Annotated in this window: 54 protein-coding genes and 1 pseudogene (2 of these 55 only partly in view); 37 read left to right on the top strand and 18 right to left on the bottom strand. The window is 71.3% G+C overall.

Features of this window, described 5'->3' with window-relative positions; genetic code table 11:
• A protein-coding gene (gene ftsY / locus AC07C1_RS29975) for a signal recognition particle-docking protein FtsY (protein WP_478944008.1) crosses the window boundary here: on the top strand, positions 1-37 show its 3' portion. 1,175 nt of this gene lie to the left of the window's left edge; only the last 37 of its 1,212 coding nucleotides appear in the window; the start codon falls outside the window, past its left edge; the stop codon is at positions 35-37.
• A 250-nt stretch (positions 38-287) separates the two neighbouring features.
• Here the strand turns inward: ftsY and AC07C1_RS29980 are convergent, their stop codons facing one another.
• Positions 288-944 carry a bifunctional DNA primase/polymerase gene (locus tag AC07C1_RS29980; protein WP_478944010.1) on the bottom strand — a complete coding sequence of 219 codons (657 nt, stop codon included), beginning with the start codon at positions 942-944 and terminating at the stop codon, positions 288-290.
• Positions 945-1,402: 458 nt separating this feature from the next.
• Here AC07C1_RS29980 and nsdA point away from each other — a divergent pair, with 458 nt between their 5' ends.
• The 6 genes from nsdA (at position 1,403) to ftsH (ending at position 11,203) form a co-directional block, all read left to right on the top strand.
• The gene (gene nsdA / locus AC07C1_RS29985) at positions 1,403-2,881 is read left to right on the top strand and encodes a transcriptional repressor NsdA (protein ID WP_478944012.1); all 1,479 of its coding nucleotides are present in this window, start codon (positions 1,403-1,405) and stop codon (positions 2,879-2,881) included.
• Positions 2,882-3,241: 360 nt separating this feature from the next.
• Positions 3,242-4,585: an ammonium transporter gene (locus tag AC07C1_RS29990; protein WP_478944014.1), complete on the top strand. Its 1,344-nt coding sequence runs from the start codon at positions 3,242-3,244 to the stop codon at positions 4,583-4,585.
• A complete protein-coding gene (locus tag AC07C1_RS29995; protein ID WP_121786690.1) occupies positions 4,582-4,920 on the top strand; it encodes a P-II family nitrogen regulator in 339 nt (112 codons plus the stop codon). The genes AC07C1_RS29990 and AC07C1_RS29995 overlap by 4 nt, the downstream gene beginning before the upstream one ends.
• Before the next feature lie 26 nt (positions 4,921-4,946).
• On the top strand, positions 4,947-7,397 hold the full coding sequence (locus AC07C1_RS30000) for a [protein-PII] uridylyltransferase (protein WP_478944016.1): 2,451 nt from the start codon (positions 4,947-4,949) through the stop codon (positions 7,395-7,397).
• A 216-nt stretch (positions 7,398-7,613) separates the two neighbouring features.
• Complete coding sequence (gene ffh, locus AC07C1_RS30005) at positions 7,614-9,164, top strand: signal recognition particle protein (protein ID WP_478944018.1); 1,551 nt, start codon at positions 7,614-7,616, stop codon at positions 9,162-9,164.
• Between the two features lie 101 nt (positions 9,165-9,265).
• On the top strand, positions 9,266-11,203 hold the full coding sequence (ftsH, locus tag AC07C1_RS30010; protein ID WP_478944020.1) for an ATP-dependent zinc metalloprotease FtsH: 1,938 nt from the start codon (positions 9,266-9,268) through the stop codon (positions 11,201-11,203).
• Positions 11,204-11,557: 354 nt separating this feature from the next.
• Here ftsH and AC07C1_RS30015 read toward each other — a convergent pair whose 3' ends face one another.
• Positions 11,558-12,433 carry an SAM-dependent methyltransferase gene (locus AC07C1_RS30015; RefSeq protein ID WP_478944022.1) on the bottom strand — a complete coding sequence of 292 codons (876 nt, stop codon included), beginning with the start codon at positions 12,431-12,433 and terminating at the stop codon, positions 11,558-11,560.
• A gap of 525 nt (positions 12,434-12,958) precedes the next feature.
• On the opposite strand from AC07C1_RS30015, the gene AC07C1_RS30020 reads away from it, so the two are divergent.
• The 17 genes from AC07C1_RS30020 (at position 12,959) to AC07C1_RS30100 (ending at position 26,522) form a co-directional block, all read left to right on the top strand.
• Positions 12,959-13,555, top strand: a complete 597-nt coding sequence (locus AC07C1_RS30020) for a hypothetical protein (RefSeq protein WP_478944024.1) — start codon at positions 12,959-12,961, stop codon at positions 13,553-13,555.
• 394 nt (positions 13,556-13,949) lie between these two features.
• Complete coding sequence (gene rpsP, locus AC07C1_RS30025) at positions 13,950-14,378, top strand: 30S ribosomal protein S16 (protein WP_478944026.1); 429 nt, start codon at positions 13,950-13,952, stop codon at positions 14,376-14,378.
• A 5-nt stretch (positions 14,379-14,383) separates the two neighbouring features.
• Entirely contained in the window at positions 14,384-14,623 is a 240-nt protein-coding gene (locus tag AC07C1_RS30030; RefSeq protein ID WP_005479813.1) for an RNA-binding protein, read from the top strand.
• Between the two features lie 82 nt (positions 14,624-14,705).
• Positions 14,706-15,266 (top strand): ribosome maturation factor RimM, encoded by a 561-nt coding sequence (rimM, locus tag AC07C1_RS30035; protein WP_478944028.1) that lies wholly within the window; start codon positions 14,706-14,708, stop codon positions 15,264-15,266.
• Complete coding sequence (gene trmD / locus AC07C1_RS30040; protein ID WP_478944030.1) at positions 15,266-16,099, top strand: tRNA (guanosine(37)-N1)-methyltransferase TrmD; 834 nt, start codon at positions 15,266-15,268, stop codon at positions 16,097-16,099. The genes rimM and trmD overlap by 1 nt, the downstream gene beginning before the upstream one ends.
• A 134-nt stretch (positions 16,100-16,233) precedes the next feature.
• A complete protein-coding gene (gene rplS, locus AC07C1_RS30045; protein WP_478944032.1) occupies positions 16,234-16,584 on the top strand; it encodes a 50S ribosomal protein L19 in 351 nt (116 codons plus the stop codon).
• A 45-nt stretch (positions 16,585-16,629) separates the two neighbouring features.
• Complete coding sequence (gene lepB / locus AC07C1_RS30050) at positions 16,630-17,400, top strand: signal peptidase I (protein WP_478944034.1); 771 nt, start codon at positions 16,630-16,632, stop codon at positions 17,398-17,400.
• Positions 17,393-18,484 (top strand): signal peptidase I, encoded by a 1,092-nt coding sequence (lepB, locus tag AC07C1_RS30055; RefSeq protein WP_478944036.1) that lies wholly within the window; start codon positions 17,393-17,395, stop codon positions 18,482-18,484. The genes lepB (AC07C1_RS30050) and lepB (AC07C1_RS30055) overlap by 8 nt, the downstream gene beginning before the upstream one ends.
• Positions 18,372-19,385 carry a signal peptidase I gene (lepB, locus tag AC07C1_RS30060; protein ID WP_478944038.1) on the top strand — a complete coding sequence of 338 codons (1,014 nt, stop codon included), beginning with the start codon at positions 18,372-18,374 and terminating at the stop codon, positions 19,383-19,385. Before lepB (AC07C1_RS30055) ends, lepB (AC07C1_RS30060) begins: the two co-directional genes overlap by 113 nt.
• 448 nt (positions 19,386-19,833) lie before the next feature.
• Positions 19,834-20,619, top strand: coding sequence for a signal peptidase I (gene lepB, locus AC07C1_RS30065; protein ID WP_478944040.1), 786 nt, complete (start codon positions 19,834-19,836; stop codon positions 20,617-20,619).
• Complete coding sequence (locus AC07C1_RS30070) at positions 20,609-21,133, top strand: NUDIX hydrolase (protein ID WP_478944042.1); 525 nt, start codon at positions 20,609-20,611, stop codon at positions 21,131-21,133. The genes lepB (AC07C1_RS30065) and AC07C1_RS30070 overlap by 11 nt, the downstream gene beginning before the upstream one ends.
• 56 nt (positions 21,134-21,189) lie before the next feature.
• The gene (locus AC07C1_RS30075; protein WP_003965949.1) at positions 21,190-21,498 is read left to right on the top strand and encodes a DUF2469 domain-containing protein; all 309 of its coding nucleotides are present in this window, start codon (positions 21,190-21,192) and stop codon (positions 21,496-21,498) included.
• An 88-nt stretch (positions 21,499-21,586) separates the two neighbouring features.
• Positions 21,587-21,952, top strand: coding sequence for a YraN family protein (locus AC07C1_RS30080; RefSeq protein ID WP_478944044.1), 366 nt, complete (start codon positions 21,587-21,589; stop codon positions 21,950-21,952).
• Entirely contained in the window at positions 21,953-23,578 is a 1,626-nt protein-coding gene (locus AC07C1_RS30085; protein ID WP_478944046.1) for a YifB family Mg chelatase-like AAA ATPase, read from the top strand. It abuts the gene before it with no gap.
• On the top strand, positions 23,575-24,735 hold the full coding sequence (dprA, locus tag AC07C1_RS30090) for a DNA-processing protein DprA (protein WP_478944048.1): 1,161 nt from the start codon (positions 23,575-23,577) through the stop codon (positions 24,733-24,735). The genes AC07C1_RS30085 and dprA overlap by 4 nt, the downstream gene beginning before the upstream one ends.
• Before the next feature lie 322 nt (positions 24,736-25,057).
• Complete coding sequence (gene whiG, locus AC07C1_RS30095; RefSeq protein WP_478944050.1) at positions 25,058-25,900, top strand: RNA polymerase sigma factor WhiG; 843 nt, start codon at positions 25,058-25,060, stop codon at positions 25,898-25,900.
• A gap of 64 nt (positions 25,901-25,964) precedes the next feature.
• Positions 25,965-26,522, top strand: a complete 558-nt coding sequence (locus tag AC07C1_RS30100; protein ID WP_478944143.1) for a TetR/AcrR family transcriptional regulator — start codon at positions 25,965-25,967, stop codon at positions 26,520-26,522.
• Positions 26,523-26,665: 143 nt separating this feature from the next.
• Here the strand turns inward: AC07C1_RS30100 and AC07C1_RS30105 are convergent, their stop codons facing one another.
• A complete protein-coding gene (locus tag AC07C1_RS30105; RefSeq protein ID WP_478944052.1) occupies positions 26,666-27,250 on the bottom strand; it encodes a peptidoglycan DD-metalloendopeptidase family protein in 585 nt (194 codons plus the stop codon).
• 274 nt (positions 27,251-27,524) lie between these two features.
• Here AC07C1_RS30105 and rpsB point away from each other — a divergent pair, with 274 nt between their 5' ends.
• The 11 genes from rpsB to AC07C1_RS30160 all read left to right on the top strand — a co-directional run bounded on the left by rpsB (position 27,525) and on the right by AC07C1_RS30160 (position 39,846).
• Complete coding sequence (gene rpsB / locus AC07C1_RS30110; RefSeq protein WP_478944054.1) at positions 27,525-28,463, top strand: 30S ribosomal protein S2; 939 nt, start codon at positions 27,525-27,527, stop codon at positions 28,461-28,463.
• Between the two features lie 174 nt (positions 28,464-28,637).
• Positions 28,638-29,474 (top strand): translation elongation factor Ts, encoded by an 837-nt coding sequence (tsf, locus tag AC07C1_RS30115; RefSeq protein WP_478944055.1) that lies wholly within the window; start codon positions 28,638-28,640, stop codon positions 29,472-29,474.
• Positions 29,475-29,678: 204 nt separating this feature from the next.
• Entirely contained in the window at positions 29,679-30,437 is a 759-nt protein-coding gene (gene pyrH, locus AC07C1_RS30120; protein WP_478944056.1) for a UMP kinase, read from the top strand.
• 184 nt (positions 30,438-30,621) lie between these two features.
• Entirely contained in the window at positions 30,622-31,179 is a 558-nt protein-coding gene (gene frr / locus AC07C1_RS30125; RefSeq protein WP_478944058.1) for a ribosome recycling factor, read from the top strand.
• Positions 31,179-32,321, top strand: coding sequence for a phosphatidate cytidylyltransferase (locus AC07C1_RS30130; protein WP_478944059.1), 1,143 nt, complete (start codon positions 31,179-31,181; stop codon positions 32,319-32,321). The genes frr and AC07C1_RS30130 overlap by 1 nt, the downstream gene beginning before the upstream one ends.
• Before the next feature lie 344 nt (positions 32,322-32,665).
• Entirely contained in the window at positions 32,666-33,892 is a 1,227-nt protein-coding gene (locus AC07C1_RS30135) for a cytochrome P450 (protein WP_478944061.1), read from the top strand.
• 72 nt (positions 33,893-33,964) lie between these two features.
• A complete protein-coding gene (gene rlmN / locus AC07C1_RS30140; RefSeq protein ID WP_478944062.1) occupies positions 33,965-35,071 on the top strand; it encodes a dual-specificity RNA methyltransferase RlmN in 1,107 nt (368 codons plus the stop codon).
• 212 nt (positions 35,072-35,283) lie between these two features.
• On the top strand, positions 35,284-36,366 hold the full coding sequence (locus AC07C1_RS30145; RefSeq protein WP_478944064.1) for a thiamine ABC transporter substrate-binding protein: 1,083 nt from the start codon (positions 35,284-35,286) through the stop codon (positions 36,364-36,366).
• A gap of 38 nt (positions 36,367-36,404) precedes the next feature.
• Complete coding sequence (locus AC07C1_RS30150) at positions 36,405-38,006, top strand: ABC transporter permease (RefSeq protein ID WP_478944145.1); 1,602 nt, start codon at positions 36,405-36,407, stop codon at positions 38,004-38,006.
• Positions 38,006-39,025, top strand: a complete 1,020-nt coding sequence (locus AC07C1_RS30155; RefSeq protein WP_478944065.1) for an ABC transporter ATP-binding protein — start codon at positions 38,006-38,008, stop codon at positions 39,023-39,025. The genes AC07C1_RS30150 and AC07C1_RS30155 overlap by 1 nt, the downstream gene beginning before the upstream one ends.
• A 23-nt stretch (positions 39,026-39,048) precedes the next feature.
• Positions 39,049-39,846, top strand: coding sequence for a maleylpyruvate isomerase family mycothiol-dependent enzyme (locus AC07C1_RS30160; protein ID WP_478944067.1), 798 nt, complete (start codon positions 39,049-39,051; stop codon positions 39,844-39,846).
• 115 nt (positions 39,847-39,961) lie between these two features.
• On the opposite strand, the gene AC07C1_RS30165 is transcribed toward AC07C1_RS30160, so the two are convergent.
• The 7 genes from AC07C1_RS30165 to AC07C1_RS30195 form a co-directional block, all read right to left on the bottom strand.
• Positions 39,962-40,657, bottom strand: a complete 696-nt coding sequence (locus AC07C1_RS30165) for an LAETG motif-containing sortase-dependent surface protein (protein WP_478944068.1) — start codon at positions 40,655-40,657, stop codon at positions 39,962-39,964.
• Positions 40,658-40,815: 158 nt separating this feature from the next.
• Positions 40,816-41,979 (bottom strand): LOG family protein, encoded by a 1,164-nt coding sequence (locus tag AC07C1_RS30170; protein WP_478944070.1) that lies wholly within the window; start codon positions 41,977-41,979, stop codon positions 40,816-40,818.
• Positions 41,980-42,015: 36 nt separating this feature from the next.
• Positions 42,016-42,423 (bottom strand): VOC family protein, encoded by a 408-nt coding sequence (locus AC07C1_RS30175; protein ID WP_478944072.1) that lies wholly within the window; start codon positions 42,421-42,423, stop codon positions 42,016-42,018.
• Between the two features lie 111 nt (positions 42,424-42,534).
• Entirely contained in the window at positions 42,535-43,980 is a 1,446-nt protein-coding gene (locus AC07C1_RS30180; protein WP_478944073.1) for a hypothetical protein, read from the bottom strand.
• On the bottom strand, positions 43,962-44,702 hold the full coding sequence (locus tag AC07C1_RS30185) for an ABC transporter ATP-binding protein (RefSeq protein WP_478944075.1): 741 nt from the start codon (positions 44,700-44,702) through the stop codon (positions 43,962-43,964). Before AC07C1_RS30185 ends, AC07C1_RS30180 begins: the two co-directional genes overlap by 19 nt.
• Before the next feature lie 199 nt (positions 44,703-44,901).
• Positions 44,902-46,266: an aspartate aminotransferase family protein gene (locus tag AC07C1_RS30190; protein ID WP_478944077.1), complete on the bottom strand. Its 1,365-nt coding sequence runs from the start codon at positions 46,264-46,266 to the stop codon at positions 44,902-44,904.
• Positions 46,267-46,268: 2 nt separating this feature from the next.
• A complete protein-coding gene (locus AC07C1_RS30195; RefSeq protein WP_478944079.1) occupies positions 46,269-46,787 on the bottom strand; it encodes an Lrp/AsnC family transcriptional regulator in 519 nt (172 codons plus the stop codon).
• 204 nt (positions 46,788-46,991) lie between these two features.
• Between AC07C1_RS30195 and AC07C1_RS30200 the strand changes: the two genes are divergently transcribed.
• Together AC07C1_RS30200 and AC07C1_RS30205 are read left to right on the top strand one after the other, a co-directional pair.
• Complete coding sequence (locus AC07C1_RS30200; RefSeq protein WP_478944081.1) at positions 46,992-48,431, top strand: gamma-aminobutyraldehyde dehydrogenase; 1,440 nt, start codon at positions 46,992-46,994, stop codon at positions 48,429-48,431.
• Positions 48,432-48,612: 181 nt separating this feature from the next.
• Entirely contained in the window at positions 48,613-49,806 is a 1,194-nt protein-coding gene (locus AC07C1_RS30205) for an ABC transporter substrate-binding protein (protein WP_478944083.1), read from the top strand.
• Positions 49,807-49,867: 61 nt separating this feature from the next.
• On the opposite strand, the gene AC07C1_RS30210 is transcribed toward AC07C1_RS30205, so the two are convergent.
• From AC07C1_RS30210 to AC07C1_RS30245, 8 genes and pseudogenes are all read right to left on the bottom strand, one after another.
• A complete protein-coding gene (locus tag AC07C1_RS30210; protein WP_478944085.1) occupies positions 49,868-50,737 on the bottom strand; it encodes a carbohydrate ABC transporter permease in 870 nt (289 codons plus the stop codon).
• Positions 50,734-51,705, bottom strand: coding sequence for a carbohydrate ABC transporter permease (locus AC07C1_RS30215; protein WP_478944087.1), 972 nt, complete (start codon positions 51,703-51,705; stop codon positions 50,734-50,736). The genes AC07C1_RS30210 and AC07C1_RS30215 overlap by 4 nt, the downstream gene beginning before the upstream one ends.
• Entirely contained in the window at positions 51,699-53,039 is a 1,341-nt protein-coding gene (locus AC07C1_RS30220; protein ID WP_478944089.1) for an ABC transporter substrate-binding protein, read from the bottom strand. The genes AC07C1_RS30215 and AC07C1_RS30220 overlap by 7 nt, the downstream gene beginning before the upstream one ends.
• Entirely contained in the window at positions 53,036-54,016 is a 981-nt protein-coding gene (locus tag AC07C1_RS30225; protein ID WP_478944091.1) for a GNAT family N-acetyltransferase, read from the bottom strand. The genes AC07C1_RS30220 and AC07C1_RS30225 overlap by 4 nt, the downstream gene beginning before the upstream one ends.
• A gap of 393 nt (positions 54,017-54,409) precedes the next feature.
• Positions 54,410-55,606: an exo-beta-N-acetylmuramidase NamZ family protein gene (locus AC07C1_RS30230; protein WP_478944093.1), complete on the bottom strand. Its 1,197-nt coding sequence runs from the start codon at positions 55,604-55,606 to the stop codon at positions 54,410-54,412.
• 260 nt (positions 55,607-55,866) lie between these two features.
• Positions 55,867-55,965, bottom strand: a complete 99-nt coding sequence (locus tag AC07C1_RS30235; protein WP_478944095.1) for a hypothetical protein — start codon at positions 55,963-55,965, stop codon at positions 55,867-55,869.
• 5 nt (positions 55,966-55,970) lie between these two features.
• Positions 55,971-56,153 (bottom strand): annotated as a pseudogene (locus AC07C1_RS30240) (biotin transporter BioY); the annotation flags it as partial.
• 71 nt (positions 56,154-56,224) lie between these two features.
• Positions 56,225-57,012, bottom strand: partial view of a 3-hydroxybutyryl-CoA dehydrogenase gene (locus AC07C1_RS30245; RefSeq protein WP_478944097.1) — the 3' portion only. It continues 73 nt past the right edge of the window; the window shows 788 of its 861 coding nt (coding positions 74-861); the start codon falls outside the window, past its right edge — the gene reads right to left on this strand; its stop codon occupies positions 56,225-56,227.

A 57,012-nucleotide genomic window follows, 5' to 3' on the forward strand; every position in this document is an offset into this window, starting at 1 on the left:
GCCGGAGGCGTTCGTGGATGCCCTTGTCGGTGGCTGACCACCTCCGGATGTCCGGAGGTGCCCCGGCACCCGGGAACGTTCCCGGGTGCTCCCGAAGCGGCGCCCGTCCCCACGATGCGGTCGGGGGCGGGCGCCGGCTCTTTCGGCGGCGTTACGTGCGCGACCGATGGGCGACGTACGCCAGCGGTCGGGGGCGGGCGCCGGTTCCTTCGGGCGGTGTTACGTGCGCGACCGATGGGCGACGTACGCCAGCGGTCGGGGACGGGCGCCGGTTCCTTCGGGCGGTGTTACGTGCGCGACCGATGGGCGACGTACGCCAGCGTCCCGAGCAGCAGCCGCGCCGCCGGAGGCCTGGTCGCGCAGTCCAGCGCGGGCGGGCGCAGCCAGCGCACCGGGCCGAGGCCGCCCCGGTCGGAGGGCGGCGCGGTGATGTACGTACCCGGGCCGAGGCCGTGCAGGTCCAGTGCGCAAGGGTCGTCCCAGCCCGTGCGGTAGAGCAGCCGGGGGAGTTCGGCGGCGGCGCCGGGGCCGACGAAGAAGTGGGCGCGGCCGTCCGGGGTCGCGGTCACCGGGCCGAGGGGGAGGCCCATGCGCTCCAGGCGGACCAGGGCGTGGCGTCCGGCGGCCTCGGAGACCTCGATGACGTCGAACGCCCTGCCGACCGGGAGCATCGCCGCGGCGCCCGGGAACTCGGACCAGGCCTTGGTCACCTCGTCCAGCGTGGCCCCGGCCGGTACCCGGGGCGCGAAGTCCAGCGGATGGGCGCCCGGCGCCGGGCAGTCGGCGTGCCCGCACGAGCAGGCGCCCGCCGCGGCCCGGGCCCCCGGCACCACGTCCCAGCCCCACAGCCCGGTGAACTCGGCGACGGCGGTGCACTCCGACGAACGGCCGCGCCGACGTGTGCCGGAGCGGATCTCGCGCATGCCGCCGATCGTGAAGCCCATGCCCCCTCCAACGGGTCCGGCGCGCCGGTGGTTACGACGCGGAACGAGACGGTAGCGGAACGTAACGCTACGGCTCCGCCTGCCCGCGGCGCCGCGAGGCCAAGGCGGCGCATCGAAGCGCATCGGGTGGCGCACCGAGGGACACGCGCCCCAACGTGCATCACTCCGCCCACTCGCCAACCGTCCTGTGTCAAGTGAATCGCGCCGAGGTCACCGGGAGTTCATTCGAAGGGGTGGCGAATGGTGGCGATTCCGGGATCCCCGTGGCTGAGGCGGTGATCGTAGGATTACTGTGAGTGTGCGAGTCCTGGGGGCACATGCACCCATGGGTATGCCGCAGGCAAGTCGTCAGTTCGTTCGGAGAGTGAGAACCGGCGGACGGGAGGCCGTATTTACCGGCATTCTGATAGGGCTTGGCGCACTCGGCGACAAGTGGTCTCAGGGATGGGGGCGTTCCAGTGGGCGGCAATGGCGGTAGCGGGACGAACGCTGACAAGCGCCCCAACGAGCTGCTCGGCTCGTGGTTCGTGCGCAGCGGCTGGTCCAAGGGCGAGCTGGCCCGCCAAGTGAACCGCAGGGCCCGCCAGTTGGGCGCCAACCACATCTCCACCGACACCTCGCGCGTACGGCGCTGGCTGGACGGGGAGAACCCGCGCGAGCCGATCCCGCGCATCCTCTCGGAGCTGTTCTCCGAACGCTTCGGCTGTGTGGTCTCCGTCGAGGACCTCGGCCTGCGCGCCGCCCGCCAGTCGCCCTCCGCGTCCGGCGTCGACCTGCCCTGGACGGGCCCCCAGGCGGTCGCCCTGCTCAGCGAGTTCTCGCGCAGCGACCTGATGCTCGCCCGCCGCGGCTTCCTCGGCACCTCGCTCGCGCTGTCCGCGGGCCCCTCCCTCATCGAGCCCATGCAGCGCTGGCTCGTCCCCAGCCCCGCCTCCCCGGTCCCGCCCGACCCGGAGTCCCTCCTCGACTCCCGCAGGCCGGGCCGGCTGTCCAGGCCCGAGCTGGAGCTGCTGGAGTCCACCACGCGGATGTTCCGCCAGTGGGACGCCCAGTGCGGCGGCGGTCTGCGCCGCAAGGCGGTCGTCGGCCAGCTGCACGAGGTCACCGACCTCCTGCAGGAACCCCAGCCCGAGGCCACCGCCCGCAAACTCTTCAAGGTCGCCGCCGAACTCGCCGAACTGGCCGGCTGGATGTCGTACGACGTCGGCCTCCAGCCCACCGCGCAGAAGTACTTCGTGCTCGCCCTGCACGCGGCCAAGGAGGCCGGCGACAAGCCGCTCGGCTCCTACGTCCTGTCCAGCATGAGCCGCCAGATGATCCACCTCGGCCGGCCCGACGACGCCCTGGAGCTGATCCACCTCGCCCAGTACGGCAGCCGCGACTGCGCGAGCCCGCGCACCCAGTCCATGCTGTATGCGATGGAGGCCCGCGCCTACGCCAACATGGGCCAGCCCGGCAAGACCAAGCGCGCGGTCCGCATGGCCGAGGACACCTTCGCCGAGGCCGACGAGTGGGACGAGCCGGACCCCGACTGGATCCGCTTCTTCTCCGAGGCCGAGCTGTTCGCGGAGAACTCGCACTCCTACCGCGACCTCGCCTACGTCGCCGGCCGCAGCCCCACCTACGCCTCACTGGCCCAGCCGCTGATGGAGCGGGCCGTGGAGCTGTTCGCCAAGGACAGCGAGCACCAGCGGTCGTACGCGCTGAACCTGATCGGCATGGCCACCGTGCATCTGCTGCGGCGCGAGCCCGAGGAGAGCACGGCGTACGCCTCCAAGGCCATGGAGATCGCCAAGAAGGTGCGCTCCGAGCGGGTGAACACGCGTATCCGGAAGACGGTCGACACGGCCGTACGCGACTTCGGCGATCTCGCGGCCGTCGTCGGCCTCACCGATCAGCTCGCCGTGGACCTGCCCGAGACCGCCGAGGCGGTCTGACCGGCCCGGCCCACCCATGCCCCGGCCGCGGCCGGTCCTCCCGAACTGCCCGACTCGGCTCCCCCACGCCAGGTCATCGAGAGGCCCGCCGCGGCCGGTCCCTTTGTGCGCCTGGACCGGTGCCGCTCGCGCGGACCCGGTCACCGGTTGCGTCACGATAACGATCGGCGCGCCGGACATCAGGCGGTTCATGGACGCGTAACACACAAGGCGCCTTCGTCACCCGGGCGAAACAACGAGGGGCTTCCACCGAAACCGCGCTGCGCCAATCTCATGGCGCATAACCGGCCCACCCCTCAACCGACCGGACCGCTCAGGCACCGCCCGCACGGGGCCGTACCAATCGACGAGGAGACGCCGATGGCACCTGCCATCACGCTTGCCGCGGAGGCACCGAAACTGTCCTCCGCGAACACAGGCTTCATGCTCATCTGTTCCGCCCTGGTGCTGGTCATGACCCCGGGCCTGGCCTTCTTCTACGGAGGCATGGTCCGCGTCAAGAGCACCCTGAACATGCTGATGATGAGCTTCATCAGCATGGGCATCGTGACCATATTGTGGGTGCTCTACGGCTTCTCCCTCGCCTTCGGCACGAACAACAGCCTCATCGGCTGGAACCCCGACTGGTTCGGGCTCAGCAACGTCGGGCTGACGGAGCTGTGGGACGGCTACACCATCCCGATCTTCGTCTTCATGGTCTTCCAGCTGATGTTCGCCATCATCACGCCGGCCCTGATCAGCGGCGCCCTCGCGGACCGCGTCAAGTTCTCCGCGTGGTCGCTCTTCGTCGTCCTGTGGGCCACGATCGTCTACGTCCCGGTCGCACACTGGGTCTGGGGCGCCGACGGCTGGGCGTACAAGCTCGGCGTGATCGACTTCGCCGGCGGTACCGCGGTCCACATCAACGCCGGTGCGGCCGCCCTCGGTGTCATCCTCGTCATCGGCAAGCGGGTCGGCTTCAAGAAGGACCCGATGCGCCCGCACAGCCTCCCGCTGGTCATGCTCGGTGCCGGTCTGCTGTGGTTCGGCTGGTTCGGCTTCAACGCCGGCTCGTGGCTCGGCAACGACGACGGCGTCGGCGCGCTGATGTTCGTGAACACGCAGGTCGCGACGGCCGCTGCCATGCTGGCCTGGCTCGCCTACGAGAAGATCCGGCACGGCGCGTTCACCACGCTGGGCGCCGCCTCCGGCGCGGTCGCCGGTCTGGTCGCCATCACCCCGTCCGGTGGCGCGGTCTCCCCGCTCGGCGCGATCGCCGTCGGCGCCATCGCCGGTGTCGCCTGCGCCGCGGCCGTGGGCCTGAAGTTCAGGTTCGGCTACGACGACTCGCTCGACGTCGTCGGCGTCCACATGGTCGGCGGCATCATCGGCTCCCTGCTCATCGGCTTCTTCGCCACGGGCAAGGGCCAGTCCGCCGCCACGGGCGTCTTCTACGGCGACCACAGCTTCGACCAGCTGTGGAAGCAGTGCGCCGGTGTCTTCGCGGTCCTCGCCTACTCCCTGATCGTCTCCGCGGTCCTCGCGTTCCTGCTCGACAAGACCATCGGGATGCGCGTCACCGAGGATGAAGAGGTGTCGGGCATCGACCAGGCCGAGCACGCCGAGACCGCATACGACTTCAGCGGCGCCGGCGGCGGCGTCATCGGCTCCGCCGCGGCCGTCTCCTCCCTGGCCGCCACGCAGACCAAGAAGGTGGACGCATGAAGCTCATCACCGCCGTCGTCAAGCCCCACCGGCTGGACGAGATCAAGGAGGCCCTGCAGGCCTTCGGCGTCCACGGGCTGACGGTCACCGAGGCCAGCGGCTACGGTCGGCAGCGGGGCCACACCGAGGTCTACCGCGGCGCCGAGTACACCGTCGACCTGGTTCCCAAGATCCGCATCGAGGTGCTGGCCGAGGACGACGACGCCGAGGAGTTGATCGAGGTCGTCGTCAAGGCGGCCCGGACCGGCAAGATCGGTGACGGCAAGGTCTGGTCCCTGCCGGTCGAGACGGCCGTACGGGTCCGCACCGGCGAGCGCGGCCCGGACGCGCTCTGACACGGCAGAGAGACAGGAGTCGCTGGGTGACGGGTACGGATGTGCGGAAAGAAGCGGATGACTCGGGACCCAGCGGCTACGCGGCGGCCCGGCTGCGCCTCCTCTCGGAGGGGGCGCGGTCCGGGCCGCCGCGCCGTGCCGCCCTCGCCGAACTGACCGACGACTGGCTGACCGGACTCTTCACGGCGGCGGCCGGCGGTCTCAAGGGCGTCTCGCTGGTCGCCGTCGGCGGCTACGGCCGCGGCGAGCTGTCCCCGCGCAGCGACCTCGACCTCCTGCTGCTGCACGACGGCTCCGACCCCGGCGCGGTCGCCGCCCTCGCCGACCGCCTCTGGTACCCGGTCTGGGACCTCGGTATCGCCCTGGACCACTCCGTGCGCACCCCGGCAGAAGCCACGAAGACGGCCGGCGAGGATCTGAAGGTCCAGCTCGGCCTCCTGGATGCCCGCCACCTCACCGGCGACCTCGGCCTCACCGCGGGTCTGCGCACCGCCGTCCTCGCCGACTGGCGCAACCAGGCCCCCAAACGGCTCCCCGAACTCCAGGCGCTCTGTGCCGACCGCGCCGAACGGCAGGGCGAGCTGCAGTACCTGCTGGAGCCCGATCTCAAGGAGGCCCGCGGCGGCCTCCGCGACGCCACCGCCCTGCGCGCCGTCGCCGCCTCCTGGCTGGCCGACGCCCCGCGCGAGGGCCTCGCCGACGCCCGCCGGCGCCTGCTCGACGTCCGTGACGCGCTCCATCTGGCCACCGGCCGCGCGACCGACCGCCTGGCCCTGCAGGAACAGGACCAGGTCGCGGCCGAGCTGGGCCTGCTGGACGCCGACACCCTGCTGCGGCAGGTGTACGAGGCGGCGCGCTTGATCTCGTACGCCAGTGACGTCACCTGGCGGGAGGTGGGGCGCGTGCTGCGTTCGCGCGCCGTCCGCCCGCGCCTGCGCGCCATGCTGGGTGGCGGCAAGCCGGTCACCGAACGCTCCCCGCTCGCCGAGGGCGTGGTGGAGCAGGACGGGGAGGCGGTGCTCGCGCGCGCCGCGCGCCCCGAGCGTGACCCCGTGCTTCCGCTGCGCGCCGCCGCCGCCGCGGCGCAAGCCGGCCTTCCGCTCTCCCTGCACGCCGTACGGCGCATGGCCACCACCGCGCGCCCCCTGCCCACGCCCTGGCCCGCCGAGGCCCGCGAGCAGCTGGTGACCCTCCTCGGATCCGGCCGCCCGACCATCGACGTCTGGGAGGCCCTGGAGGCGGAGGGCCTGATCAGCCGCCTGCTGCCCGACTGGGAGCGGGTCCGTTGCCGCCCGCAGCGCAACGCCGTCCACGTCTGGACCGTGGACCGGCACCTGATCGAGACAGCCGCCCGCGCCTCCGAGCTGACCCGCCGGGTCAGCCGCCCCGACCTGCTCCTCGTCGCCGCCCTGCTGCACGACATCGGCAAGGGCTGGCCCGGCGACCACTCCGTGGCCGGCGAGATCATCGCCAAGGACGTGGCCACGCGGATCGGCTTCGACCGCGCCGACGTGGGCGTGCTCTCGACCCTCGTACGGCATCACCTGCTGCTGATCGAGACGGCCACCCGGCGCGACCTGGACGACCCGGCCACCGTCCGCTCGGTGGCCGAGGCGGTCGGCACCCAGAGCACCCTGGAGCTGCTGCACGCCCTGACGGAGGCCGACGCGCTCGCGACCGGCCCCGCCGCCTGGTCCTCCTGGCGCGGCTCGCTCGTCGCCGACCTGGTACGACGCGTCTGTGCCGTCCTCGCCGGCGACGCCCCCGACGAGCCCGAGCCCGCCGCGCCCACGGCCGAGCAGGAACGCCTCGCCATCGAGGCATTCCGCACCGGCGGCCCGGTCCTCTCCCTGCGCGCGCAGACCGAACCGGTCACCGGCGAGGAGCCCTCCGGCGAACCGGAACCCCTCGGCGTCGAACTGCTCATCGCCGTACCCGACCAGCCCGGCGTGCTGCCGGCGGTCGCCGGTGTCCTCGCCGTGCACCGCCTCACCGTCCGCACCGCGGAGCTGCGCGCCCTGCACCTGCCCGACGACGTCGACGACGGCTCGGTGCTGCTGCTGAACTGGCGGGTGGCCGCCGAGTACGGCTCCCTGCCCCAGGCGGCCCGCCTCCGGGCCGACCTCGTCCGCGCCCTGGACGGCTCCCTGGACATCGCGGGCCGCCTCGCCGAACGGGACGCGGCCTACCCCCGCCGTCGCGGCTGGGTCGCCCCGCCGGCCCGGGTGACGGTCGCCCCGGCGGCCTCCCACCACGCCACGGTGATCGAGGTCCGCGCCCAGGACGCCCCGGGCCTGCTGCACCGCATCGGGACGGCACTGGACAAGGCCGGGGTTCGGGTGCGCAGCATGCACGTCAGTACGCTCGGTTCGAACGCGGTCGACGCCTTCTACGTCACGACCGGCGCGGGCGCGCCCCTGCCGGGCGAGGACGCGGCCTCCATGGCCCGGGCGCTGGAAGAGACGTTGCGGGCGTGACCTCGGGGCGCTCGCGCCCGTTGGCCCGGCGTCGTACGCGCGCACGCGCGGATGATTGCGGGACGTCCCGCCCAGACCGGCACGGGCGCCGTGCGATCCCGTAGCGGCGGGGGTGGTCCCGCTCGCCGAATGCGGCGGGCGGGAACCGTTGCCTTGCCGGGCCAGATACCCTGGAAGACGCTCCGACTGCCCCCGACTCCGAGGACCGACGCCGCCGTGTTCGATACTCTCTCCGATCGCCTCTCAGCGACATTCAAGAATTTGCGCGGCAAGGGGCGCCTGAGCGAGGCGGACATCGACGCCACCGCACGCGAGATCCGTATCGCGCTCCTCGAAGCCGACGTGGCCCTGCCGGTCGTCCGCTCGTTCATCAAGAACCTCAAGGAGCGCTCGCTCGGCGCCGAGGTCTCCAAGGCCCTCAACCCGGCCCAGCAGGTCCTCAAGATCGTCAATGAGGAACTGGTCACCATCCTCGGCGGCGAGACCCGGCGGCTCCGCTTCGCCAAGCAGCCCCCCACCGTGATCATGCTCGCGGGTCTGCAGGGTGCCGGTAAGACCACCCTCGCCGGAAAGCTCGGCCGGTGGCTGAAGGAGCAGGGCCACTCGCCGCTCCTGGTCGCCGCCGACCTCCAGCGCCCCAACGCCGTCAACCAGCTCAGCGTCGTCGCCGAGCGCGCCGGTGTCGCCGTCTACGCCCCGGAGCCGGGCAACGGCGTCGGCGACCCGGTGAAGGTCGCCAAGGACTCCATCGACCACGCCAGGTCCAAGGTGCACGACATCGTGATCGTGGACACCGCCGGCCGCCTCGGCATCGACCAGGAGATGATGCAGCAGGCCGCGGACATCCGCGACGCCGTCTCCCCGGACGAGATCCTGTTCGTCGTCGACGCGATGATCGGTCAGGACGCGGTCAACACCGCCGAGGCCTTCCGCGACGGCGTCGGCTTCGACGGCGTGGTGCTCTCCAAGCTCGACGGTGACGCCCGCGGTGGTGCGGCCCTGTCCATCCGGCAGATCACCGGCAAGCCGATCATGTTCGCGTCGAACGGCGAGAAGCTGGACGACTTCGACGCGTTCCACCCGGACCGGATGGCTTCCCGCATCCTCGACATGGGTGACCTCCTCACCCTGATCGAGCAGGCGGAGAAGACCTTCAGCCAGGAAGAGGCCCAGAAAATGGCCTCGAAGCTGGCGTCCAAGAAGGGCCAGGACTTCACCCTGGACGACTTCCTGTCCCAGATGGAGCAGGTCCGCAAGATGGGCTCCATCTCCAAGCTGCTCGGCATGCTCCCGGGCATGGGGCAGATCAAGGACCAGATCAACAACCTGGACGAGCGGGACGTCGACCGCACCGCCGCGATCATCAAGTCGATGACCCCGGCCGAGCGCCAGGACCCGACGATCATCAACGGCTCCCGCCGCGCCCGTATCGCCAAGGGTTCCGGTGTCGAGGTCAGCGCGGTGAAGAACCTCGTGGAGCGGTTCTTCGACGCCCGCAAGATGATGTCCCGCATGGCGCAGGGCGGCGGAATGCCGGGCATGCCGGGGATCCCGGGCATGGGCGGCGGCCCCGGCCGGGCCAAGAAGCAGCCGAAGAAGGCCAAGGGCAAGCAGCGCTCCGGCAACCCGATGAAGCGCAAGCAGCAGGAGCTGGAGGACGCCCAGCGCCGCGAGGCCGCCGCCCAGGGCGGCGGCGCCTTCGGGCTGCCGCAGCAGGGCGGCCAGGACTTCGAGCTGCCGGACGAGTTCAAGAAGTTCATGGGCTGACGCGTACGGAAGCCGTACGTCACCCGAGGGGCGCCCCCTTCCCGGGAAGGGGGCGCCCCTCACCGTGTGCCGTGTGCCGTGATGTGCCGTAACGTCCATGTATGAGCAATGCGGCGCCCCCACGCAAGGCCCCTGACCAGCCGTGGCGCGCCGAGGGCACCCCTGACGAAGCGCCCCGGCGGACGGGTGGAAGGATCCGCGGCGGAAAGTGGTGGGGCCTGCTCGTCACCGCGGTGATCGTCTTCCTGCTGGCCTACATCGGACTGAACTATCTCGGCAGGGGCAACGAGCCGACGATCTCGTACACGGAGTTCAGCAGGCAGGTCGGTGGCGGCAACGTCGCCAAGATCTACTCCAAGGGTGACGCGATCCAGGGCCAGCTCAAGAGCCCGCGCGCCGATCCGGAGGGCGGCGGCGACTACACCAGGTTCAAGACGCAGCGCCCCGCCTTCGCGGACGACAGGCTGTGGCAGAACCTGAGCAGTCACGGGGTCACGGTGACCGCGCGGCCGGTCGTGCAGGAGCGGAGCCTCCTGTCCAATCTGCTGATCTCCCTGATCCCGATCGCGGTCCTGGTCGTGGTGTGGATCTTCTTCGCACGGCGGATCGGGTCGGCTCTGCCCGGCGCGGGAGGCCTGTTCGGCCGCAGGGCGCCGCCCAAGCCGGTCGGGCTGCGGCCGGGCACCGAGCGCACGACCTTCGCGGATGTGGCCGGCATCGACGAGGTCAAGGGCGAACTCGACGATGTCGTCGACTTTCTGGAGCACCCCGACGTCTACCGCAGGATGGGTGCGAAGCTGCCCCGCGGTGTGCTGCTCGCGGGGCCGCCCGGCACCGGCAAGACCCTGCTCGCACGGGCGGTCGCGGGCGAGGCCGGTGTGCCGTTCTTCTCGGCGTCGGCGTCCGAGTTCATCGAGATGATCGTCGGCGTCGGTGCGTCCCGCGTCCGCGAGCTGTTCGCCGAGGCCCGGAAGGTGGCACCGTCGATCGTCTTCATCGACGAGATCGACACCATCGGCCGGGCGCGCGGCGGCGGCGCCTCGATGAGCGGGCACGACGAGCGGGAACAGACGCTGAACCAGATCCTCACGGAGATGGACGGCTTCTCGGGCTCGGAGGGCGTGATCGTCATCGCGGCGACGAACCGCGCCGACATCCTGGATCCCGCCCTGACCCGCCCCGGCCGCTTCGACCGGGTGGTCAGTGTGGCCCCGCCGGACCGTGGCGGCCGCGAGTCGATCCTGCGGATCCACACCCGGGAGATACCGCTCGCCGCCGACGTGGACCTGGCCCAGCTGGCCGGCGTGACTCCCGGCATGACGGGCGCGGATCTGGCCAACCTCGCCAACGAGGCCGCCCTGCTCGCCGTCAAGCGCAAGCAGGACCAGGTGACCGTCGCGGACATGTCCGAGGCCCTGGAGAAGGTCCAGCTGGGAGCCGAACGCACGCTCGTGATGCCCGAGGAGGACCGCCGGCGCACCGCGTACCACGAGAGCGGCCACGCTCTCCTCGGCATGCTGCAGCCCGGCGCCGACCCCGTTCGCAAGATCACCATCGTGCCGCGCGGCCGGGCGCTCGGGGTGACGTTGTCCACGCCCGAGGTGGAGCGGTACGCGCACTCCGAGGCGTACCTGCGCGGTCGCATCATCGGCGCCCTGGGCGGCATGGCCGCGGAAGAGGTCGTCTACGGCGTCGTCACCACGGGCGCGGAGAACGACCTCGAACAGGTCACCAACATCGCGCGCGGGATGGTGGCCCGCTGGGGCATGAGCGAGCGCGTCGGCCGGCTGTCCGCCCTCCCGAGCGACGCCCAGCAGGCCTACGGGCTCTCCGCCGCCCCGCAGACCCTCGACGTGATCGACGCCGAGATGCGCCGGATCGTGGACGAGTGCTACGAGGAGGCGTGCCGCAAACTCCGGGACCACCGCGGCCGGCTGGACGCCCTCGCGCAGGCACTGCTGGAGAACGAGAAGCTGGAGGAGGCGGACGCGTACCGGATCGCCGGGATCACGCGTCTGGCCAAGGGCAGCGAGGCTTAGGGCACGCGGACGGTGAGGCTGACGTTCCGGGCACGCGGGTCAGGGCACGCGCGCGGTGGGGCCGCTGCCCGGGCACGCGCGCGTGAGGCTGCATTCAGGCCACGCGGACCGTGAGGCTGACGGTCCGGGCACGCGAGTGATGAGGCGGACGCTCAGGGCACGCGCGTGTGAGGCAGGCGCTCGGGCCACGCGGAGCGTGAGGCGGACGCTCGGGCCACGCGGACCGTGAGGCGGGCGCTCGGGCCACGCGGAGCGTGAGGCGGGCGCTCGGGCCACGCGGACCGTGAGGCGGGCGCTCGGGCCACGCGGACCGTGAGGCTGACGCCCCGGGCACGCGGGTGATGAGGCGGACGCTCAGGGCACGCGGGCGATGAGGTAGCGGAAGACGTTCGGCATCCACACGGTCCCGTCCTGGCGCCGGTGGGGGTGCAGGGCCTCGGTCAGCTCCTTGTCGACCTGCTTGGCGTCGGTCGCCGCGATCGCCGCGTCGAACAGGCCGGTCGAGAGCAGTCCGCGTACGGCGCTGTCGAGGTCGGCGTACCCGAACGGGCAGGCGACCCGACCCGAACCGTCCGGCTTCAGCCCGGCCCGCTCGGCGACCTCCTCCAGGTCGTCCCGCCGGGCCGGCCGCCAGCTGCGCGCGCTGCGTAAAGGATCGGCCAGTTTGGTGGCCACCCGCAGCACCGACGAGGTGGCGCAGCGCTCCGGCGGGCCCCAGCCGGCCAGCACCACGGCGGCCCCGCGCCCGGCCAGTGGCAGCGCGGCCGCCAGCTGCCCGCCGAGTCCCTCGGAGTCGCCCGCGAGGCAGCCGATCGGCTCGAAGACCGTCACCAGGGTGTACGCGGCCGTCTCCGCGTCGGCCGCGTCCCCCGGCGCGCCCTCGACGAGTTCCACGGCCGTACGCGCGCGCGTGCCCCGGCCGCCGTGTCTGCCGCGCGAGGCGTCCGGCAGCAGGCGCTCACGCGCGAGGGCGAGCCGTTCCGGTGAGGAGTCGACGCCGGTCACCGCGGCCCCTCGGGAGGCACCCATCAGCAGGGCGAGCCCGGAACCGCAGCGCAGGCCCAGCAGCCGGGTGGCAGTGCCCACGTCGAGCCGCTCGTAGACCGCGTCGTAGAGCGGGACCAGCATCCGCTCCTGGATCTCCGACCAGTCACGCGCGCGTGCGCACAGGTCCACGCGGGGTGCGGAATCCGCGTGCGACCGGTGCTGTCGCACGAGCGTAGGTGTCATAGGTAAGCGCCCCAATCCGCCGACAGTTCGCCGCCGTGCCCGGTTGCGTGGCCCCCGTGCCGTGCGCGCGCACTTCCCACGTATGCCAGGTAACTCCCGGCTCGCGGCTCCGTCCAGGGGTCGTGGGGCCCGGCTTGCGGTCCGGGCGCGAGTGTGGCGAGATTTCACATCCCGGCAATCCGGGTGGCCCTACGGTGTCCGCTCCGGGGCGAGGAGGGCCGGAACCGGGGGCCGCGGGCGCACACAGTAACGTCACGACCGTCACGGACGCTGACCAAGGTGGGGCTCCGCGCCGAAAGCGGCCGAAAGACCTCTTGCGCATGTGCCGGTCACCGTCGCACTCGCGTGCCACCCGTCCGTCGTACCGCGGACTACGCACCAGCTTGGTATGAGCTGTGCGGCTTCTCCGCAGATCAGCGCACCCGCCCTCGTCAGGACGCATCAGGGGCAACTGACGGGTACGTGCAAAATATTTGGGATGCCCCGGAATAGGAACACAGTGGCACCCCCGCTCGTTGTCATTACGTGAGCACGACACAGACACCACCTGTTCTCGCCGCAGAGCTGGCACAGGCGTGGGCCGACATTCAGCGGTACCACCCCGAGCTGCCGGACCTTGCCGCGCCAGAGTCCCTGATCGGAGAGTCGTCGTCCGCGTGCGGACACGAACTCTCCTTCGAGCGACTGCTCCATGAGGCAGTCCACGGCATCGCCGCCGCCCGCGGCATCCGCGACACCTCCCGGGCCGGCCGCTACCACAACCGTCGTTTCCTCGCCATCGCCGAGGAGCTGGGCCTCGACCACCCCGAGGAACCGCACCCGAGCAGCGGCTTCTCACTGGTGACGCTCAACCCCGAGGCCAAGCGGCGCTACCGCCCGACCATCGAGCGGCTGCAGCGCGCGCTGAAGGCCCACACGGTGGCGACCTCGTCCGACACCTCCCGCACCTTCCGCGGCCCGGCCGCCCGGCACGGCTCCTCCGGTGGCGGGGTCCGCGTCAAGGCGGTCTGCGACTGCGGCCGCAACGTGCGGGTGGTTCCGTCGGTCCTGGCCCAGGCCCCGATCGTCTGCGGAGGCTGCGGCAAGCCGTTCCGCATCCCGGAGATCGTCGGAGCGGCGTAGCCGCGGACCGCGGGAGTACCGGCATCTCGTGGGTGCCGCAGTGCGCTCGTGACCCGCGGCCAGTCGTGCCGCAGGGCGATCGTGTCCTCCCCGCCCGAGCGGAGCCGAATCGCTCGGTGGAGGGTGGACGCGGCCGGCGATCTCACAGCACCGGGCAGCGCACCCGACGTGACCTCACCTCCACGCCGGGTGCCTCCCCGTCATGCCCGAGCGCGGTTCACGCACCTCGGCCCAAAGCGACCCGCGGCGTATGGCAGAATGGCTAGCTGTACTCGACAGCCGCACAGGACCCCTCTCTCCTCCGGCTGACGCGTCCATCGGGCACTCGGGTACCGCAACCCCACGCGGCAGCTCGCCGTGCCCAACCACGTCAAGACCAGGAGACACCACTTCCGTGGCAGTCAAGATCAAGCTGAAGCGTCTGGGCAAGATCCGTTCGCCTCACTACCGCATCGTCGTCGCCGACTCCCGTACCCGCCGTGACGGCCGGGCCATCGAGGAGATCGGCAAGTACCACCCGACCTACAACCCGTCGGTCATCGAGGTGGACGCCGAGCGTGTGGCGTACTGGCTCGGTGTCGGCGCCCAGCCGACCGAGCCCGTGCTCGCCATCCTGAAGAAGACCGGCGACTGGCAGAAGTTCAAGGGCGAGCCGGCCCCCGCGCCGCTGCTCGTCGCCGAGCCGAAGGCCGCGCGTCCGTCGTTCGAGGCTCTCGGCGGTGACGACGAGGGCAAGGGTGAGGCGATCACCCAGAAGAAGAAGGCTGAGAAGAAGGACGAGGCCGCTGCTGAGTCCTCTACGTCTGAGTCGACCGAGGCCTGAGCAGCATGCTCGAAGAGGCGCTTGAGCACCTCGTGAAGGGCATCGTCGACAACCCCGACGATGTGCAGGTCGCCTCGCGCGACCTGCGCCGCGGGCGCGTGCTGGAGGTCCGGGTGCACCCCGACGACCTCGGCAAGGTGATCGGCCGCAACGGCCGTACCGCGCGCGCTCTGCGTACCGTCGTGGGCGCCATCGGCGGCCGCGGTGTCCGCGTCGACCTCGTCGACGTGGACCACGTTCGCTGACGCTTCATCGCAACCGGCTCGGGCCGGGGAGGGCCACTGGGCCGTCCCCGGCCCGCAGTCGTATGACAGGAGATTTGGACACGTGCAGCTGGTAGTCGCACGGATCGGCCGCGCCCACGGCATCAAGGGCGAGGTCACCGTCGAGGTACGAACCGACGAGCCCGAACTGCGGCTCGCCCCGGGCGCCGTCCTGGCCACCGACCCGGCCTCCGCCGGGCCCCTCACCATCGCCACCGGCCGCGTCCACAGCGGCCGCCTCCTCCTGCGCTTCGAGGGCGTCAGCGACCGCAACGCCGCCGAGGCCCTGCGCAACACCCTGCTGATCGCCGAGATCGACCCCGAGGAACTTCCCGAGGGCGAGGACGAGTACTACGACCACCAGCTCATCGACCTCGACGTGGTCACCGAGGACGGCACGGAGGTCGGCCGGATCACCGAGATCTCGCACCTGCCCTCCCAGGACTTGTTCATCGTCGAGCGCGCCGACGGCAGCGAGGTGCTGATCCCGTTCGTGGAGGAGATCGTCACCGAGATCGACCTGGCGGAACAGAGGGCCGTCATCGCGCCTCCACCGGGCCTGATCGACGACCGAGCGGAGATCGCCTCGTCCCGGGATGCGGAGGACTCGGGGGACGAGTCGTAATGCGCCTCGACGTCGTCACGATCTTCCCCGAGTACCTCGAACCGCTGAACGTCTCCCTCGTCGGCAAGGCACGCGCGCGTGGCCGGCTGAACGTGCACGTCCACGACCTGCGCACGTGGACGTACGACCGGCACAACACGGTCGACGACACGCCGTACGGCGGCGGCCCCGGCATGGTCATGAAGACCGAGCCCTGGGGCGACGCCCTGGACACGATCCTGGCCGACGGCTACGAGACCGGCGCCCAGGACCCCGCGCTGATCGTCCCCACCCCCAGCGGTCGCCCCTTCACCCAGGAACTGGCCGTCGAGCTGTCCGAGCGTCCCTGGCTGGTCTTCACCCCGGCCCGCTACGAGGGCATCGACCGGCGCGTCATGGACGAGTACGCGACCCGCATGCCCGTCTACGAGGTCTCCATCGGCGACTACGTCCTCGCCGGTGGCGAGGCGGCCGTACTCGTCATCACCGAGGCCGTCGCCCGGCTGCTGCCCGGCGTCCTCGGCAACGCCGAGTCCCACCGCGACGACTCCTTCGCGCCCGGCGCGATGGCCGGCCTCCTCGAGGGGCCCGTCTACACCAAGCCGCCCCTGTGGCGCGACCGGGACATCCCCGACGTACTGCTCAGCGGCCACCACGGAAAGATCGCCCGCTGGCGCCGTGACGAGGCGCTCAGGCGCACGACGGCCAACCGGCCCGACCTGATCGCGCGCTGCGAGCCCAGGGCCTTCGACAAGAAGGACCGCGAGATGCTCTCCATCCTCGGCTGGGAACCGGACCCCGAGGGTGAGCCGTACGGCCGATTTTGGCGCCGGGCCGCGGGCATGGAAGAATAGGCCGCTGCTGTGCGTCCGTCCGGCGCGCGCCCCTGCCACAGGGGGACACGACGCCCGCCCCGATCCGCACGGCAGACCTCATGTACACCTAGTTCCGTTGATGACCTGTGGCATCAGCGAAGAAAGCAGACGAAATGTCTCACCTGCTCGACACCGTCGACAGCGCGTCGCTGCGCACTGACGTCCCGGCCTTCCGCCCGGGTGACACCGTCAACGTCCACGTCCGCGTCATCGAGGGCAACCGCTCCCGTGTGCAGCAGTTCAAGGGCGTTGTGATCCGCCGCCAGGGCTCCGGTGTCCGCGAGACCTTCACGGTCCGCAAGGTCTCGTTCTCCGTCGGCGTCGAGCGCACCTTCCCGGTGCACACCCCGATCGTCGAGAAGATCGAGCTGGTCACCCGTGGTGACGTGCGCCGCGCCAAGCTGTACTACCTCCGTGACCTGCGCGGCAAGGCCGCGAAGATCAAGGAGAAGCGCGACAACTGAGCGCTTCCCCGGCGTCACAGCGGGGCCGGATAGCATCTGGCTCCGATGGACACCGAAGCACAGCCGACGGAACGCGACCGCTCCTCCCACCCGGAGTCCCCGGGGCCGGAGGGACGGTCGCGTTTCGCGTTGGTGGCACGGGTCGCCGAGTGGCTGCCGGGCGGCCGGATCACCCTCGGCCTCTTCGCCTGCCTGGCGTTCCTGCTGCTCCTCAACGCCTTTGTGATGCAACCGTTCCAGATCCCGAGCGGATCCATGGAGCAGGGGTTGAGGATCGGGGACCGCGTTCTCGTAAATAAGTTGGCGTACCGTTTCGGTGCCCAGCCGCGCCGCGGCGACGTGATTGTGTTCGACGGCACCGGGTATTTCGGGGACGCGGACTACATCAAGCGCGTTGTCGGGGTGGGTGGCGACCATGTTGTCTGCTGCGACAAGGAGGAGAGGATCGAGGTGAACGGCCGGCCGGTCGACGAGACGGCGTTCCTCCATCCGGGGGACAGCGCCTCCGGCGTGCCCTTCGACGTCGTCGTGCCCACGGGCCGCCTCTTCGTCCTCGGTGACCACCGCAGCGACTCCAGTGACTCCCGCGACCACCTCGGCTCGCCCGGCGGCGGCATGATCCCCGTCGGCGACGTCATCGGCCGGGCCGACTGGATCGTGTGGCCGTACGGACATTGGACACACCTGACGCGGCCGCCCGCCTACGCGCGCGTACCCGCCGCCTCGGATGGCGCGCCACGGTCCCGGCCCGCCGCTTCGGCGGATGGCGCGCCACGGTCCCGGCCCGCCGCTTCGGCGGAGGAAGCCCATGGGTAACCGCGGCAAACCGCGCGGGGTGCCCAGCACGCCCGCCGACAACCTGCTGCCCACCGGGTCCCGCCGCGCCTCCGTGCCCGGCAGCGGCCGCACGCGTGCGGAGCGCCGCCAACTCCAGCGCAAGGTCAAGCGCAAGCGCCGGCGTTCAACCGTCCGGGAGATCCCCCTCCTGATCGGTGTCGCCGTCCTCATAGCGCTGGTGCTGAAGACCTTCCTCGTCCAGGCGTTCGTGATCCCGTCCGGCTCCATGGAGCAGACGATCCGGATCGGCGACCGCGTACTGGTCGACAAGTTCACCCCGTGGTTCGGCTCCAGGCCGCAGCGCGGGGACGTCGTCGTCTTCCACGACCCGGGCGGCTGGCTGGCGGACGAGCAGACCGCCAAGAAGCACGACCCGGTCGTCGTCAAGCAGTTCAAGGAAGGCCTCACCTTCATCGGCCTGCTGCCCTCCGACAACGAGAAGGACCTCATCAAACGGGTCATCGGGGTCGGCGGCGACCACGTCAAGTGCTGTGACGCGCAGGGCCGCGTCACCGTCAACGGCGTACCGCTCACCGAGGGCGACTACCTCTATCCGGGGGACGTGCCCTCCTCCACCCCCTTCGACATCACCGTCCCCAAGGGGCGGCTGTGGGTGATGGGTGACCACCGCGGCAACTCCGCGGACTCCCGAGCCCACCAGAACACGCCCTACGGCGGCACGGTCTCCGAGGACTCGGTGGTGGGCCGGGCCATGGTCATCGGGTGGCCGATCGGCCACTGGACGCGTCTGGAGGAACCTAAAACCTTCGCAAGCGTCGCCGACTCGGCGTCGGGGTCGACCGCCGGTCCCCGCCAGTCGCATAGGGTTGCCTCCGAGGATCACAACGGAACGACCCGGCTCCCGACCCCTGCGGAACTCCCGCTCGTTATGGGAGTGGTGGGCCTGCGCCTTGTCCGGGGCAGGCGGCGGCACGGAGTAAGGAGTTGGCGTGGGGGATGTGGCGGTTGGCGCACGTTCGGGACACGACGGCGAGGAGCACCGCGGGCACCCCGTGGACGCGAACGTCCCCGTATCGGACGGCGCCATGACCTCCGGGAATGAGCCGGCGGCGGGCGACGACGGCACGCCGGAGGACCAGCGGCAGGCCCGCACCCGGGACGCGGGCGAGGGCGAGGCCGCACGCCCGCCGAGGAAGCAGCGCTCCTTCTGGAAGGAGCTGCCGATCCTGATCGTCATCGCGCTGGTCCTGGCGTTGCTGATCAAGACGTTCCTGGTGCAGGCGTTCTCGATCCCGTCCGACTCGATGCAGAACACCCTGCAGCAGGGTGACCGCGTCCTGGTCGACAAGCTCACCCCATGGTTCGGTTCCAAGCCCGAGCGTGGCGAGGTCGTCGTCTTCCACGACCCGGACAACTGGCTGGCCGGTGAGCCCGCGCCCAACCCGAACGCCGTGCAGAAGGTGCTCAGCTGGATCGGCCTGATGCCGTCCGCCGAGGAGAAGGACCTGATCAAGCGGGTCATCGGCGTCGGCGGGGACACGGTCCAGTGCAAGGGCACCGGCCCCCTGACGGTCAACGGCAAGGCGCTGAACGAGCCCTACGTCTACCCCGGCAACACGCCGTGCACCGACGACGAGCTGGGCGGCCGGTTCAAGGTGAAGGTCCCCAAGGGCTTCATCTGGGTGATGGGCGACCACCGCCAGAACTCCCGCGACTCCCGCTACAACCAGTCCGACAAGAACCACGGCATGGTCCCCGTCGACGAGGTCGTCGGCCGCGCCATCGTCAAGGCCTGGCCGATCACCCGCTGGGGCACCCTGCCGGTCCCGGACACCTTCGACCAGCCCGGCCTCGACCAGCAGTCCTCCGCGTCCGCGTCCCTGACGGTGGCCCCCGAGGGCGTGGCCGTCGCGGCGCTGCTGCCGGTGGCGGTGTGGCGGCGCCGGCGCACGGACCGGCTGGAGAACAAGGCCGAACGGAAGACGTCCGCCGGGCAGCGCTGACCTGCCGGCCGGGCGAACCGCCCGGCCGTCATGCATCCCGCCGTGTGCTCGCTGCCGTGAACTCCGCCGGGCGCCGGCCGGGACGGTCCGCCGCGCACCCGGTCGAGACCATCCTTGTGCGCGCGGCCGTGATGATGTCCGTGCGCCCGGCCGACCCGGCCGTGATGAACCCCGTGCGCCTGGCCGATCCGGTTGAGATGATCCCGCCGTGGCGCGAGAACTCCCCGACAGCTGGTCTGTCGAGCGCCTGCGCCGTCACCTCCGGCGATGCCGAGGCCGAGCCGCTCTCCCGACCGCCGCCTCTTGATCCGGACGGGGCGTGGGCTGTCGGGCTTCGTACGGACCCGACCTGGGCGAGGCCATCCGCGACCCGTGATCCGGCGGTGGTGACCCCGGTCGCGAATCAGGGGCTGCCCCCGTTCGGTACCGCCGGGTAGGGTGCGGGTCCATGGGTGGCGAGAGCACGACGCGTACGGCCCCGCACAGCGGTGGCACAGGCACGGCACAGGCCGGCGGCAGCCGGACCGGACAGCGGCTGTCCGGGCTTGCCGTGGCGCTGGGCCTGGTGCTGTTCCTCGGCGGATTCGCGTGGGCAGCGGTGATCTACCGGCCGTACACGGTGCCGACCAGCTCCATGACCCCGACCATCGACGCCGGCGACCGCGTGCTCGCCCAGCGCGTCGACGGCGACGAGGTGCGACGCGGTGACGTGGTCGTCTTCGAGGACAAGAACTGGGTCAGCAACGCCAAGGTGGTCAAGCGCGTCGTCGCGGTCGGCGGCGACACCGTCTCCTGCTGCACCGACGGCAAGCTGACCGTCAACGGCAAGCAGATCGACGAGCCGTACCTGCCCAAGGGCAGCCTCGCCGAGACGCAGAACTTCCCGACGGTGACCGTTCCGAAGGGCCGGCTGTTCCTCCTCGGTGACGAACGTCAGGGCTCCCTGGACTCCACCGCCCACCTCACGGACGCGGCCCGGGGCACGGTCTCCAGCGGTGCCGTGTCCGCCCGGGTGGACGCCGTCGTCTGGCCCTGGAAGGGCACGCTCAAGCGTCCCACCGGCTTCGAGTCGCTCGGTGCCCTCTCCCGGCCCGGCCCGCTGCGCACGATCGAGCTGCTGATCGCCGCCGGTGCCGTCCTGGTCCTCGGCGGCGGCGCGTACGGCCCGATCGCCAAGCGCGTGGGCCGTTCCCGCGCCCGCGCCGCGCGCCCGGAGGCGGCCGGTGTCCGCTGAGGTCACGCGGACGGGCGAGGAGGCGTACGAGGGCGGCCTGCGCAAGGTGGCCCGGGTGGTCCTCCTCGACCCCGAGGACCGCATTCTGCTCCTCCACGGGCACGAGCCTGACGACCCGGCCGACGACTGGTGGTTCACCCCCGGCGGTGGTCTGGAGGGTGCCGAGACGCGCGAGGAGGCCGCGCTGCGGGAACTCGCCGAGGAGACCGGCATCACCGATGTCGACCTCGGCCCCGTGCTGTGGCGGCGCAGGTGCTCCTTCCCGTTCGCGGGCCGCCGCTGGGACCAGGACGAGTGGTACTACCTGGCCCGTACGAGCCAGACGGCCACCGCGGCGACGGGGCTGACGGAGCTGGAGCGGCGCAGTGTCGCCGGAGCGCGCTGGTGGACGTGCCGGGAACTGACCCGGGCACATGAGACGGTGTATCCGACCAGACTCGCCGAGCTGCTGCAGCGGCTGCTCGACGAAGGTCCCCCGGCCAGCCCCGTGACCCTCGACACGGAAATCGTCTGAGGGATCCCGGGACTGGCGCACAATGGTGGGATCGCACGGCTGAAGGGGAACATGCCATGAGCGCCGAGGACCTCGAGAAGTACGAGACCGAGATGGAGCTGAAGCTCTACCGGGAGTACCGAGACGTCGTCGGTCTGTTCAAATACGTGATCGAGACCGAACGGCGCTTCTATCTCACCAACGACTACGAGATGCAGGTGCACTCGGTCCAGGGCGAGGTGTTCTTCGAGGTCTCCATGGCCGACGCCTGGGTCTGGGACATGTACCGGCCGGCTCGCTTCGTCAAGCAGGTTCGCGTCCTCACATTCAAGGACGTGAACATCGAGGAGCTGAACAAGAGCGACCTGGAGCTTCCGGGAGGGTGACGGGGTTTTCCACAACCGCTGAGTAGTCCACCAAGATCAACACTTGGGGGCGGGATGCGTGACCGTTGGCGCCGGAGGTGGTGCCGACATGAGCAAGGCACGCAGTGCACTCGGCAAGTACGGCGAGAATCTGGCCGCGCGGCGGCTGGTCCAGGCCGGCATGACGGTCCTGGAGCGCAACTGGCGCTGCGGACGGTCCGGTGAGATCGACATCGTGGCGCGGGACGGTGACGCGCTGGTCGTCTGCGAGGTGAAGACCCGCAGGGGCGGTTCCTACGAGCATCCGATGGCCGCGATCACCCCGGAGAAGGCCGAACGGCTGCGGGGCCTGGCGGAACGCTGGATCCACGCCCACGGGGGAGCTCCGCCGGGGGGCGTCCGCATCGACCTGATCGGCGTCCTCCTGCCCCGCCGGGGTGCCCCGTCCGTCGAGCACGCGCGGGGGGTGGCCTGAATGGGATTCGCCCGTACGTGCTCCGTGGCCCTGGTCGGCGTCGAGGGCGTGGTCGTCGAGGTCCAGGCCGACCTCGAACCAGGCGTGGCGGCCTTCACCCTGGTCGGCCTCCCGGACAAGAGCCTGACGGAGAGCCGCGACCGGGTCCGGGCGGCGGTGGTGAACTCCGGTGGCACGTGGCCGCAGAAGAAACTCACCGTCGGACTCAGCCCGGCGTCGGTGCCCAAGGCCGGCTCCGGTTTCGATCTCGCCGTGGCCTGCGCGGTGCTCGGTGCCGCCGAGCGGATCGATCCCCGGGTCCTCGCGGACATCGTCATGATCGGCGAGCTGGGCCTGGACGGCCGGGTACGGCCGGTGCGGGGCATCCTGCCCGCGGTCCTCGCCGCGGCGGACGCCGGCTACGAGCAGGTGGTCGTACCGGAGTGCGCCGCCGCCGAGGCCTCGCTGGTCCCCGGGGTGTCGGTGCTCGGCGTCCGTAGCCTGCGGCAGCTCATCGCCGTCCTGACCGAGGAACCGGTCCCCGACGAGGAACCGGACGAGCAGGGACGCCCGGACCCCCTCCTGGCCGGTCTGCGTGTGCCGGGCGCGGGCGCCGCCACCGGCATGCACAGCCTCGGCGCCGCACAGCACGACCACGATCACGACCTCGCGGATGTCGTGGGGCAGACCTCGGCCCGTACGGCCGTGGAGGTGGCCGCCGCCGGCGGGCACCATCTGTTCCTGGAGGGGCCGCCCGGCGCGGGCAAGACCATGCTCGCCGAGCGCCTGCCCGCCGTGCTTCCCCGGCTCACCAGGGAGGACTCGCTGGAGGTCACGGCGGTGCACTCGGTGGCCGGGCTGCTGCCGCCGGGCAAGCCGCTCATCGACGTCGCTCCCTACTGCGCCCCGCACCACTCGGCGACGATGCAGTCACTCGTCGGCGGCGGCCTCGGCATCGCCCGCCCGGGGGCCGTGTCCCTCGCCCATCGGGGCGTGCTGTTCCTGGACGAGGCGCCCGAGTTCCACGGCCAGACCCTCGACGCCCTGCGACAGCCGCTGGAGTCGGGGCACGTCGTGATCGCACGCAGCGCCGGCGTGGTCCGGTTCCCGGCGCGGTTCCTGATGGTGCTGGCGGCCAACCCCTGCCCGTGCGGGCGCTTCTCGCTGCGCGACTCCTTGTGCGAGTGTCCTCCCTCGGCGATCCGCCGCTACCAGTCCCGGCTGTCCGGCCCGCTGCTGGACCGGGTGGACCTGCGCGTCGAGGTCGATCCCGTCAGCCGGGCCCAGCTCACCGAGCCCGGCGCCCGAGGCGAGTCCACCGCGACCGTGGCCGACCGGGTGCGGCAGGCCCGGCAACGGGCGGCCGCCCGCCTCGCCGGAACCCCGTGGCGCACCAACAGCGAAGTGCCGGGCCGGGAACTGCGCAGCCGGTACCACGCCGTCGCCGGCGCGATGGACGAGGCCGAGCGCAGCCTCGAGCGGGGTGTGCTCACAGCCCGTGGGATCGACCGGGTGCTGCGCGTCGCCTGGACGGTCGCCGACCTGGTCGGGCACGACCGCCCGGACACCGGCGACGTCGCCCTGGCCCTGCAGTTGCGCACCGGCGTGCCCCGCGGGGTGCCGATGGCCATCGGGGCGCTGACGTGACCGGACGCGAGCACCCCGACGGCGAGCGGTTCGGCCGGGTCTTCCTCTCTCGGATCGTCGAGCCCGGGGACGAGGTCGGCGGGCGATGGGTGCGGGAGTTCGGGGTGTGGGAGGTGGTGCGGCGGCTGCGCGACGGTGGGGAGCCGCTGCCCGGGGCGAGCGCGGCGCGATGGGCGGGACTGGTCGCGCGGGCCGGGACGGCGGAGCCGGAGCGGGATCTCGGGGTGGCCGAGGCCGCCGGGGCGCGGTTCGTGTGCCCGGGGGACGCCGAGTGGCCCGGGCAGCTCGATGACCTCGGGGACGCGCGGCCCCTCGGGCTGTGGGTGCGCGGGCGGCCCAGCCTGCGGATGTGGGCGCTGCGGTCCGTCGCCGTGGTGGGCGCCCGCGCCTGCACCGAGTACGGCACCCATGTGGCGGCCACCCTCGCCGCCGGGCTCGCCGAGCGCGGGTGGGTCGTGGTGTCCGGCGGTGCCTACGGCATCGACGGCGCCGCCCACCGAGGCGCCCTCGCCGCTCGCGGAGCCACCGTCGCCGTCCTCGCCTGCGGCGTCGACCGGCCCTACCCGCGCGGCCATACCGCGTTGATCGGCAGGATCGCGGAACAGGGACTGGTCCTGGGCGAGTTGCCGCCGGGTGACCATCCGACACCGAGCCGGTTCATCCTCCGCAACCGGGTCATCGCCGCACTGACCCGGGGCACCGTCGTCGTGGAGGCCGCCTGCCGCAGTGGCTCGCTGGCCACCGCGCGGGCCGCGCAGCGCCTGGGACGGTTCACCATGGGCGTGCCCGGCCCGGTCACCAGCGCCCTCTCCGCCGGCGTGCACGCATTGCTGCGCGAGGAGGCCACCCTGGTCACCGACGCGGCGGAAGTAGTCGAACTCGTGGGCGACATGGGTGAGCTGGCCCCGCCTCGCCGGGGCCCGGTCCTCCCGCGGGACCTGCTGGAACCGGCCGCCCGGACCGTCCTCGCCGCCCTGCCCGGCGACCGCGCGGCCGCCGCCGAGGAGATCGCGCTCGGCTCGCGGACCACGCCGGACGAGGCGATCGCGAGACTGTACGAACTCCGAGCACTTGGTTACGTCGAACGACACGGCGATGGCTGGAAGTTGACACGCCAGGCGTTGATCTCGGTCCGGGGTGGTAACCGCCCGAGTTGACCCAGCGTGTTCGGCCGTCCGGGCGAACCCCCGACGCCCTTGAGGTTTCCCGGAGTTGGTCACTCCGGCCGGTCACGCAGAGCGAGCCCCGGGGTGCGGTCACCGGGACGGCCGGGGCGCCCCGCGCACGGGTGGAGCCTCGTTGTTCGCGCATCGCGACGTCTCAGTCACGCTACGCTCACGAAGACGTCGACACAGACCGCGCCAACTCGACATCAGAGCGACAGCTCACCCAGGTAGCCCACTTCATCCCACCAGCCCCAGCCCCACCCACTTCACAGCAGTTCACAGCACTTCACGGCAGAACGGCACAAGGCGACGAATGCCCCAGCACACCTCCGGGTCCGACCGGGCGGCGATCCCCCCAGCCGCCCGCGACGGTGGCAGCGTGCGGCCGCCCGCTCCCTCGACGCTCGACGAGCTGTGGCGGTCGTACAAGGCGACGGGGGACGACCGGCTGCGGGAGCAGCTGATCCTGCACTACTCGCCGCTCGTGAAATACGTGGCGGGCCGGGTGAGCGTCGGCCTGCCGCCCAACGTGGAACAGGCGGACTTCGTCTCCTCCGGTGTCTTCGGGCTGATCGACGCGATCGAGAAGTTCGACATCGACCGGGAGATCAAGTTCGAGACGTACGCGATCACCCGGATCCGGGGCGCGATGATCGACGAGCTGCGGGCGCTGGACTGGATCCCCCGTTCGGTCCGGCAGAAGGCGCGCAATGTCGAGCGTGCCTACGCCACCCTGGAGGCCCGGCTGCGGCGCACTCCGAACGAGGGCGAGGTCGCCACCGAGCTGGGCATGGAGGTCGAGGAACTCCACGCCGTGTTCAGCCAGTTGTCGCTGGCCAACGTGGTCGCCCTGGAGGAGCTGCTGCACGTCGGCGGCGAGGGCGGGGACCGGCTCAGCCTCATGGACACGCTGGAGGACACCGCCGCCGACAACCCGGTGGAGGTGGCCGAGGACCGGGAGCTGCGGCGGTTCCTCGCGCGGGCCATCAACACGCTGCCCGAGCGGGAGAAGACCGTCGTCACGCTGTACTACTACGAGGGGCTCACCCTCGCCGAGATCGGCAACGTGCTCGGCGTCACCGAGAGCCGGGTCAGTCAGATCCACACCAAGTCGGTGCTGCAGCTGCGGGCCAAGCTGGCGAGCTTCGGGCGCTGACTCCACCCTTCCGGGATGGCGTGTCCGTAAAGTGGTCGACGTGCCAAGGATTCGAGCGGCCTCCGTGGCCGAACACCGGTCGATGCAGCGAGCCGCCCTGCTGGACGCGGCTCGGTCCCTGCTGTCCGAGGGCGGGACGGAAGCGCTGACCTTCCCCGCGCTGGCCGAGCGGACGGGGCTGGCCCGGTCGTCCGTGTACGAGTACTTCCGGTCGCGCGCGGCCGTGGTCGAGGAGCTGTGCGAGGTCGACTTCCCGCTGTGGGCTGCGGAGGTGGCCTCGGCGATGGAGCGCGCGGACTCACCCGAGGCCAAGGTCGAGGCGTATGTGCGGCAGCAGCTGGCGCTGGTCGGGGACCGGCGGCACCGGGCGGTCGTCGCCATCTCCGCGAGCGAGCTGGACGCGGGGGCGCGGGAGAAGATCCGGGCGGCCCACGGGGGGCTGGTCGCGATGATCGTCGAGGCGCTGGGGGAGACGGGGCATGCCCAGCCCCGGCTGGCGGCGATGTTGCTGCAAGGGGTTGTGGACGCGGCCGTACGGCGGATCGAGCTGGGGGCCGCCGAGGATCCCGCGGTGATCACGGATGCCGCGGTGTCCATGGCTCTGCGAGGTGTGCGGGGCTGAGCCCGGCCCCGGCTCGGCGGAGGTGGGCGGTCGCTTGCCCGCGCCGACACGGGGGTCCTCCTTTCATTCGGGACGGAGCCGCCGCCCCCAGCGCCACGAACAGCCGCGTAAGCAGGACCGCCCGCAGCTACGCTCGCCCGCAGCTACGCAGGGAGCGGCACCCCCAGCACCGGCAGCAGTCTCGACGGGCCCCTGTGCAGCAGCCACGGTGGGAGCAGGGACAGCGGGTCCAGATAGGTGTCGCCGCTCAGCAGGCCCCAGTGCACGCACGTCGCCCTCCCGCAGTGCGAGCCCGCCGGCTCCACCACCCCCACCACCTCGCCGGCCCCCACCTCGTCCCCCTTCTTCACCGACGCGGTCACCGGCTCGTACGTGGTGCGCAGGTCCGTGCCCGTCAGTTCCAGTGACACCACGCCCCGCCCTGCCACCCGGCCCGCGAAGGACACCCGGCCGGCCGCGACCGCTCTCACCGCGGAGCCGGCCGGCGCCGCCAGATCCACGCCCCGGTGCCCAGGGCCGTACACCGTGGCCGGGGGCTCCCAGCCCCGTAGCACCGTCGGCCGGATCCCCACCGGCCAGGCGCGGCCGATGGCCGGGACCGGGGCCCGCGGGGCGGGCCGCGGCACCGGGACCGGGGTGTCCGCCCAGGCCGCCGGGGTGAGTGCGGCCGCGGCCGGGCCCAGCAGCAGGGCCGCCCACACCGAGACACATCGCATCGCACGTCGCATGCGAGAAGCGTCCCGCACCCGCCCCGGTCACGGCCGGACTCTGTGGATCACTCCACGGTTGTGGACAGCGGCGTCACCCGGCGCCTCGCCGGTCCCGTACACTTCTTCTGGCGATCCGGGTCACCGGGTCGACTTCGCACGCCCCGGTACGGCACCCGGCAAGGGTTCGTACCAAGCGCCTCTCGGTCCTTCGTGGCACGGCGCGTCCCGGGCGTCAGGCGCGACCGCCGCCCGGCGGGCGCGGCACAACCGAGAAAACCAAGGAGATACGGCCATGGCCGTCGTCACGATGCGGGAGCTGCTGGAGAGCGGCGTCCACTTCGGTCACCAGACCCGTCGCTGGAACCCGAAGATGAAGCGCTTCATCTTCACCGAGCGCAACGGCATCTACATCATCGACCTGCTCCAGTCGCTGTCGTACATCGACCGCGCCTACGAGTTCGTCAAGGAGACCGTCGCCCACGGCGGCACGGTCATGTTCGTCGGCACGAAGAAGCAGGCGCAGGAGGCCATCGCCGAGCAGGCCACCCGCGTCGGCATGCCCTTCGTCAACCAGCGCTGGCTGGGCGGCATGCTCACCAACTTCTCGACCGTCTACAAGCGTCTGCAGCGCCTCAAGGAGCTCGAGCAGATCGACTTCGAGGACGTCGCCGCGTCCGGTCTGACCAAGAAGGAGCTTCTCGTGCTCTCGCGCGAGAAGGCCAAGCTGGAGAAGACCCTCGGTGGTATCCGCGAGATGTCCAAGGTGCCCAGCGCCGTCTGGATCGTGGACACCAAGAAGGAGCACATCGCCGTTGGTGAGGCCCGGAAGCTCAACATTCCGGTCGTCGCGATCCTCGACACCAACTGCGACCCCGACGAGGTCGACTACAAGATCCCGGGCAACGACGACGCGATCCGCTCCGTCACCCTGCTCACCCGTGTGATCGCCGACGCGGTCGCCGAGGGCCTCATCTCCCGCTCTCGTGTCGCCACCGGCGACAAGGGCGAGAAGGCCGCGGGCGAGCCGCTCGCCGAGTGGGAGCGCGACCTGCTCGAGGGTGAGAAGAAGGCCGACGAGGCTCCGGCCGCCGAGGCCGAGAAGCCGGCCGAGGCCGCCGCCGAGACCCCGGCCGCCGAGACCCCGGCCGCCGAGGCCGAGGCTCCGGTCGCCGAGGCCGCTGCCGAGGCTCCGGCCGCCGAGACCCCGGCCGCCGAGGGCGAGCAGGCCTGACGTCAGCGTCGACGGCGGGGGCGGTACCGCATCAACAGCGCCTCCGGCGCGGTGAAGTCCGCCCCCGCTGTTCACCCGTAGGTCGGCACGGAGCACGCAAACCGCGTCCACATGCGGATCGCGCACCGTGCGGATCTGAAGATCTCCCAGACTTCGAGAAAGACTCACAGACTCATGGCGAACTACACCGCCGCCGACGTCAAGAAGCTCCGTGAGCTCACGGGCGCCGGCATGATGGACTGCAAGAAGGCGCTGGACGAGGCCGAGGGCAGCGTCGACAAGGCCGTCGAGGCCCTGCGCATCAAGGGCCAGAAGGGCGTCGCCAAGCGCGAGGGCCGCTCCGCCGAGAACGGCGCCGTGGTCTCCGTCATCGCCGACGACAACTCCTCCGGCGTCATCGTCGAGCTGAAGTGCGAGACGGACTTCGTCGCCAAGGGCGAGAAGTTCCAGGCCGTGGCCAACGCCATCGCCGAGCACGTCGCCAAGACGAACCCGGCCGACCTCGAGGCGCTGCTGGCCTCCGAGATCGAGGCCGGCAAGACCGTCCAGGCGTTCGTGGACGAGGCCAACGCCAACCTCGGCGAGAAGATCGTCCTGGACCGCTTCGCGCAGTTCACCGACGGCTACGTCACCGCCTACATGCACCGCACCATGCCTGACCTGCCCCCGCAGATCGGTGTCCTGGTCGAGCTCGACAAGCCCAACGCCGAGGTCGCCAAGGGCGTCGCCCAGCACATCGCCGCCTTCGCGCCGAAGTACCTCTCCCGCGAGGACGTCCCGGCCGAGGTCGTCGAGACCGAGCGCCGCGTCGCCGAGGAGACCACCCGCGCCGAGGGCAAGCCCGAGGCCGCGATCGCCAAGATCGTCGAGGGTCGCGTCAACGGCTTCTTCAAGGACGCCACGCTGCTCGGCCAGCCGTACGCGCTCGACAACAAGAAGTCGGTCCAGAAGGTGCTGGACGAGGCCGGTGTCACCCTGAAGCGCTTCTCGCGCATCAAGGTCGGCATCTGAGTCCGTACCGCGATCGACGCGCGACCCGCGGAGAAATCCCGATAGGGTCGACAGCAGTCGTCCGCGCACACCGCCACACCCGGGTGTGGGGCGGACGGCAGCAGATCTGACGAGGAGGCCATTGCCGCGCATGGGAGCGAAAAACGACCCCATCGGCAATGGCCTTCTTCGCATGTGCAACACGTGAAAGAGGCGGGATCTCCCATGACCACCAAGGCCGAGAAGAGTGACGACGGCAAAGTAAGCGGCCGATTTCTGCTGAAGCTGTCCGGAGAGGCCTTCGCCGGTGGCGGCGGCCTGGGCGTGGACCCTGACGTGGTGCACAAGATCGCCCGCGAGATCGCGGCCGTCGTCCGGGACGGTGCGCAGGTCGCGGTCGTCATCGGCGGCGGCAACTTCTTCCGCGGCGCCGAACTGCAGCAGCGCGGCATGGACCGCGCCCGCTCCGACTACATGGGCATGCTCGGCACCGTGATGAACTGCCTCGCCCTCCAGGACTTCCTGGAGAAGGAGGGCATCGACAGCCGGGTGCAGACCGCCATCACCATGGGCCAGGTCGCCGAGCCGTACATCCCGCTGCGTGCCGTGCGCCACCTGGAGAAGGGCCGCGTGGTCATCTTCGGCGCCGGTATGGGCATGCCGTACTTCTCCACCGACACCACCGCCGCCCAGCGTGCCCTGGAGATCGACGCCGAGGCACTCCTCATGGGCAAGAACGGCGTGGACGGGGTCTACGACTCCGACCCGAAGACCAACCCGGACGCCGTGAAGTTCGACGCCCTCGGCTACGGCGAGGTCATCACCCGCGACCTCAAGGTCGCCGACGCCACGGCCATCACGCTGTGCCGCGACAACAAGCTGCCGATCCTCGTCTTCGAGCTTCTCGCCGAGGGCAATATCGCCCGCGCCGTCAAGGGTGAGAAGATCGGCACGCTGGTGGGAGAACAGGGCAGCCGGGACTGACCGGCACACCCCCGTCACCCGGGGTACGCCACCTGTCCGAGCGACGGACGGGACGCGCCCTGGCCGGGGGATGGACAATGTCCTGCCGGTCGGGAACCGTGCAGGAAGAAGACGCGACGCAGCCGGCCGCCGCCCGATAGAGGAACCGCAGCCGGGCCTCACTCAAGACACGCAGGAGCAAGTGGTGATCGAAGAGACCCTCCTCGAGGCCGAGGAGAAGATGGAGAAGGCCGTCGTGGTCGCCAAGGAGGACTTCGCCGCGATCCGCACCGGCCGTGCGCACCCGGCGATGTTCAACAAGATCGTGGCCGACTACTACGGTGCCCCGACGCCGATCAACCAGCTGGCCTCGTTCTCCGTGCCGGAGCCGCGCATGGCGGTCGTGACGCCGTTCGACAAGAGCGCGCTGCGCAACATCGAGCAGGCCATCCGCGACTCCGACCTGGGCGTCAACCCCAGCAACGACGGCAACATCATCCGTGTGGTGTTCCCCGAGCTGACCGAGGAGCGCCGCCGCGACTACATCAAGGTCGCCAAGAGCAAGGCCGAGGACGCGCGTGTGTCCATCCGCTCCGTGCGCCGCAAGGCCAAGGAAGCCCTCGACAAGCTCGTCAAGGACGGCGAGGTCGGCGAGGACGAGGGCCGCCGCGCGGAGAAGGAGCTCGACGACACCACCCACAAGTACGTCGCTCAGGTGGACGAGCTCCTGAAGCACAAGGAAGCGGAGCTGCTCGAAGTCTGATGAGCGACTCTTCCTGGGGCGTGCCGCCACCGGCGGGCCAGGCCGGGTACTGGGGGTCCACCGGCGGCGTGCCTGTCCAGCCTGCCCAGGGGGCCGCCCCGGCGGGTCCCGCATACGATGCGCCTGAGGCGCAGCAGACTCGCCACATGCCCATCGCGCCCGGCGCACCCGCGTACGGCGGAGACCAGGACGACGACCGGGGGGCCGCTCGGCCGGGCGGCTCCCTCTTCCGAGACGAGACCTTCCAGGACCGGCCCCTCCCGGCCGAGACCCAGAATCCGGAGCCCATGCCCGACGCCCCGCAGCCGGCGCCAGCGCCGCAGAAGAAGAGCGCGGGCCGTGACCTGAGCGCGGCCATAGGGGTCGGCGTCGGGCTCGGTGTGGTGATCGTCGCGTCCCTGTTCGTCGTCAAGGCCGTGTTCCTGGGCGTGATAGCGGTCGCCGTCGTCGTCGGCCTGTGGGAGCTGACCAGCAGGCTGCAGGAGCGCAAGGGCATCAAGGCGCCGCTCGTGCCGCTCGCGGTCGGCGGTGCGGCGATGGTGGTCGCCGGTTATGTGCGCGGCGCCGAGGGCGCGTGGGTCGCCATGGCCCTGACCGCCCTGGCAGTTCTCGTCTGGCGCATGACCGAACCACCGGAGGGCTACCTCAAGGACGTCACGGCCGGCGTCTTCGCGGCGTTCTACGTGCCCTTCCTGGCCACGTTCGTCGCGCTGATGCTCACCGCCGACGACGGCCCCTGGAGGGTCCTCACCTTCCTGCTGCTGACGGTCGTCAGCGACACCGGCGCGTACGCGGTCGGCTGGCGCTTCGGCAAGCACAAGCTCGCCCCGCGCATCAGCCCCGGCAAGACCCGTGAGGGCCTGCTCGGCGCGGTGCTGTTCGCCATGGTCGCGGGCGCGCTGTGCATGCAGTTCCTGATCGACGACGGCAGCTGGTGGCAGGGCCTGCTGCTGGGCCTCGCGGTCGCGGCCAGCGCCACGCTGGGCGACCTCGGCGAGTCCATGATCAAGCGGGACCTGGGCATCAAGGACATGGGCACCCTGCTTCCCGGGCACGGCGGCATCATGGACCGGCTCGACTCGCTGCTGCCCACGGCGCCGGTGGTCTGGCTGCTGATGGTGGTGTTCGTCGGCGGCAGCTGAACCGGGGCCGCTCCGGTCCGGCCGCTGACGGTGCCACATCGCGATAGCGCCACATGGAAGCACGGCAGCAATCGTCGGATCCGCGTGTGCCGGGCGTCGTACGGACTTCCGGGCCCCCGCCCTGAGCACAGGGCGGGGGCCCGTCGCCGTTCCCGGGCTCCCTGGCCCGTTGCCGTTACCGAACTCCCCGGCCCGTCGCCGTCCCGGACTCCCCGGCCCGTTCCGGAAGGAGCCCGCACCCGGATGCCGCAGCACAAATCGGCGGCCGGGCCCCGCGCGCGGCAGACTCCCTCAGAGGACGGCGTGTCCTGCGCCGCCCGGCGACGCAGCAGGGAGTGTGCCCGATGCCCCTCGACCCAGCATCCACCCCGCCCCCTCCGCCGGTGAGGTTCTGGCCCGTCGACGACCTGCCCGCCCTCGACCCCGACCCCTTCCTCGACGAACTGCTGCGCGACGAGCCGGTCACCCGGATCAGACTGCCGCACGGCGACGGCCACGCCTGGCTGGTCACCCGGTACGAGGACGTCCGCTTCGTCACCTCCGACCCGCGCTTCTCTCGCGAACAGGTCGTCGGCCGCGACGTCACCACGATGCGCCCGGTGCCGGTGGCATCGCAGACGGCGGGCCTGCAGTACATCGACCCGCCGCGGCACAACCGGCTGCGCCGCGTCGTCGCCCGCGCCTTCACCGGGAAGAGCATGCAGCGGCTGCGGCCGCTGGCCGAGCACAGGGCCACCGAACTGCTCGACGGCATGGAGCGCGCGGGCGCACCGGCCGACCTCATGGAACACCTGCACGGCCCCTTCCCGATCGCGGTGGTCCGCGACTTCCTCGGCGTGGACGAGAAGGACTGGCACCGCTGGGCCGCGACGGGCGAGGCCCTGCTGTCCGCGGGCACCGAATCCGCGGAGCGCGCCAGGGAGGCCGCCCAGGCCACCCGGGCACGGATCGTCGAACTGCTCCAGCGCCGCCGTGAGGAGCCCCGCGAAGACCTCGCCGGGGTGCTGGCGCAGGCCGCCGCGGCGGGCGAGATCACCGACGACGAGGCGATCTCACTCGCCACCGCCATCCAGGTCAGCGGCGGCCACGCGGTCCGCAACAACAGCGGCTCGATGATGTACGCGCTGCTCACCCACCCCGGGCACATGGACCGGCTGCGCCGCGAGCCGGAGCTGCTGGCCCGGGCCGTGGACGAACTGTTCCGCTACGTCCCGCACCGCAACGGCGTCGGCATCCCCCGCGTCGCCGTCGAGGACGTCGAGGTCGGCGGCCGGCTGATCCAGGCCGGTGACGTGGTCTACAACGCCTACGTCGCCGCCAACCGCGACCCCGAGGTCTTCCCCGACCCCGACGCCCTGGACTTCGACCGCGAGAACGCCGCCCACCTGGCCTTCGGCCATGGCCCGCACCACTGCCTCGCCGCCATCATGGCCCGCATGGAGGCCGAGGTCATGATCGGCACCGTCCTCACCCGATTCCCCGGAATCCGGCTGGCCGTGCCCCCCGAGGAGGTCGAATTCCAGCGCCAGGGCCTGATCCGCGGCCCCAGGACCCTGCCCGTGACCTGGTGACACGACCGGACCCCCGACCACCCGACGCTGGGCCGCAGGTCACCCGATTGGATCTGCGACACTGGTACAGCCATGCCTAAGCCCGGAGAACTCACTTTCGTCGCCCCGCGCGGAGCCAAGAAGCCGCCGCGGCACCTCGCCGACCTCACGCCCGCCGAGCGCAAGGACGCGGTGGCCGAGATCGGCGAGAAGCCGTTCCGTGCCAAGCAACTCTCGCAGCACTACTTCGCGCGGTACGCGCACGACCCGGCGGAGTGGACCGACATCCCCGCCGGTGCGCGCGGCAAGCTGCAGGAGGCGTTGCTTCCCGAGCTGATGACCGTCGTCCGGCACCTGTCGACCGACCAGGGGACCACGCGCAAGACCCTGTGGCGGCTGTTCGACGGGACGCTCGTCGAGTCCGTGCTGATGCGGTACCCGGACCGGGTCACCATGTGCATCAGCTCGCAGGCGGGGTGCGGCATGAACTGCCCGTTCTGCGCCACCGGGCAGGCGGGTCTCGACCGGAACCTGTCCACCGCCGAGATCGTCCACCAGATCGTGGACGGGATGCGGGCCCTGCGGGACGGGGAGGTGCCAGGCGGACCTGCGCGGCTTTCCAACATCGTCTTCATGGGGATGGGGGAGCCGCTCGCCAACTACAAGCGGGTCGTGGGCGCCGTTCGGGCGCTCACGGATCCCGCCCCGGACGGGCTCGGGCTCTCGCAGCGCGGGATCACCGTCTCGACCGTCGGGCTGGTGCCGGCCATCCACCGGTTCGCCGACGAGGGCTTCAAGTGCCGGCTCGCGATCTCCCTGCACGCCCCCGACGACGAGCTGCGCGACACCCTCGTCCCCGTGAACACGCGGTGGAAGGTGCGCGAGGTGCTGGACGCCGGGTTCGAGTACGCCGAGAAGTCCGGCCGCCGGCTGTCGATCGAGTACGCGTTGATCCGGGACATCAACGACCAGGCCTGGCGTGGTGACCGGCTCGGCCGGCTGCTCAGGGGCAAGCCCGTGCACGTCAACCTGATCCCGCTCAACCCGACGCCGGGGTCCAAGTGGACCGCCTCCCGGCCGGCGGACGAGAAGGCGTTCGTCGAGGCCATCGCCGCGCACGGGGTGCCCGTCACCGTTCGGGACACCCGTGGTCAGGAGATCGACGGGGCCTGCGGTCAGCTCGCGGCCACCGAGCGGTAATCTGGCCACGTCCAACATCTTCATATTCCGACAGGGGAGCGCCACAGCGCTGAGAGTGCGGCAATCGGGCCGCAGACCCTCTGAACCTCGCCCAGGTCATTCTGGGTAGGAAGTTCGGTCATCACTCAAGCTGTTGCGCCCTGCCCGGGCCTCCCTCGCGGAACCCGGGCGGGGCCGCGTCTCTTCCTGGCCAACCCCCAGGAGGACATCCAGTGCACAACAAGACCTTCGTGGCCGGGGCGGTCGGGCTCGGCCTGATCGCCCTGCCCGTGCTGACCGGCTGCGGGTCGACCGACGCCAAGGGGTCCACGGACTCCAAGACCGTCACCCTGGTCAGCCACAACTCGTGGGCCGTCTCCAAGAGTGTGCTCAAGGACTTCGAGAAGCGATCCGGATACAAGGTCAGGGTGCTCGAGGACGGCGACGCCGGCCAGGCCGTCAACAAGGCGATCCTGACCAAGGACAACCCGCAGGGCGACGTCTTCTTCGGCGTCGACAACACGCTGCTGTCCCGGGCCCTCGACAACGGTCTCTTCCAGCCGTACGAGGCCAAGGGACTCGGCACCGTCGGCGCCGCCTACCAGCTCGACCGGGCCGGGCACCGCGTCACGCCCGTCGACTACGGCGACATCTGCGTCAACTACGACAAGGCCTACTTCAGCAAGCACAAGCTGACCCCGCCGGGGTCGTACGCCGACCTGGCCAAGCCCGAGTACAGGAACCTCCTCGTCACGGAGAACGCCGCCACCTCCTCGCCCGGGCTGGGCTTCCTGCTCGGCAGCGCCGCCCGGTACGGCGACAGCGGTTGGCAGGACTACTGGAAGAAGCTCCAGGCCAACGGCGTCAAGGTCGTCGACGGCTGGGAGCAGGCCTACTACCAGGAGTTCTCCGGCTCCTCCGAGGGCAAGAAGGCCGGCGGCGACCGCCCGCTCGTGGTGTCGTACGCCTCCTCCCCGCCGGCCGAGGTGATCTACGCCAAGAAGCGGCCCAGCACCGCCCCGACCGGCGTGGCCGCCGGTACCTGCTTCCGGCAGATCGAGTTCGCCGGGCTGCTGAGCAACGCGAAGAACACCAAGGGCGGCAAGGCGTTCATCGACTTCCTGCTCACCAAGGAGTTCCAGCAGGACATGCCGCTGAAGATGTTCGTCTACCCGGTCGTGAAGGGGGCCGGCGTGCCGGCCGAGTTCACGAAGTACGGGGCGGCCGCCAAGAGCCCCGAGACCATGGCACCCGGCAAGATCGCCGCCAACCGCGACCAGTGGGTCAAGTCGTGGACGTCGCTCGTACTGAAGTAGCCGAGACCCGGCGGGGAAACGCGGCGCGGCTGGGGCTCGTGGCCCTGCCCGTCGCGTTCTTCGCGCTGTTCTTCGCCTGGCCCGTGGCCGCGATCGTCGCGCGCGGACTGAAGGTGGGCGGCGCCTGGCAGTTCGGGCGGATCGCGGACGTCGTCACCCAGCCGGACATCCGGCACGTGCTGTGGTTCACCACCTGGCAGGCGCTCGCCTCCACCGCGCTCACCCTGCTGCTCGCACTGCCCGCCGCCCATGTCTTCGCCCGCCTCGACTTCCCGGGCAGGCATCTGCTCCGGGCCGTCGTCACGGTCCCGTTCGTGCTGCCGACCGTCGTCGCCGGCAGTGCCTTCCTGGCGCTGGTCGGGCGGGGCGGGCTGCTCGACGAGCTGTGGGGGGTACGGCTGGACACCACGGTGTGGGCCATCCTGCTGGCCCACGTCTTCTTCAACTACGCGGTCGTCGTGCGCACGGTGGGCGGGCTGTGGGCCCAGCTCGATCCCCGGCAGGAGGAGGCGGCCCGGATGCTCGGCGCCTCGCCGCTGGCGGCCTGGCGGAGGATCACCCTCCCCGCGCTCGCGCCGGCCGTGGCCGCCGCCGCGCTGATGGTGTTCCTGTTCACCTTCACCTCCTTCGGTGTCGTGCAGATCCTCGGCGGCCCCACCTTCTCCACACTCGAAGTGGAGATCTACCGGCAGACGTCCGATGTGTTCGATCTGTCCACGGCCGCCGTCCTCACTCTCGTCCAGTTCGTCGCCGTCGGCGCGATCCTCGCCGTGCACGCCTGGACCGTACGGCGGCGGGAGGCCGCGCTGCGCCTCGTCGATCCCAGGGCGACCGCCCGCCGACCGCACGGGCCGGGGCAGTGGGCGCTGCTCGCCGGGGTTCTCGCCACCATTGCCCTGCTGCTCGTGCTGCCGCTCGGCGTGCTCGTCCGGCGCTCCCTCGACGCGCCAGGCCTCGGCTACTACCGGGCGCTGACCGATGCCGACGGCGGTACGTTCCTGGTGGCGCCCCTGCACGCGGTGTGGACTTCACTGGAGTACGCCGTCGCCGCCACCGCCATCGCCGTGGTGATCGGAGGTCTCGCCGCCGCCGCGCTGGCCCGGCGGGACGCGGGACGGCTGGTACGGGGTTTCGACGCGCTGCTGATGCTGCCGCTCGGCGTGTCCGCCGTGACCGTCGGCTTCGGCTTCCTGATCGCGCTCGACAAGCCGCCGCTGGACCTGCGCCAGTCCTGGATCCTGGTGCCGCTCGCCCAGGCGCTGGTGGGCGCACCCTTCGTCGTACGGACCATGCTGCCCGTGCTGCGCGCGGTGGACGGGCGGCTCAGGGAGGCGGCGGCCGTGCTGGGTGCCTCGCCCTGGCGGGTGTGGCGCGAGGTGGACCTGCCGATGGTGCGGCGGGCGCTGCTGGTCGCGGCCGGGTTCGCGTTCGCCGTCTCGCTCGGCGAGTTCGGGGCGACCGTGTTCATCGCCCGGCCGGACAACCCGACGCTCCCGGTCGCCGTGGCCCGGCTGCTCAGCCGCCCCGGAGACCTGAACTACGGCCAGGCCATGGCCCTTTCGACCATTCTGATGGTGGTGTGCGCCGTCGCGCTGCTCGTCCTGGAGCGGCTGCGCACCGACCGGACGGGGGAGTTCTGATGCTGCTGAGCCTCGATGCCGCGACCGTGCGCTTCGGCGGGCGGCCCGTGCTCGACGCGGTCGGCCTCGATGTCGCCGAGCACGAGGTGGTGTGTGTGCTCGGGCCGAGCGGCAGCGGCAAGTCGACGCTGCTCCGGGCGGTGGCCGGGCTGCAGCGGCTGGACTCGGGGCGGGTGCTGCTCGACGGCCGCGACCAGACGGGACTGCCCGCGCACAAGCGCGGTGTCGGGCTGATGTTCCAGGACCATCAGCTCTTCCCGCAGCAGGACGTCGGCGCCAACGTCGCCTTCGGGCTGCGCATGCACGGTGTCGTCAAGGGCGAACGGGACAGCCGGGTGAGCCAGTTGCTGGAGCTGGTCGGGCTGCCGGGGGCCGCCCGGCGGGCCGTGGCCGGGCTGTCCGGCGGTGAGCAGCAGCGCGTGGCGCTCGCCCGGGCACTCGCGCCCCGGCCCCGTCTGCTCATGCTGGACGAACCGCTCGGCCAGCTCGACCGCTCGCTGCGCGAGCGGCTGGTGGTCGAACTGCGGGAACTGTTCGGCCGGCTGGGGACGACCGTGCTCGCCGTGACCCACGACCAGGGCGAGGCGTTCGCCCTGGCCGACCGGGTGGTGGTGATGCGGGACGGGCGGATCGCGCAGTCGGGGACGCCCCTGGAGGTCTGGCAGCGGCCCGCCGACGCGTTCGTGGCCCGCTTCCTCGGCTTCGACAACGTGATCGCGGCGACCGTCGCCGGTACCGCCGCCGACAGCCCGTGGGGCAAGCTGCCCGTGCCCGACGGCTCCGCGCAGGGGAACCGTACGCTCCTGGTCCGGCCCGCCGGGGTACGGCTCGTGGCCGCCGACGCCGGCCTGCCGTGCACGGTGACCGCCCGTACCTTCAAGGGCACCCACGTGGCCGTCCGCCTCCAGCCCGGGGACGCCCCGCGCCTGGAGGCTGCCTGCGCGCTCCGGGACGCGCCGGAGGTCGGGGACACGGTGGGGGTGGAGTTCGACGCGGCGGAAACCGTCGTACTCGACTGATCATCTCGCCCTAAGGTGAGGTCATGACGTTACTCGCACATGACCGTTACTGTGACGAAATAGCCCACCAGGTGAAGCAGTTGAGAGCCGTGGTGACCTCCGGCGCCGATCTCTCCGCCACCGTGCCGACCTGCCCGGACTGGTCGCTCGAACAGCTCGTCCGCCACATGGGCGGCGCCCTGCGCTGGGTGGACGCCCTGGTGCGGAGCCGGGCGCAGGAGCCGATCGAGCACGAGCGGGTGCCGCTCGGCGCCGGGCCGGAGGCCCAGGGTGACGCGGCGGCGCTGGACGCCTGGCTGGCACAGGCCGGTGACCTGGTCGTCGCCGCACTGCGCGAGGCCGGCCCGGACGCCGGGGTGTGGTCGTGGACCGGCATGGCCAGCTCCGGTTTCTGGGCCCGCCGGATGGCCCACGAGATCACCATCCACCGCGCGGACGCCACCCTCACCGCCGGGCTGCCCTACGAGGTCGCGCCCGACATCGCCACCGACGCGCTGGACGAGTGGCTCCAGCTCGTGGAGTGGGTGCAGCGGAACACCCCGCGCCCGGAGGCGAAGGAGTTGCGCGGTCCCGGCCGCAGCATCCACCTGCACGCCACCGACACCGAGCCCGCCCTGAACGCCGAATGGCTCGTCGAGCTGGGCGAGGAGGGAGTCACCTGGCGCCGCGGGCACGAGAAGGCGACCGTGGCCCTGCGGGGACCGCTCACCTCGGTCCTGCTCGCGTTCTACCACCGGCTGCCGCTGGACAGCCCCGGCCTCGAAGCGCTGGGCGAGCGGGAGCTGCTGGAGTTCTGGCTGCGGCGGACCACCTTCGGCTGAGGACGGCCCCGACCGGGGGCGAGGGCGCGACCGTCCCCGTGGGGTGACCGCTCGACGACCGCGGCCCGTCCCCTGGGGATAGGAGGACGGGCCGCGGCGCTGTACGGAAAAGGCGTCAGCCGTTGTTGCGCGCTCCACGGCGGCGCATGCCGAAGAAGACCGCGCCACCGCCGACGACGACCAGGGCGCCCGCGAGGCCGGCGATCAGACCGGTGTTGGAGTTGGCACCGGTCTCGGCGAGGTTCGAGTCAGCGGCCGCCGGGGACGGCGCGTTGCTCGGCGTGCCCGCCGGTGCGGAGCTGGACTCGGAGGTCGACGGGGTCGGGCTCGCCGACTCGGCCGGGGCGGACTTGGACGGCGACGGCGACGGCGTGGTGGAGGCCGTCGGTGCCGGGGTCTTGGTCTCCTCGGTCTTGCAGGCCGTGGACGGCGTCACCAGGTCGGGCTTGACGTCCTCGTCGACGATGTGGCCGGCCGTGACGTGGACGCGGTAGGTCGCGTTCGGCTTCCAGTCCTCCGGGAAGGTGACCGGAGTGCCCTCGGCCGAGCCCTTGACCTGCTGCTCGCCCACCTTGGTCTCGACGCCGCCGTCGGCCTTCAGGAACACGGTGACGGTGGCCTCGACCGCGGAGCGGTCGGTGTCGGTGACGACGATGACACCCTTTTCACCGTCGCACTTGGCTTCGGCCTTGAAGTCACGGATGTTGCACGCGAGCGCGGAGCTGGACAGACCCAGCACGACCGCGGCCGAGGCGGAGGCAACACCCAGGATGCGCACGGAACGGCGTGCGCTACGGCGAGTTATGGACACGTTTGTCCTTTACAGAGCATAACTGCGGGGGGCTGAAGGGGAGTTGGGGCACAGACGAGGTGAGGCCCCAGCACCCCCAGGAGGCTCACAGATTTATAAGCGCTCCGTAAGTAGTGTCAACGCATATGCCACCGGAGGCCGTTGACTTTACCTGCTTATTAAGCATCGAGACGTTTGATCGCGTCCGGCACCTGCTCGATCCGGTCAACGAGGGCGATACGGGACTCCATCGACCGCCCGCGGGCCAGCGACCGCAGCAACGGCCACGTCGGCAGCTCCCGCGTCCAGTGCGCCTCGTCCACGAGCACCATCGGCGTCGGCTCACCGCGCGACTCGTAGTAGTTCGGCGTCGCGTTGTCGAAGATCTCCTGTACGGTCCCGGCGGCGCCCGGCAGGAAGACCACTCCGGCGGTGCAGCGGGCCAGCAGGCCGTCCTCGCGGGTGGCGTTGGCGAAGTACTTGGCGACGTGCGCGGCGAACGCGTTCGGCGGCTCGTGGCCGTAGAACCAGGTGGGGATGCCCACCGACGCCCCGCCGCCCGGCCACCGTTCGCGCACCCCGAAGGCCGCCCGCGCCCACTCCGTGACGGACGGGCGGAACGAGGGGGCCCCGGCGAGGAGCTGGAGCGCGTCGTCGAGCATGCCGTCGGCGAAGGGAGCGGCGTAGGCGCCGAGGTTCGCCGCCTCCATCGCGCCCGGTCCGCCACCGGTGGCCACCGTGAACCCGGCGCGGGTCAGTTCGCGGCCCAGCCGGGCGGCACCGGCGTAGGCGGCGGTCCCGCGTGCCATGGCGTGGCCGCCCATGACGCCCACCACCCGGGCGCCGACGAGGAGTTCGTCCAGCGCGTCGGAGACGGCGTCGTCGTGGATCGCGCGGAGCATCGAGGCGAACACGTCACCGTCGGCCTTCGTCCGCCGGAACCAGGCGTAGGCCCGGGCGTCCGGTGTCGCCTCGTACCCCTCGTCCAGCGACTCGAAGAGTTCGCCGGGTGTGTAGACGAAGCCGCGGTACGGGTCGAAGGGGAGATCGGGGACGGGCGGGAACACCAGGGCTCCGGCCGACCGGACATGGGCGGCGGCCTCGGGGGCCATCGGGCAGCCGAGGAAGACGGCGCCCGTGGCGTCGAGGCGGAGCAGTGCGTCGGTACGGTCGCTCAGGTCGACTGCCTGTACCCGGTATCGGGCGAGCGAGCCGTGCGCGGCGACCTCCTCGTCGAACTCGGCGAGGGACTCGATCTCGCGGTCGTGGGCGGCGGCGGGGGTCCCCGCCGCTCGACCGGCGTCGAGAGCTTGGGGGAGCGGTTGGGCGGGTGTCGGTTCCACCCGCCCATGCTGGCACGGATGTTCGGCCGGCGGAGGTCAGCCCTGGATCGCGGCCGGGTCCATCCACATGACCTCCCAGGTGTGGCCGTCGAGGTCGTCGAAGGCGCGGCCGTACATGAAGCCGTGGTCCTGCGTCTCGCCGCTCGCCGTGCCGCCGGCCGCAATCGCCCTGTCGACCAGCTCGTCGACCTTCTCGCGGCTCTCGGCGCTCAGACAGACCAGTACCTCGCTGGTCGTGGTCGCGTCGGCGATCTCCTTCTTCGTGAAGGTCGCGTAGAACGGCTTGGTGAGCAGCATCGCGACGATGGTGTCGCTGATCACCACGGAGGCCGCCTTCTCGTCACTGAACTGCGGGTTGATCGTGTAGCCGAGTTCCGTGAAGAACGTCTTCGAGGCGTCGAGGTCGTTCACGGGCAGGTTCACGAAGATCATCTGCTGGTACATGGGGGTTCTCCCGTCGGCGTCTTCCATCCGCGGTGGATCGCGGTCGGTGGGTAGACCGGCGGTCCTGGCCGAACTCATCGGCGGCGGCGGATGTTCTTCGTACCGGACTGCTCAACGGGCCGGCGGCAGTGCCGCCAGCGCGGCGATCGCCAGGGCGAGCGGACCGAACAGGGTCAGCAGGGCGGCCGCGCGGAGGGCGGCGGCAGCGCGCAGCAACGCAGGCGGGGCGCCGAGGCGGAGCAGCGCCGCGGTGGTGTCGGCGCGGCACTGGCGGGCCTCGACGGCCGCGGTGAGGAGCGTCGCGACCGTGCAGCCGCCGACGAGGAGCGCGCCGAGGGTGGACAGCGGGCCGAAGGCGCGGGCCGAGCCGTCGTACAGGGCGGTCATGGCGCAGCCGGCGGACACCACCGCGCAGACCACGCCGAGGGGGCGGCCGATCCGGTCGGCCTCCGTCATGAGCACCCGTCCCGCGAGCAGCCGGAGCGCACCCGGACGCCTGGACTGGAGGAGCCGGCCGCACAGGTGGGTGAGGCCGGGGGCGGCGAGGACGAGACCGGCGGCGGTGAGCAGCCAGCCGAGCAGTACCGCGATGGCCTCGCCGGGGAGGCTGGTGACGGAGGGGGTGGGGGCCGAGCGGCCGGCGTACGCCTGTACGGCGAGACCGGCGGCGAGGAGGGCGACACCCCAGGGGAGGCCTGCGGGTGCCTGGCCGGCCGGTGCGGGGGGTTCGGCCGCTGCTGGGGTGTCCGGGGCTGGGTGCTCGGGGCCGGTTGCGCCGGCCGGCACGGTGAGGGTGCCGTCCGCGCCCACCCGTGCCGCCCCAGCGGCACGACTGCCCGCGGGAAACGGACGTGGCTGTCCGTCGTCGGTCTGTCCGTCGTCGGTCTGGTCGTCGGCGGTCTGTTCGGTCTGGGGGTGACGAGTACCGGTTCCGGTCGGGAGCCTCGCGCCGAACCTTCCGTACGCCCCGAACGTCTCGCGCCCCGTCGTGTGGCCGTACGCCCCGAAGCGGCCGAATCTGCGGGTGCCCGGGGTGGTGGGGCGGGGGTCTGTCGGGCGGAGGGCGAGTGCCACCGTCGTCGAGGTGATCGCCGGGGGCAGGGCCAGCAGGGTGAGGACCGCCGGGACGGGGAGGGGGTGGTCCGCGGCCAGGAAGTCCGCCGCCGCGCCGTCGAAGGGCATGCCCGTCAGGTCGCCGCGCAGGTGCAGGAAGAAGAGCAGGGCCAGCATGGAGCCGAGGGCGCAGGACAGGGCCGTGGTGAGGGCCGAGATCACCATCAGGCGGCCCGGACCGAGGCCGACGCCGGAGAGTCCGGGGCGCGGCCGGGCGCCGGGGTCGGTGCGGGCGACCGCGAGCGCGAAGTAGACGGTGGCGGCCAGGGGCACCGCGCACCAGGCCAGGCGCAGCGCGGCGGCGCCCGCCGCCTCGGGGTGGTTCAGGGCGTGGCCGAGGCAGGACAGGAGGAGGAAACCGGTCCCTGCCGAGGCCGCGGCCACCAGCAGACGGCGCAGCTGGACGGCGGGCCGGGCGGTGCGGGTCAGACGGAGAGCGAGCACGCGGCCCGGCCCTCCGGCTCGGGGGTGTCCGGCAGGTGCACGGTGCGCACGCGCCGGCCGTCCAGGAGGGCCACCGTGCGGTCGGCGAGGGCGGCGGTGTCGCAGTCGTGCGTGGCGAGGACCACGGTGATGCCGTGCGAGCGGGCCGCCGCGGTGAGCGTGCGCAGGACATGGGCGCGGTCGGCGCGGTGCAGCGGGGCCGTCGGCTCGTCGGCGAAGAGGACCGTGGGCCCGGGGGCGAGCGCGCGGGCGATGGCGACGCGCTGGCGTTCGGCGTGCCGCAGCTCGTGCGGGCGTCTGCGGGACTTGTCGCCGACGTCCAGACGTTCCAGCCACTCCAGCGCGGCCACCTTGGCCCGGCGGCGGCTGCTGCCGCGCAGCATCAGCGCGAGGGCGGTGTTCTCCCAGACGTTCAGTTCGGGGATCAGGACCGGCTCGGGGTCGATCCAGCCGAAGCGGTTCCGGCGCAGCCGCTCCCGGGCCATCGGGCCCAGGGTGTGCATGGGCGCGCTGTTGAACCAGACCTCGCCGTGCCGCACCGGCACCTGACCGGACAGACAGCGCAGCAGCGTGGTCTTGCCGCTGCCGCGCGGGCCGCTGACGGCGAGGATCTCGCCCTCCCGCACGCCGAACGAGACCCCGGCGAGTCCGGGGGAGCCGTCGGGGTGGCTGAAGTGCAGGGAGCGTGCCCAGAGCACGTCGTTGTCCGGCGGGGCCTCCATGGGCGTACACCTCGGTTCTGATCCGTTATCCCGTTGCCTGTTCCCCCGTGCGGGGGAACGAAGGCTGGGCCGATCGGTCACTGGCACGCTAGGCAGGTCCCGGCCGGGAGCCCGGACAGCACACGGCCCCGGGCCGCCGTTCTCACTCGAACGGGCGGCGCGGGGCCGGGTGTCGATCAGCTGATCGGATGAATCAGGCTCAGAGCTTGGTCCACGCCTCCGTCAGGGTCGCGCGCAGGATCTGCTCGATCTCGTCGAAGGTCTCCTGGTTGGAGATCAGCGGCGGGGCGAGCTGGATGACCGGGTCGCCGCGGTCGTCGGCCCGGCAGTACAGGCCGTTGTCGAACAGCGCCTTGGAGAGGAAGCCGTACAGGACGCGCTCGGTCTCCTCGTCGTTGAAGGACTCCTTGGTGTTCTTGTCCTTCACCAGCTCGATGCCGTAGAAGAAGCCGTTGCCGCGGACGTCGCCGATGATCGGCAGGTCGTGCAGCTTCTGCAGGGTCTGCAGGAAGGCGCCCTCGTTGTCCAGCACGTGCTGGTTGAGGTTCTCGCGCTCGAACAGGTCGAGGTTGGCGAGACCCACCGCGGCCGACACCGGGTGACCACCGAAGGTGTAGCCGTGCAGGAAGGTGTTGTCGCCCTTGTAGAACGGCTCGGCGAGGCGGTCGGAGACGATGCAGGCACCGATCGGGGAGTAGCCCGAGGTCATGCCCTTGGCGCAGGTGATCATGTCCGGGACGTAGCCGAACTTGTCACAGGCGAACGTCGTGCCCAGGCGGCCGAAGGCGCAGATGACCTCGTCCGAAACGAGCAGCACGTCGTACTGGTCGCAGATCTCGCGCACGCGCTGGAAGTAGCCGGGCGGCGGCGGGAAGCAGCCGCCGGCGTTCTGCACCGGCTCCAGGAAGACGGCCGCGACCGTCTCCGGGCCCTCGAAGAGGATCTGCTGCTCGATCTGATCGGCGGCCCAGCGGCCGAAGGCCTCCGGGTCGTCGCCGAAGATCGGGGCGCGGTAGATGTTGGTGTTCGGAACCTTGTGCGCACCCGGCACCAGCGGCTCGAAGGGCGCCTTCAGGGCCGGCAGGCCGGTGATGGACAGGGCGCCCTGCGGGGTGCCGTGGTAGGCGACCGCGCGGGAGATGACCTTGTACTTGGTGGGCTTGCCCTGCAGCTTGAAGTACTGCTTGGCGAGCTTCCAGGCGGTCTCGACGGCCTCGCCGCCGCCGGTGGTGAAGAAGACCTTGTTCAGGTCGCCCGGGGCCTGATCGGCGAGGCGCTCGGCCAGCTCGACGGCCTTGGGGTGGGCATAGGACCACACCGGGAAGAACGCCAGCTCCTGGGCCTGCTTGAAGGCCGCCTCGGCGAGTTCGGTGCGGCCGTGACCGGCCTGGACCACGAACAGACCGGCCAGACCGTCGAGGTAGCGCTTGCCCTTGTCGTCGTAGATGTAGGTGCCCTCGCCCCGGACGATCGTCGGGACGGGGGAGTTCTCGTACGAGGACATGCGGGTGAAGTGCATCCACAGGTGGTCGTACGCGGTCTTGCTGAGGTCCTTTGAACTCACGGTTATCGGGTTCCCCACATGTAGGTCTGCTTCTTGAGCTTGAGGTAGACGAAGCTCTCGGTGGAGCGCACTCCGGGCAGGGCCCGGATGCGTTTGTTGATGACGTCCAGCAGGTGGTCGTCGTCCTCGCAGACGATCTCGGCGAGGATGTCGAACGAGCCCGCGGTCATCACCACGTACTCGACTTCCGACATGCCGGTCAGCGCGTCCGCGATCGACTCGACATCACCCTCGACGTTGATCCCGACCATCGCCTGCCGGCGGAAGCCCACGGTGAGCGGGTCCGTGACGGCGACGATCTGCATCACGCCCTGGTCCAGCAGCTTCTGGACGCGCTGGCGCACGGCCGCCTCGGACAGGCCCACGGCCTTGCCGATCGCGGCGTACGGCCTGCGGCCGTCCTCCTGGAGCTGCTGAATGATGGCGAGGGAGACGGCATCCAGTGTCGGGGTGCCGTTCCTGGACTCGCGGGACGAGTCCCTTAGGTCTGCGCTTCGACTGGCCACGGCCTCACTGTGCACGACGTCTCGACAGTTTTGCAAGCCCTGATCGATGAAATCCGTTGTTTGAGAGATGAAAGCTTGCGGATTTCGCAGAACTGATGGCGATGGGGGTGTTGAAAACGTGGGCGGGCGGATTAGGGTGGGTGTCTCAGTGACCGGACAGCCGCACCGGCTGGACACGCTGCACAGCTTGAACCCTCGAACCAGATCAGGAGGCCGGCAGTGAGCACCGAGCTGCGTCGTCTGCGCAACTACATCGACGGTGAGTTCCGGGACGCCGCCGACGGACGGACCACCGAGGTGGTCAACCCCGCGACCGGCGAGGCGTACGCGACCGCGCCACTGTCCGGACAGGCGGACGTGGACGCCGCCATGGAGGCCGCCGCGCGCGCCTTCCCGGCCTGGCGCGACACGACGCCGGCCGAGCGGCAGAAGGCTCTCCTGAAGATCGCGGACGCGTTCGAGGAGCGCGCCGAGGAGCTGATCGCGGCCGAGGTGGAGAACACGGGCAAGCCGGTCGGGCTCACCCGCTCCGAGGAGATCCCGCCGATGGTCGACCAGATCCGCTTCTTCGCGGGCGCGGCCCGGCTGCTCGAGGGCCGCTCGGCCGGCGAGTACATGGAGGGGATGACGTCGATCATCCGCCGTGAGCCGGTCGGCGTCTGCGCCCAGGTCGCCCCCTGGAACTACCCGATGATGATGGCCGTGTGGAAGTTCGCCCCGGCCATCGCCGCGGGCAACACGGTCGTCCTCAAGCCGTCCGACACGACCCCCGCGTCGACCGTGCTGATCGCCGACATCGTCGGCTCGATCCTCCCCAAGGGCGTCTTCAACGTCATCTGCGGTGACCGTGACACCGGCCGTGCGATGGTCGAGCACCCGACCCCGGCGATGGCCTCCATCACCGGTTCCGTCCGTGCGGGCATCTCGGTCGCCGAGTCCGCCTCCAAGGACGTCAAGCGGGTCCACCTGGAGCTGGGCGGCAAGGCCCCGGTCGTGGTCTTCGAGGACACCGACATCGCCAAGGCCGTCGAGGACATCTCCGTGGCGGGCTTCTTCAACGCCGGCCAGGACTGTACGGCCGCGACCCGCGTGCTGGTCCAGGAGTCCATCCACGACGAGTTCGTGGCCGCGCTCGCCAAGGCCGCGTCCGAGACGAAGACCGGTCAGCCGGACGACGAGGACGTCCTCTTCGGCCCGCTGAACAACCCGAACCAGCTCAAGCAGGTCGCCGGCTTCATCGAGCGCCTGCCCGCGCACGCCAAGGTCGAGACCGGCGGCCAGCAGGTCGGCGACAAGGGCTACTTCTACGCCCCCACCGTCGTCTCCGGCGTCAACCAGGACGACGAGATCATCCAGAACGAGGTCTTCGGCCCCGTCATCACCGTCCAGTCCTTCAGCGACGAGGACCAGGCCGTCCAGTGGGCCAACGGCGTCGAGTACGCCCTCGCGTCCTCGGTGTGGACCAAGGACCACTCCCGCGCGATGCGCATGTCCAAGAAGCTCGACTTCGGCTGTGTGTGGATCAACACCCACATCCCGCTGGTCGCCGAGATGCCCCACGGCGGCTTCAAGAAGTCCGGCTACGGCAAGGACCTGTCGGCGTACGGGTTCGAGGACTACACGCGGATCAAGCACGTGATGACGTCGCTCGGCGAATAGGCCTTCGCCGGTCCGACCGGCACGACGGCGGCCGCGGCCCCCGGACGGGACACCTCCCCGCCCGGGGGCCGCGCTCCTTCCCGGGTACCCCGGCAGTGATCGACAAGGTGTCGGACAGGGCCGGGCTTGCTCGACGCAGCGTCGATTGTCCGCCCGTGGGCCGGGGCGGCATGCTTCCGGCGTGCCCCCGACTTCTTCTCGTACCTCCGTGCCGTCCCGTCGTTCCCTCCTGCGCGCACTCGGCGGTACCGCCGCGCTCGGTGCCCTGGCCGGCTGCGGCGTGCCCGCCGCCTATGTCGAGCCCGGCGACCGGGCCGTGGCCGACGCGTCGGCGGCCGACAAGAAGCTGAACTGGGCGAACTGGCCGCTGTACATCGACACCGACGACGACAACCCGAACGAGCGGCCCACACTGGAGGCCTTCGAGAAGCGCACCGGCATCTCCGTCGACTACGCCGAGGAGATCAACGACAACGACGAGTTCTTCGGCAAGATCAGCCCCGCGCTGATGAACCACCAGTCCACCGGCCGTGACCTGATCATCGTCAGCGACTGGATGTGCGCGCGGTTCGTCCGGCTCGGCTGGGTGCAGGAGATGGACCGCGTTCACCAGCCGAACGTGGCGAAGTACCTGGACCCGCTGCTGCGCTCACCCGCGTTCGACCAGGGCCGCCGGTTCACCGTGCCGTGGCAGTCCGGCATCACCGGAATCGCCTACAACCGGCGCAAGCTCGGCCGCGAGATACGGCAGGTGAAGGACCTCTGGGCGAACGACCTCAAGGGACGCGTGACCCTGCTGTCCGGCCTGGACGAGGCGTTCGCGCTGCTCATGCAGGGCAACGGCGTGGACATCACCCGGTGGAGCGCCGACGACTTCCACCAGGTCTGCGACCAGGTGGAGCGGGAGGTCCACCGCGGCCAGATCCGCCGCTTCACCGGCAACGACTACACCAAGGACCTGGTCAGCGGGGACGTGCTGGCCTGCCAGGCGTACTCCGGCGACGTCATCCAGCTCCAGGCGGACAACCCCGACATCCACTTCGTCGTCCCCGAGGAGGGCGCCGAGCTGTGGTCGGACTCCCTGATGATCCCCGACCGGGCCCGCCACAAGGCGAACGCCGAGCGCCTGATCGACTACTACTACGACCCCGAGGTCGCCGCCCGGCTCGCCGCCTGGGTCAACTACGTCTGCCCGGTGCCCGCGGCGCGCGAGGTCCTGACCACCGCCGAGGACAAGGACACGGCCGCCCTCGCCGGCAACCCCCTGATCTTCCCGGACTCCGTCATGCGACGGCGCCTCGCCATCGCCCGGGACATCACGTCCACGGAACGGGTGGAGTTCGCGAAGCGGTGGAACAAGATCGTGGGCCTTTGACGCAGTCCTCCCGGGGCCTGTTCACAGGTTCCCGTGCTCGTGCCGGTCGCGGACGTGTTCTTCACTTGAGGCCGCTGAGCATGACGCCGCGGATGTAGTACTTCTGCAGCAGCAGGAAGAGGATCAGGACCGGCAGGATGCTCAGGACGAGGCCGGCCATGACGATGGGCATCGTGCGGGTCGGGTCGACGTAGTCCTGCAGGAGCTGGATGCCCACGGGCAGGGTCATCACGGCCGGGTTGGCGGTCGAGACGAGCAGCGCCCAGATGTACTCGTTCCAGGCGTCGACGAAGGTCAGCAGCCCGAGCGTCACCAGGACCGGCTTGGTCTGCGGCACCACGATCCGCCACCACACGGCGAACTCGCCGGCCCCGTCGATGCGCGCGGCCTCGAGGACCTCGTCCGGGATCGAGACCATGAACTGGCGCATCAGGAAGATCCCGAAGCCGTTGACGAGGAACGGCATGGCGAGCGCCGCGATGCTGACGGTCAGGCCCGCGCCGCCGCGCCCGAACAGGTCGTTGCCGCCCGCCAGCGGCCAGTGCACCAGGATCAGGAAGTGCGGGATGAAGAAGAGGAACGGCGGGAACATCATCGTCGACAGGACGAGGCGGAAGATCAAGTCGCGGCCGGGGAAGCGGAGTTTGGCGAGCGCGTAGCCGGCGAGCGACGACGTGAGCAGCACCGATCCGGTGATCAGGGCGGTGGCGATGACGCTGTTGCGGAAGAGCACCGGCAGATCGAGCTGGTCGATCGCCGCCCGGTAGTTGGACAGGTCGAACGCCTCGGGCAGGAACCGGTACGGCAGTGTGCCGGACTCGCCGGGCCCCTTGAAGGACGTCATCACCATGTCGAGGAACGGCACCACGGTGAGCCCGGCGCCGGTCACGACCACCAGATACGAAAGCCACGGGAAACGGCGGCGGATCATACGTCCTCCCCCTTGCGCCGGAAGATCCACAACTGCGCCAGGGTGACCACGAGGACCACCAGGAACAGCACGAAGGCGGCGGCACTCGCGGTGCCCCAGTCGCCGTAGGCGAAGGCCTGCCGGTACATCTCCAGCGCGGCCACATTGGTCGCGTCACCCGGGCCGCCCTTGGTCATCACGATGATCAGTGCGAACGACTGCAGACCGGCGATGAACTGGGTGACGCACACGAACAGCAGGGAGGGCCGCAGCAGCGGCAGTGTGATCCTCCAGAAGACGGTGGCGGGCCCGGCGCCGTCGAGCGCGGCGGCCTCGTAGTACGACTCGGGAATGGACTTCAGCCCCGCGGTGAGGATGAGGATCGCCGTGCCGAGCGAGGCCCAGGCCTGTACGACCACGACGGAGGGCAGCGCGGTGCCCGGGTCCTGCAGGAACGCCACCGAGCCGAGACCGAGGGCGTTGAGAACGCCGTTGACCAGCCCGCCCGGCTCGTACATGTACTTCCATACGTTGCCGACGGCGACGACGGTCGTGACGATCGGCAGGAAGTACAGGGTGCGCCACAGCCCCTGGTATCGCAGCTTGTCGATGCAGGTGGCGACGAGCACGGAACCGGCGAGCGCCAGGGCCACGGTGCCCAGGGCGAACAGCAGCGTGTTGGTGAGGATCGGCGCCAGGAACGTCGAACCGGCCGCGAAGAGGCCGGTGAAGTTGTCCAGGCCGACCGGATCGATGTCGCCGAGGGCGAACCCGGCCCAGCGGGACATCGACAGCAGCAGCGCGAAGCCGAGCGGCAGGATCAGGAAAACCGCGAAGAACAGCAGTGTCGGCGCCAGGAAGAGATAGGCGACGACGGCCTGGCGGCGCCGGCGCCGGCGCCCGGTCCGGCCGCGGGCGTCGACGGCGGCCTCGGCGGACCGCGGGCCGTGCGCCCGTTCGGCCGCCTCCGGGGTCAGGGTGTTCACCATGAGCGCGACACCTCCTGATCGACCTGACGGCGGGTGAGGCGCAGTGCCTCGTCGACCGACTGCTGACCGGTCCACAACGCCTCGATGTTCTTGCGCAGCAGCGACTTGGCCTGCTGCGCACCCGGCACGTTCGGTTCCGGCACCGCGTACGACAGGGCGTCCAGGAACGGGCGCAGGTTCGGATCGCCGCCCTGGCTCAGGAGCGTCCGCATGTCGTCGGCGCGGCCGGTCAGGGAGCCGACCGTCGCCTGCAGGCGGCTCATCCGGGTCGCTGTCGCACCCTTCCGGGCGTTCTTCACGCTCACCTTCTCGGTGTTGAGCCAGCGCAGGAACTCCCAGGCCTCGCGCGGGTGTTCACTGGCCGTATTGACCCCCAGCATGAAGCCGGTGGACAGCGTGGCGCGCTCGTCGTCCGCCTCGGGGACGGGCACGGGTGCGACGGCGACATCGCGGTAGTCCTTGCCCATCTGGGCTTTCAGGCTCCCGGCCCACCAGCCGGCGCTGATCACCATGGCCACCTGCCCGGACTGAAACGCCTTGTAGACGTTGACGCCGGGGGCGCTCGCGCCCTTGGCGACGAGGCGGTGCTCCAGGTCGAACACGGCCCGGCCGGCCGGTGAGTCGATGGCGGTGCTCCTGCCGTCCGCGGAGACGAACGTTCCGCCGGCGGCGCTGAGCAGGGCGAGGGTCTGGCCGACGGTGGTGGAGTCGTCGTAGGTCGACAGCCCGAACCCCTGGACCAGCGTGTTGCCGTACCGGTCCCGCTCGGCGGTGCGGTAGGCCGTCTCCTCCAGCTCCCGCCAGGTGCGCGGGGGGCCGTCGACGCCGGCCTCGCGCAGCAGCCGCTTGTTGTAGTAGAGGGCGTACGTCTGCACCTCGGTGGGGTAGCCGTAGACCTTGCCCCCCACCGACGAGGAGCCGACCGCGGCCTCGCCGTAGCCGCGCGTGATCTCCTCGGCGTGCTCGGACGGGGCGGGCCGCAGGACGCCGGCCCGCACGAGCTGGCCGTTCCACAGGCAGTACGGATGAAGGATGTCGGCGCCCTGGCCCGCGGCCTGCCGGACCATGAAGGTGGTCAGCAGGTCCGTGAACTCGACGGCCTTCGTTCGCACCTTGACCCGGTCGTGCGTGGCGTTCCACTCGTCGACCGGGCCCCGCAGGGCCTCCTTCAGCTCACCGCTCGCGTAATGGGAGAGCAGGGTGAGGACGATCGGATCCCCGGGCCGGCCGGTGCCCTGGTGCGGCGCGGCGCAACCGGAGGCGAGCAGCGCCGAGGGGAGCGCGAGCGCGAAGTGACGGCGGCTCAGGCCGCCGGCGCGGCGGGACGGCGTCATCGGGCGGCCTCCCGGCGCAGCACCCGGAACACCCGGGTCGTGGTGAAACCGGTCGTGCGGTACAGGTGGCCCGCCGGGGACCGCTCGCCGGTCCACAGGAACCACGCGGAGTGCGCACCGCGCGCCCGCATCCGCTCCAGAACCAGGTGGAGGAGGACCTTGCCGAGTCCGGTGCCGCGCATCTCCTCCAGCACACCGAACGGGCCGAACCGCTCGTCCACCGACTCGTACGCGCCGTGCATCGCCCAGCCGACCAGGCGGCCCGAGGGGTCCCGGGCGAGGACGATCCGGTCGAGCGGCGTGCCTCCGGCCAGACACTCCCGGATCGCGCGCGCCCAGTCCGGGCCGAAGTGGTTCGCGGCGAGCGCGACCAGTTCCACCAGGTCGTCGTCGGCCGGGGTGGCGAACCGGTAGCCGCGCGCCGTCAGTTCGTCCAGGCGGTGTGCGACGTCGTCCGGGAAGCGATAGCCGACCAGGCCGCGGTCCATCGCCGCCGCCTCGTACAGCGTGCGAAAGCCCAGGGACTCGAGGAGTGCGGCCGCTTCCGGGTACGCCTCGGCGTCCAGGCCGGGGAGGATGTAGTTCGGGGTGTACGAGGAGAAGTCCACCCGGGTGCGGCCGTGGCCGTGCAGCCAGTCGAGGGCGTCGGTCAGCAGCCGGCGGCCGAGGCCGCGCCCGCGGACGGCCGGGTCGACGAAGAAGAACGGGATCCAGCCCTGCTCCGGCTCCAGGTCGGTGCCGGTCATCGGCGTCAGACGGCGCACGGCGTAGGCGGCGCCGACGACACGGTCGCCGTCCACGGCGACCCGAAGCCCCTCCGGGTCGAAGTTGGCGTCGAGCAGCACCAGGGAGCGGAAGCGGTCCGGGGTGATCGGGTCGGCCGGCGCGCTTCTGCGCCACGCCTCCACCACCCGCGGCCCGTCGCCCGCGCGAAAGCCGCGCGTGTCGGCCCGGGATGTCGTCGTGCGATCGGTCATCGACGGGGTGGTCCTTCCATACGCAGGTCGCGGACGGCGTCGGACATCGCCCGCAGCGCTGTTTCGGTCTGGTGCGGTGTGCGCTGCGCCAGGGGGATCGGGACGCCCTCCACGACGGCGAGTCGGGCGACGCGGCCGGCCGTCGCGACCGAGCGCGCTCCCGCGTCGCGTACCACCGTGGTGAGGACGGCGCCCGCGACGTCGGCGTCGGTGAGGGGGCTGGGCGCGGCGTCGGTGAGGGCGGCGGCCGACGCGCCGCGGTGGCGGGCCCGGCCGAGGACCCTGACGGTCTCGGGCGTGGTCCGGTGAGTGGGGCACCCCGCTGTACATGTCGCCGTCGCCGACCGGCCCGGCCGCGAGCGACGACTCGTGGGAGTGGGGGAGGAGGGGGCCTCAGGGGTAGAGCAGGACGTCGTCGCCGGCCCACCGGGCGGGCGGCGCCGGCGGATCGCACAGTGGCAGCGGGTCGTCGCCCGCGTCGACGGCGCGCCGCAACCGGTCGGACCCCCACAGCAGGTCGATGAAGTGACGGTGGCCGGTCCCCTCCGCGCCGCCGTCCGCGGTGCGCCACGCGAAGGTGCCCGGGTACAGCCGCCGCAGCGTGGCAAGCATCGCGACGGCGGTGCGTACGGGAGCGAACGCCTCGCGGTCGGTGATGTGGAGCTGGACCCCGCGCAGCGGCCGTCCGGCGTGTTTGTGGAAGGTCGGTACGTACCGCAGATCACGGAAGTGCACTCCGGGCAGGGCGAGTTCGGCGAGCGCGGGCGCGAACCGCGCGTCGATGTACGGGGCCCCGACGATCTCGAAGGGCTGCGTGGTGCCACGGCCCTCCGAGAGGTTCGTCCCCTCGAACAGGCAGGTGCCGGGGTAGACGGTGGCGGTGGCGGGCGTCGGGACGTTCGGTGAGGGCGCGACCCACGGCAGGCCGGTGGCCTCCGCGTCCATGGCGCGCTGCCAGCCGGCAGCCTCGATCACCGTCAAGTCCACCGGGTTGCCCGCCCATTGGGGCACTACCGAGGCGTTGAGACGCCGGGCGAGTTCGCCGCAGGTGAGGCCGTGCCGGACCGGTATCGGGGCGCGCCCGACGAAGCTGGCCCACGCCGGGTCGAGCAGCGGGCCCTCGCTGACGAGACCACCGAGGGGATTCGGCCGGTCGGCGACCACGAACCGTACGCCCGTACGAGCCGCCGAGACCATCAGGTCACACATGGTCCATACGTAGGTGTAGAACCTGGCCCCGATGTCCTGCAGGTCGTACACCAGCGCGTCGACGCCGCCGGCGAGCAGCAGTTCGTCGAGGCGCTCGCCGCCGCACCCGTAGGTGTCGTGGACCGGCAGGCCGGTGGTGGGGTCCGCCCCGGTGGTCTCGCTCTCGCCGGCCTGGCCGGTCCCGTGCAGCCCGTGCTCGGGACCGAACAGGGCGACCAGCCGCGCGCCGGCCTCGAGCAGCGCGGGCGCGGCCGGGCGCAGATCGGGGAGGACGCCGGTGTGGTTGGTCACCAGCCCGAGCCGGCCGGGCCCGGCCAGTGCGGGCGACGCGTGCAGCCGTGCGATCCCGGTCGTCACCGCGACGCGGTCGTCCGTGCTCATCCTTCGCCCCCGTCTGCCGGTGACATCTCGAAGCGGCGGTCAGAAATGTACCTGCATGTCCGGGAATTTTGCCATGATTCACCAACAGTTCCGCCGAAGGCGGCCGCGGGATCCTTCGCGGTGGCCGGGGCAGCGCTCAGGGCCCCACCCTCGGGGCGTGAGGGTGGGGCCCTGATCCGTGGTGCGGGCTTCTCGCCGCGACTACTCGGTGGCGGACCGGCGGCGGCGCATCCACCACACCAGGCCCGTACCGGCGGCGATCACCGCGGCGGCGATGCCAGCGGCGTGTCGTTGCCGTCGTCGGCAAACGCGGGGTCACTGATGCCCAGCACGTTCCCCCACGCCCAGGCAAGGACCACATCGAGGTCTGCCCGGTCACCGGGACCGGCGAGCCGGGCACCGGCACCGCGAGCTGCGCGGCGAACCCGGTCAGGGCCGCACCCCCGAGGACCAGGGCGGCGTCGCGCACCCGGGTCCGGGCGGCGCTTCCCGCGGGCAGCAGGTCGGCGAGGACCAGCCCCGCGGGTCCGGGCGTCGGCGAAGTGATGCTGGAGGCGGTGTTCACGTCAGGGGAATCCGTTTCCGCGTGTTCCGTGTGTGGGGGAGTGGGGGTACCGGCTACTGGTACGCGTAGAAGCCGCGGCCCGTCTTACGGCCCAGCAGACCGCCCTCGACCATGCGGGAGAGCAGCGGCGGGGCGGCGTAGAGGGGCTCCTTGAACTCCGCGTACAGCGCGTCGGCCACGGCCGCCACGACGTCCAGGCCCACCATGTCGGTCAGCCGGAGCGGGCCCATCGGATGCGAGCAGCCGAGCACCATGCCCTGGTCGATGTCCTCGGCCGTGGCGAAGCCCGTCTCCACCATGCGCACGGCGGACAGCAGATACGGCACCAGCAGCGCGTTGACCACGAAGCCGGCCCGGTCCTTGGCACGGATCGGCCGCTTGCCCAGGCTCTGCGCGACCCATGTCTCGGCCCGGTCCATGGTCGCGTCGGACGTGTGCAGCGAGCCGACCAGTTCCACCAGGGCCATCGCCGGTACGGGGTTGAAGAAGTGGGCGCCGATGACCTGGGCCGGGCGGTCGGTGGCGCCGGCCAGCTTCATGATGGGGATCGAGGAGGTGTTGGAGGCGAGGATCGCCTCCGGGTCCTCGACCACCTTGTCGAGCGTGGCGAAGAGGTCCAGCTTGAGCGTCTCCTCCTCGCGGACCGCCTCGACCACCAGCTGCCGGTCGGCCAGCTCGCCCAGATCCGTGGTGAACCGGACGCGGGCCGCGGCCGCGTCCCGCTCGGCCTCGGCGAGCCGGCCCTTGGCGACGGCACGGTCGAGGGAGGTGAGGACGCGGTGGCGTCCGGTGGTCAGCGAGGACTCGCGGGAGACCGCGACCAGTACGTCCATGCCTGCCA

This window comes from Streptomyces sp. NPDC045022, assembly GCF_056432605.1.

What these genes read in the sequence shown, in the direction of transcription:
- ftsH (WP_478944020.1), top strand. Translation starts at nt 9,266, where the DNA reads ATGAGCAATGCGGCGCCCCCACGCAAGGCCCCTGACCAGCCGTGGCGC.
- AC07C1_RS30135 (WP_478944061.1), top strand. Translation starts at nt 32,666, where the DNA reads ATGCCCCTCGACCCAGCATCCACCCCGCCCCCTCCGCCGGTGAGGTTC.
- lepB (WP_478944040.1), top strand. Translation starts at nt 19,834, where the DNA reads ATGGGTGGCGAGAGCACGACGCGTACGGCCCCGCACAGCGGTGGCACA.
- AC07C1_RS30210 (WP_478944085.1), bottom strand. Translation starts at nt 50,737, where the DNA reads ATGATCCGCCGCCGTTTCCCGTGGCTTTCGTATCTGGTGGTCGTGACC.
- AC07C1_RS30175 (WP_478944072.1), bottom strand. Translation starts at nt 42,423, where the DNA reads ATGTACCAGCAGATGATCTTCGTGAACCTGCCCGTGAACGACCTCGAC.
- AC07C1_RS30085 (WP_478944046.1), top strand. Translation starts at nt 21,953, where the DNA reads ATGGGATTCGCCCGTACGTGCTCCGTGGCCCTGGTCGGCGTCGAGGGC.
- AC07C1_RS30015 (WP_478944022.1), bottom strand. Translation starts at nt 12,433, where the DNA reads ATGACACCTACGCTCGTGCGACAGCACCGGTCGCACGCGGATTCCGCA.
- AC07C1_RS30220 (WP_478944089.1), bottom strand. Translation starts at nt 53,039, where the DNA reads ATGACGCCGTCCCGCCGCGCCGGCGGCCTGAGCCGCCGTCACTTCGCG.
- AC07C1_RS30080 (WP_478944044.1), top strand. Translation starts at nt 21,587, where the DNA reads ATGAGCAAGGCACGCAGTGCACTCGGCAAGTACGGCGAGAATCTGGCC.
- AC07C1_RS29990 (WP_478944014.1), top strand. Translation starts at nt 3,242, where the DNA reads ATGGCACCTGCCATCACGCTTGCCGCGGAGGCACCGAAACTGTCCTCC.
- AC07C1_RS30160 (WP_478944067.1), top strand. Translation starts at nt 39,049, where the DNA reads ATGACGTTACTCGCACATGACCGTTACTGTGACGAAATAGCCCACCAG.
- AC07C1_RS30215 (WP_478944087.1), bottom strand. Translation starts at nt 51,705, where the DNA reads ATGGTGAACACCCTGACCCCGGAGGCGGCCGAACGGGCGCACGGCCCG.
- AC07C1_RS29980 (WP_478944010.1), bottom strand. Translation starts at nt 944, where the DNA reads ATGGGCTTCACGATCGGCGGCATGCGCGAGATCCGCTCCGGCACACGT.
- rlmN (WP_478944062.1), top strand. Translation starts at nt 33,965, where the DNA reads ATGCCTAAGCCCGGAGAACTCACTTTCGTCGCCCCGCGCGGAGCCAAG.
- AC07C1_RS30105 (WP_478944052.1), bottom strand. Translation starts at nt 27,250, where the DNA reads ATGCGACGTGCGATGCGATGTGTCTCGGTGTGGGCGGCCCTGCTGCTG.
- pyrH (WP_478944056.1), top strand. Translation starts at nt 29,679, where the DNA reads ATGACCACCAAGGCCGAGAAGAGTGACGACGGCAAAGTAAGCGGCCGA.
- rplS (WP_478944032.1), top strand. Translation starts at nt 16,234, where the DNA reads ATGTCTCACCTGCTCGACACCGTCGACAGCGCGTCGCTGCGCACTGAC.
- lepB (WP_478944036.1), top strand. Translation starts at nt 17,393, where the DNA reads ATGGGTAACCGCGGCAAACCGCGCGGGGTGCCCAGCACGCCCGCCGAC.
- lepB (WP_478944034.1), top strand. Translation starts at nt 16,630, where the DNA reads ATGGACACCGAAGCACAGCCGACGGAACGCGACCGCTCCTCCCACCCG.
- AC07C1_RS30230 (WP_478944093.1), bottom strand. Translation starts at nt 55,606, where the DNA reads ATGAGCACGGACGACCGCGTCGCGGTGACGACCGGGATCGCACGGCTG.
- AC07C1_RS30130 (WP_478944059.1), top strand. Translation starts at nt 31,179, where the DNA reads ATGAGCGACTCTTCCTGGGGCGTGCCGCCACCGGCGGGCCAGGCCGGG.
- AC07C1_RS30030 (WP_005479813.1), top strand. Translation starts at nt 14,384, where the DNA reads ATGCTCGAAGAGGCGCTTGAGCACCTCGTGAAGGGCATCGTCGACAAC.
- AC07C1_RS29995 (WP_121786690.1), top strand. Translation starts at nt 4,582, where the DNA reads ATGAAGCTCATCACCGCCGTCGTCAAGCCCCACCGGCTGGACGAGATC.
- whiG (WP_478944050.1), top strand. Translation starts at nt 25,058, where the DNA reads ATGCCCCAGCACACCTCCGGGTCCGACCGGGCGGCGATCCCCCCAGCC.
- AC07C1_RS30075 (WP_003965949.1), top strand. Translation starts at nt 21,190, where the DNA reads ATGAGCGCCGAGGACCTCGAGAAGTACGAGACCGAGATGGAGCTGAAG.
- AC07C1_RS30155 (WP_478944065.1), top strand. Translation starts at nt 38,006, where the DNA reads ATGCTGCTGAGCCTCGATGCCGCGACCGTGCGCTTCGGCGGGCGGCCC.
- AC07C1_RS30225 (WP_478944091.1), bottom strand. Translation starts at nt 54,016, where the DNA reads ATGACCGATCGCACGACGACATCCCGGGCCGACACGCGCGGCTTTCGC.
- AC07C1_RS30185 (WP_478944075.1), bottom strand. Translation starts at nt 44,702, where the DNA reads ATGGAGGCCCCGCCGGACAACGACGTGCTCTGGGCACGCTCCCTGCAC.
- tsf (WP_478944055.1), top strand. Translation starts at nt 28,638, where the DNA reads ATGGCGAACTACACCGCCGCCGACGTCAAGAAGCTCCGTGAGCTCACG.
- rpsB (WP_478944054.1), top strand. Translation starts at nt 27,525, where the DNA reads ATGGCCGTCGTCACGATGCGGGAGCTGCTGGAGAGCGGCGTCCACTTC.
- trmD (WP_478944030.1), top strand. Translation starts at nt 15,266, where the DNA reads ATGCGCCTCGACGTCGTCACGATCTTCCCCGAGTACCTCGAACCGCTG.